The sequence below is a fragment of the Novosphingobium terrae genome (assembly GCF_017163935.1).
In the GTDB taxonomy this organism is placed as follows: domain Bacteria; phylum Pseudomonadota; class Alphaproteobacteria; order Sphingomonadales; family Sphingomonadaceae; genus Novosphingobium; species Novosphingobium terrae.
Genome location: NZ_JABVZR010000001.1, coordinates 2,565,143 through 2,622,813 on the forward strand (window position 1 = coordinate 2,565,143; position 57,671 = coordinate 2,622,813).

The window sequence follows — 57,671 nt, forward strand, 5'->3', positions numbered from 1 at the left end:
TGGCCGCGGTGGGCGTGAAGCCATAGGAGACGCTGCCCGCATCGGTGGCGCGGCGCGTGAAGGTGCTGGGCACGTTGTCGATATAGCCGCCCTGATGGTCGCTGTAGATCAGCGCGCGCACGGCCAGCTTGTCCTTGATGACGGGGATGTTGATCACCGCCTGGCCCGAGGCATTGGGGGCGCCGCCCGCCGTGCCGCCGAAGCTGCCCTCGATATGGGCTTCCCAGCGGTCCAGCTTGGGCTTGGCGGTGATGTAGCGCACCGCGCCCGCCTGAGCGCCGCCGCCGAACAGCGTGCCCTGTGGACCTTCGAGCACTTCGACGCGCTCGATATCGGCCATATAAACGTCGGCGTTGCGCGCCGGGAACTGCATCGACTGATCGTCAAGATAGAGCGCGACGTTGGGGAACGGCGCGATTGTGCCCGAGGACTGGTTGCCCGCGAAGCCGGTGGAGAGGCCGCGCATGAAGATCGCGCCCTGGCCGGGGCCGTTGCTGGAGAAGGTGACGTTGGGGGTGAACTTCAGCAGGTCGCTGAAATTGTTCACGTTCAGCTGCGAAAGCGTCGCGCCCGACAGCGCCTGAAGCGTCATCGGCACCGACTGGATCGACTCGCTGCGGCGCGTCGCGGTGACGACGATGTCACCCGTGGTTTCGGGAACCGGCGCGCTTTCGGCGGCAGGAGCGGGAGCCTCATCGGCATAGGCCTGCGTGCCGGCCAGCGCGAGACCCGCGCAAGACAGCATAAGCCCGGATTTGAGCAGGTTTGAACGGATGGTCATGGTGCCCTCATGAATGACGGAGATGGTCGCAAAACATGTCATTATGCAGGGCGCCGCCCCCGTCCCTTGGGGCGGTCGCCGTGTTGGGGGCGTGTTTGTCAAAAGGGCGGGCAGGCGGCCAATATATATCGGCTAAGGCCTTTATAGGTCTGATCTATAAAATGTTGCGTTGCGGCAGGCTGGTCACCGCTCTGTCACAATCGAGGTATAAAAAATCTATAACAATCACAGTGAGATAAGGCATATGGGGGCCGTCAACCATCAGCATCTGCGTGCCTTTCACGCCGTGGCCAGCGAAGGCAGCTTCAGCCGCGCGGCGCGCAGGCTCAACATCTCGCAGCCAACATTATCTCAACAAATCAAAGCATTGGAAACACGCCACCGCGCTCAGCTGTTCGAGGGCCGCCGCCGCCCGCTGCAATTGACGCCGATCGGGGAGGAATTGTTACAACTCACCCGCCGCATGTTCGCCACCGCCGAAGAGATCGAAACGCTGCTCGATGAAAGGGTGAATGCCGAAGGGCAGCGCATCCGCCTGATCTCGGACTCGCCGGTGCATGCCGCGCGCCTCGCCCAGACCATCATGCAGATGGAAACCGGCATCGAGGTGGAGGTGCAGATCGACAATTCGCGCAACACTCTGGCCCATCTGCTCGATGCGCGGGCCGATGTGGGGATCATCAGCGATCCGCAGGTCGATCCGCGCCTGTTCTATCGCCCCTTGTTCGTCGATGCTCTGGCAGTGGTGGTGGCCAGCGGCCACCCTTTGGCGGGGGCGGACACCTTCCCCCTCGCCCGCCTTGCCGAGGAATGCCTGCTGGTGCGCGAGGCCTCCTCGAAAACACGCGGGGCGATGGAGAGCCTGCTCAACGCCCATGACATCGTGCCCGCCCGCAAGATCGAGCTGCACAGCCGCGAGACCATCCGCGAGGCGGTGGCGCTGGGCCTTGGCGTCAGCCTGTTCTTCGCCAGCGAGTGCCCGCCCGATACAAGGCTTTGCGCCATCCAGCCCGATGCCCAGCCCGATCCGGCGCTGCTCACCAATTATTTCGTCTGCCGCAGCGAACAGCGCCGCTCGGGCCTGATGCGGATGATGATCCAGGCGGTGGAAACCATGCCCACCTCGATCCCGCGCCATCATGCCGCGCCGCCGACCGCTGGCCCGGCGATCGCCCCTGCCCTCAAGGATGGCGCGCGATGACCGGCCTTGCGATCCGCATGTCGGCAATCGGTCATATAAGAATCTCATAAGGGCCGACATCCTCAAACCGCGCTGCGAAAGACTCGTGCCACACACCTCCCCCGCCACACCGACGCGCAGATCGACACAATGGCTCTCGCGCCTCTCGCCCATCGCCTTTGGCCTCTTTGCCGGGCTGATGGCCTTTGGCGTCTATTTTGCCATGTATGCCTTCCGCAAACCCTTCACCGTCGCCGATTTCGACGGGCTGAGCGTGCTGGGCATGGATTACAAGATCGCGCTCGTGATCGCTCAGGTGGTGGGTTACGCGCTGGCCAAGATGGTGGGCGTGAAGATCATCTCCGAACTGCCCGCCCATCGCCGCGTGCTGGGCATTCTGGCGCAGATCGCGCTGGCCGAGGCGGCGCTGGTGCTCTTCGCCCTGATCCCCGCGCCATGGAATGTGGCCTGCCTGTTTCTCGACGGCCTAGCGCTGGGGATGATCTGGGGCATGGTCTTCGCCTTTGTGGAAGGGCGGCGCCAGTCCGAGCTGATCGCGGCCATTCTGTGCGCCAGCTTCATCCTTTCCTCCGGCACGGTGAAAGCGGTAGGCGAATGGGTGCTGCTGCGCGGCATCAGCCCCTTCTGGATGCCCGCTGCCACCGGCGCGCTTTTCGCCCCGTTGCTGCTGGTGTGCCTCTACGGCCTCTCGATCCTGCCCGAACCCGATGCACGTGACATCGCCGAACGCATCGAGCGCAAACCGATGAACCGCGCCGCCCGCGCGCAATTGTGGAGCCACTATGCGGTGGGCCTCAGCAGCCTGATCCTGCTCTATGTGATGCTGACCGCCCTGCGCGATTTCCGCGATAATTTCTCCGCCGAAATCTGGCGTGAGGTCGGCCATGGCGGTCAGGCCGATATCTTCGCCTGGAGCGAGATCCCCGTCAGCATGGTGGTGCTGGCCGCGCTGGGTGCACTGATGGTGTTCAAGGACAACCGCAAGGCTGTCGCCGCCAATATGGTGCTGATCGGGCTGGGGCTGGTGATGGCGGGCGGCGCCTCGCTGGGCTTTGCGGCGCATCTGATCGGCGCGGTGGCATGGATGATCCTGCTCGGCGCAGGACTCTATCTGGCCTATACGCCCTTTAACGGCATCCTTTTCGACCGGCTGGTGGCCAGCGGCGGCACGCCGGGCAATGCCGGCTTCATGATCTATCTGGCCGATGCTTTCGGCTATGGCGGCAGCATCCTGCTGCTGCTGGCGCGCAACCTGCCCGGATTCCATCTGGACTGGACGCATTTCCTGATCGAGATCAGCCTCGCCACCAGCGGCCTTGGCCTTGCCCTGCTGATCTTCGCATGGAGCTGGTTTGACCGCCGCTTAAGCCAGTCCGATCAGGCCGTTCCGGCGCTTTAATCCCCGCGCGGCATCGCGCTGGCGTCCAGCACCGTCTCCATCGCCACATAGGTCGATGTGCTGGCGACATGCGGCAAAGCGGAAATCTTCTCGCCCAGCACGATGCGATAGCGCCAGATGTCGCTGGTGCGGACCTTCAGCAGATAGTCGAAGCTGCTGGCGATCATATGGCATTCCTCCACCTCGGGGATCAGCCGGACCGCGCGGTTGAAGGCCAACAGCGCCGCCTCCCGCGTGTCGGCCAGCTTGACCTCGGCGAAGGCAACATGATCGAAGCCCAGCTTGGTGGGATCGACGATGGCGCGAAAGCCCTTGATCACCCCGGCCTCCATCAGCCGCTTCAGCCGCACCTGACAGGGCGTTTTGGAGAGACCCACCACCTCGGCCAGATCGGTGATGGTCATCCGCCCGTCTCTGGTCAAAGCGGCAATGATCTTGCGGTCGAAATCGTCCATATCGACCACGATCCGATCTCCCTCCATACAATCCGCCCTCTCTCAAGCTAAAATTTGGTGAATTCGCCTAGTGCAGAGCGATAATTGGCCGGATCGCCAAATGCAAACCCATTACACTACGCGTATGACCCAGACCGCGCCGCGCCCCTTCGCCCATTTCGCCCCCGCCATCCGCCCTGCTACGCCTTTGCGCGCGGCCATCACGGCGGCCTATCGGCGCGATGAGGTGGCCTGCCTCACCCCGCTGATCGCTCAGGCTACGCTGGATACGCCGATGAAGGCCGAGGTTGCCCGCACCGCCACCAATCTGGTGAAAGCTTTGCGCAGTCAGGGCAAGCGCGGCGGCGTGGAAGGGCTGGTGCAGGAATATGCGCTCTCCAGTCAGGAGGGCGTGGCGCTGATGTGTCTGGCCGAGGCCCTGCTGCGCATCCCCGACGCCGCCACCCGCGACGCGCTGATCCGCGACAAGGTTTCCATGGGCGACTGGCGCGCGCATCTGGGCGGCGGCAAGTCGATCTTCGTCAATGCCGCCACATGGGGTCTGGTCGTCACCGGCAAGCTGGTGGGCAGCGTGGATGAAACCGGGCTTTCCGGCGCCCTCACCCGTCTGGTGGCCCGCGCGGGCGAGCCGGTGATCCGCCGCGGCGTCGATATGGCGATGCGCCTGATGGGCGAGCAATTCGTGGCGGGCGAAACCATCGAGGAAGCGCTGCGCCACGGCAAGCGCATGGAGGCCAAGGGCTTCCGCTACAGCTACGATATGCTGGGCGAAGCGGCCACCACCGCCGCCGATGCCGATCGTTTCCACAAGGATTACGAGCAGGCGATCCACGCCATCGGCAAGCAGACCAGCGGCGCCAGTGTGTATGAACGCGCGGGGATTTCGATCAAGCTTTCGGCGCTGCACCCGCGCTACAGCCGCTCGCAGGCCCAGCGCGTGATGGATGAGCTGCTGCCGCGCGTGAAGCAACTGGCCCTGCTGGCCCAGAGCTACAACATCGGCTTCAACATCGATGCCGAGGAGCAGGACCGATTGGAACTCTCGCTCGATCTGCTGGAGAGTCTGGCCTTCGATAAGGATCTGGCGGGCTGGAACGGGCTCGGCTTCGTGGTGCAGGCCTATGGCAAGCGCTGCCCCTTCGTGCTGGACTGGATGATCGATCTGGCGCGCCGCAGCGGGCACCGCTTTATGGTCCGTCTGGTCAAGGGCGCCTATTGGGATGCCGAGATCAAGCGCGCCCAGCTTGACGGCCTGCCCGATTTCCCCGTCTACACCCGCAAGAATCACACGGATGTCGCCTATATCGCCTGCGCACGCCGCCTGCTGGCCGCGCCCGACGCGATCTTCCCGCAATTCGCTACGCATAACGCCCAGACGGTGGCGACGATCCACCATCTGGCAGGCGATGATTTCACCAGTGGCCGCTATGAATTCCAGTGCCTGCACGGCATGGGTGAGGCGCTTTACAGCCATGTCGTCGCGCCCGAGGGGCTGGCGCGCCCCTGCCGCATCTACGCGCCCGTCGGCACGCATGAGACGCTGCTGGCCTATCTGGTGCGCCGCCTGCTGGAGAATGGCGCGAACTCCTCCTTCGTGAACCGCATCGGCGATGAGGCGATTGCTGTCGAGGAACTGGTGATCGATCCCGTCGAGACCACCCTGCAGGAAAGCCCGGCAGGCGCGGCGCACCATCTGATCGCCCTGCCCGGCAACCTCTATCCCGATCGCCACAACTCCGCCGGTCTGGACTTGAGCGATGAAACGGTGCTGGCCGCCCTCAACGAAACCCTGCCCGAAGCCCAGACATGGCAGGCCGCATCCTGCGAAGGCACCGGCACGCCTGTCACCATCCGCAACCCGGGCAATCTGCGGGATGTGGTGGGCACCGCCCTCCATGCCGATGAAGCGCAGGTGACGCGCGCCATGGCCCGCGCCGCCGCCAGCGACTGGCAGCATACCCCCGTCCACCAGCGCGCCGCCATGCTGGAGCGCGCCGCCGATGCCATGCAGACCCGGATGCCGGTGCTGCTGGGCCTGATCGCGCGCGAGGCGGGCAAGTCCCTCCCCAACGCCATCGCCGAGGTCCGCGAGGCCATCGATTTCCTGCGCTATTACGCCCATCAGGCCCGCGAAACGCTAGGCGCGCAGCAGCAGGCGCTGGGCCCGGTGGTCTGCATCAGCCCGTGGAACTTCCCGCTGGCGATCTTCACCGGGCAGGTCGCCGCCGCGCTGGTGGCGGGCAATCCGGTGCTGGCCAAGCCCGCCGAGGAAACCCCGCTGATCGCGGCGGAAGCCGTGCGCCTGCTGCATGAGGCCGGAGTCCCAGCGGACGCCCTGCAACTGCTCCCCGGCGATGGCGCGATTGGCGCGGCGCTGGTGGCCGCTCCCGCAACCTGCGGTGTGGTCTTCACCGGCTCGACCGAAGTGGCGCGGCTGATCCAGCGCCAGCTCTCCACGCGCCTCCTGCCCTCGGGCCGCCCGATCCCCCTGATCGCCGAAACCGGCGGACAGAACGCCATGATCGTCGATTCCTCGGCGCTGGCCGAACAGGTGGTGGCCGACGTCATCGCCTCGGCCTTCGACAGCGCGGGGCAACGCTGCTCGGCGCTGCGCATCCTGTGCCTGCAGGAGGATGTGGCCGACCGCACCCTTACCATGCTGCGCGGCGCGCTTCACGAACTGCGCATCGGCCGCACGGACCTTCTGGCGGTGGACATCGGCCCGATCATCTCGGCGGAAGCCCGCGACACCATCGAAGCGCATATCGCCAAGATGCAGGCTAAGGGCTGCGCCATCACCCGCCAGACCCTGCCCGCCGAGGCAGAACACGGCACCTTCGTGGCCCCGACCATCATCGAGATCAACAGCATCGCCGATCTGGAGCGCGAGGTCTTCGGCCCCGTCCTCCATGTGATCCGCTACGCCCGCGATGATCTCGACGCCCTGATCGATGCCATCAACGCCACCGGCTATGGCCTGACCTTCGGCCTGCACACGCGGCTCGATCATGTGATGGCGCAGGTGACGGGGCGCATCGCGGCGGGCAATCTCTATGTGAACCGCAATGTGATCGGCGCCACCGTAGGCGTGCAGCCCTTTGGCGGGCGCGGCCTGTCGGGCACCGGCCCCAAGGCGGGCGGCCCGCTCTATCTGGGCCGGTTGGTGAGCACGCCTGCTGCGGTGGAAGCGCACAAGAGCGCTCTGCCCAAGCCGCTGACGGATTTCATCGCGTGGCTCGAAGCCAAGGGTGAAACCGCAGCCGCCGCAACCGCACGCACCTACGGCGCCCGCAGCCGTCTGGGGCAAAGCACCGAACTCACCGGCCCGGTGGGTGAAAGCAATGTCTATGCGCTGCATCCGCGCGGCCGCGTGCTGATCGCTCCGGCCACGCCTGCCGGGCTCTATGACCAGATTGCCGCAGTGCTGGCCACCGGCAACCATGGCGTGGTGGAGGCGATGCCCCTGCCCGCCGATCTGCCCTCCAGCGTCAAGGCGCATCTCTCCAGCGACACCGCCCCCGATCTCTCCGCCGCGCTGGTGGAGGGCGATCAGGTGATGGTTCTCGCGCTAACCGCCAAGCTGGCGGCCCGCCCCGGCCCGATCGTTTCGGTGCATGCGGTGGAGGTCGGCACGCTGGGCGCCTATCCGCTGGACTTCCTTGTCGATGAGGTGGTGATCTCCACCAACACCACCGCGGCGGGCGGCAATGCCAGCCTGATGGCGATTGCCTGATCCCTGTTCAGCCGCATCCCGAAACGATAGGGATGCGGCCATGACGGATCAGACACCTCGCCGGATCGGCATCATCGGAACGGGCCGGGTCGGCAAAGCGCTGGCTTTGGGGCTGGCGCCTTATGCTGATGGCGAGCCCCTGATCCGGGGCCGCTCCACCGCCGGGCCCAGCCTTGAAGCGCTGGTGCAGGCTTGCGACATCATCGCCATCGCCGTGGCCGATGATGCGCTGGCCAGCGTGGTGGCCGATCTGGCAAGCAAGGGCCCGTTCCCCCATGCTCCGCTGGTGTTCCATGTCAGCGGCAGCCATGGGGTGGGCACGCTGGCGCCGCTTCACGCTCAAGGTGCGCTCACCGCCGCCATCCACCCCGCCATGACCTTCACCGGCGATCCCTCCAGCGAAGTGCAGCGCATGGTCGGCGCCCGCTTCGCCGTCACCGGGTCGAGCGAGGAAGCCAGCCAGCAGGCAAGGCAGATCGTCCAGCGTCTGGGCGGCATCCCCGTGGCCGTGGCGGAGGAGCATCGCGCCCTCTATCATGCAGCCCTGTGCCATGGGGCCAATCACCTTGTGACGCTGCTCGCCGGATCGTCACAAGCCCTGCGCGCGGCGGGTGTGGATGAGCCCGAAGCCCTGCTCGCTCCGCTGGTTCGCGCGGCGCTGGAGAACGCTCTGGCGAAGGGCTTTGCGGCTTTGTCCGGCCCTCTGCTGCGCGGCGATGGGCAGACCATCCACCATCATCTCGCAGCGATGGACAAGGACGCCCCGGCGCTGACCCCAGCCTATCGCGCCATGGCTCTGGCCACGCTGGATGAGCTGGAGCGCTCAGGGCGACCAGCGGCACAGCAGATCAGGCAGAACCTTGAAACCATAGGCTAACTTGCGGGCGAGGGCTGATTGTGCGAGCCTTCCGGCCAGTCCCGATCGCCAAAGCTGCCCCGAGAAACGCCTATGTTGCTGATCGCTCTTGCCCTTGCCACTGCATCCTGCCCCTATCCGCAGGACCGCACCATCGCCTTCGCCTCCAAAGCCGAGATGCCTCAAGATGCGCTCAAGGCCTTCGGCGAACTGGCAGAGCGCAACCAGCCCTTCAACCTATCCGACGTTGTCGAGCCGGGCGATCCCCCCATGCGCCGCTTCGTCAAGGCGCAGGCGCAAGGCTGCGATCTGCTGCTGACCTATGAACACGGCGGGCGTGCCCGTGGCGTATCAGAGGCCCGCCTGCGCTTCACCGAAGGGCGCTGGACCGTCACCCGCTTCTACTGACTGTCACCAAGTCATCACGGAGCCGCGCTAGGGCATCAGAATGAGTGATTTTGCCTCCGCCATCACCGCGATTCTTCAGCTGGGCCAGCGCCTTGATGCGCGCGGGCTCGCGCCCGCCAGCGCGGGCAATTATTCGCTGCGGCTTGATGATGGCAGTATCGCCATCACCGTTTCGGGCGCACATAAGGGCAGGCTGACACCGGATCAGGTGATGCGCGTCGATGCGCAGGGCGTGGCGCTGGATCACCGCAAGCCCTCGGCGGAAACGCTGCTGCATGCACTGATCTATGCGCAAGACGCCAGAGCCGGGGCGGTGCTTCACACCCACTCCATCGCCGGAACCGTGCTGAGCCGCGCTCTGGCCGGGCGCGAGGCGATCGTGCTGGAAAGCTATGAGCTGCAAAAGGCTTTCCCGGGCGTCACCACCCATGACAGCACAGTCAGCCTGCCGCTGGTGGACAATTCGCAGGATATGCCCGCGCTGGCCGAGCAGCTGAAACCGCTGCTGGGCGCCGTACCCGCCTTCTACATTCGCGGCCACGGCCTCTATGCCTGGGGGCCGACGATGGAACAGGCCGAAGTGGTGGCCGAAGCCTGCGAGTTCCTCCTCGCCTGCGCCTGGGAAGAATGGAAAGCCGGAGTGCGCTCATGACCAGCCTGACCATCCACAATGCCGCCGCGCCTTTCTCCCATGAAGGCGCGATCACCGATTTCCCCCGCATCGCCGCCGCCATGGCGCGCGCGAACATCACGCTGGAGCGCTGGGAGGCCGATGTTGCGCTTTCCGCAGACGCGGATGATGCCGCAATTCTGGCCGCCTATGCCCCGCAGGTCGCAAGGCTGAAGGCCCGCGCCGGTTACCGCAGCGAGGATGTGGTGCGCATGACGCCCGACCACCCGATGCGCGCGGAATTGCGCCAGAAATTCCTGAGCGAGCATGTGCATGATGACGATGAGGTGCGCTTCTTCGTCGAGGGATCGGGCCTGTTCTGCATCCATCACAAGGGCGCGGTCTATGCGCTGACCTGCACGGCGGGCGATCTGATCGTGTTGCCCGCCGGAACGCGCCACTGGTTCGATACGGGCGAGCAGCCGCGCTTCACCGCCATCCGCCTGTTTATCAGCCCCGAAGGCTGGGTCGCGCGCTACACCGGCGAAACCATCGCCGAAGCGATGATGGCGGCTCAGGCCGGATGACCCCGCGCGCCATCCTCACCGATATTGAGGGCACCACCTCCAGCATCGCCTTTGTGCACGACGTTCTGTTCCCCTACGCCCGCGCCCGGATCGCCGATTATGTTGCGCAACATGGCGAGCAAGTCGCGCCGGTGCTGGCCGACATCCGCGCGTTGGAAGGCGATCTTTCCGAAGCCAACTGCGTTGCCCGGTTGCTGGCATGGCAGGATGCGGACGCCAAGATCGGACCGCTCAAAGCCCTGCAAGGGATGATCTGGGCGGATGGCTATGCCGAGGGAACACTCAAGGGCCATATCTACCCCGATGCCGTTGCGGGCCTGAAGCGCTGGCACGCGCAAGGAATCACGCTGGCGGTCTATTCCTCAGGCTCGGTCCCGGCGCAGAAGCTGCTCTTCGGCCATAGCGAGGCGGGCGACCTCACCCCGCTCTTCTCCGGCTGGTTCGACACGGGCGTGGGCGGCAAGAAGGAAGCCCCCTCCTATCGGGCCATCGCCGAAAGGCTGGCCCTGCCCGCTGGCGATATCCTCTTTCTCTCCGACGTGCCTGCCGAACTGGATGCCGCGCGTGAGGCAGGCCTTGCCGTCACCCTGCTGGCCCGCGACGGCATGGCCGAAGACGGCCCCTACCCCGTCGCCACCAGCTTCGACACCATCCTGCCGGAAAGCCGCTCATGAAGATTGATGGCATCACCACCCGCTCGATCTGGCTGGAGGCCGATGGCCACAGCATCGGTATCTTCGACCAGCGCGCCCTCCCATGGTCCATCGAGCGCCTGATCCTCAGCGAGATGGAACAGGCCGCCGATGCCATCGCCACCATGGCCACGCGCGGCGCTCCGCTGATCGGCGCTGTGGCGGCTTACGGGCTGGCCATGGCCCTGCGGCAGGACAGCAGCGATCAAGCTTTGGAGGCCGCCCACAAACATCTGGCCGCCACCCGCCCCACCGCCGTCAATTTGCGCTGGGCGCTGGACCGCGTGGCGGCGCATGTCCGTCCCCTGCCCCAGCACCGCCGCCCCGCCGCCGCCTATGCCGAAGCCGCGCGCATCTGCGACGAGGACGAGGCCATGAACCGCGCCATCGGCGCCGCTGGCCTGCCCCTGATCCGCGAGATCGCTGCGCGCAAGCCCGGCCAGCCGGTCAACATCCTGATGCACTGCAACCCCGGCTGGCTGGCGACCGTCGACTGGGGCACCGCCACCGCGCCGATCTATCTCGCCCACGACGAGGGGCTGCCCGTCCATGTCTGGGTCGATGAAACCCGCCCGCGCAATCAGGGCGCCCTCACCGCCTTCGAACTGGCCGAGCATGGCGTCCCCCACAGCTACGTTACCGACAATGCCGGGGGCTTGCTGATGCAGCAGGGGCTGGTCGATATGGTGATCCTCGGCACCGACCGCGTGACGGCCAATGGCGATGTCTGCAACAAGATCGGCACCTATCTGAAGGCGCTGGCCGCCCACGCGCATGATGTGCCCTTCTATGTCGCCCTGCCGGACAGCACCTATGACCCCGCCACTCCGGACGGCGCCAGCGTCCCCATCGAGGAGCGCAATGGCAAAGAGGTCAGCACCGTGACCGGGCCCGATACGGAAGGCGTGATGCGCCAGATCACCGTCACCCGCTCGCCAGTGCGCAATCCGGCGTTCGATATCACACCGGCGGCGCTGGTGACGGGCTATGTCACGCCGCGCGGGGTGTTGCGGGGGGCGGAAGAACTGGCTTCGCTGATCAAGGAATAAGGGAACAAGCAGGGGGCGGCGCTTTTGTGCCGATTTCTCGAAAGAAATCGGTTGCCCCCCTGCCCCCCCCATTACGTCTCCCGACGACATGGCAGTTTAACCGGAACCTTGCGTGAAAACGCCCGCCGCGCAGCGGCATGAAAACCTCCGGCGGTGAACCGGAGCGTGAGGTTGCAAGAAGGCGCCCCGGCTTCGTCGGAAGACGTTATGGGAGCGCGAGGGGGTAACCCCCTCGCATTTCCCTTCTTCAAATATCCTTCAGATCGCTGACAAACTCATAGCGATCCCCGCGATAGACCGAGCGGGTGAACTCCACGATGCGCCCGCTGGCCACCCAGGTCATGCGCTCGATCCGCAACACTTCGGAGTTCTGCTTCACGCATAAAATCCCCGCCTCGGTCGGCGTCGCCAGAGAGGCGCGCACCCGCTGCGTGCCCGAAACGGGGCGAAACCCATGCACATCCAGCGCATGGTACAGCGAGTCCCCAAGGCTCTCCAACTCGGGCAGGAACTCGGCAGGCACCACCGCATGCTCGATGGCCAGCGGCTCGCCGCCCGCCAGACGCACACGACCCAGCCTTGCCACGCGCGCGGTGTTGCCGATCTGCAGAGCGGTGGCCTCTTCCTCGGTGGGCTGGGCGTAGCTCTTGTTGATCCAGATGACGCCCGGGTCCTCGCCACGCTGACGGGCTTCGTCGCTGAAGCTGCTCAGGCGCCCACCAGACGTCTCGATCCGCCGCGCGACAAAGGTGCCGGAGCCCTGCTTGCGCACCAGCACGCCTTCCTCGATCAGCTGCTCGATCCCCTTGCGGATGGTGACGCGTGACAGGCCCGCCATTTCACTGAGGTCACGCTCGGAGGGCAAAGCGCTGCCCGGATCGATGCCGCCGCTGTTGATATGCTCGCGCAGAGACCGCGCCAGCTGCAGATAAAGCGGCGTTCCCTCGTCCTCGCGCGTCCAGACCATATCACGCATCATGCTTCAATCCCGCCGTCCCAGCTGCTGCAACACCTTGCGCAAGTCACCCCCATGCTCCGCCAGCAACATGCGGGCTTCGGCCACGGGCATCCCCAATGCCACGATCACGCCAAGCCGAATGTCGTTCTGCGCGGAAGCCAGCGCACTTGCCGCCGTAGCAGCATCAACCCCGGCAATATCCTGAACCATCCGCTGCCCGCGTTGCAAGAGCTTCGCGTTGGAAATGCGCATGGCCACCATCCGGCCTTCATAGACCAGCCCGCGCCGCAGCATGATCGCGGTGGAGAGCAGGTTGAGCGCCGCCTTCTGCGCCGTGCCCGCCTTCATGCGGGTGGAACCGGCCACGATCTCGCTGCCCGTCACCGCGAGGATGGCATGCTCGGCATGGGTCAGCAGCGCCGAGCCCGGGTTGTTGGCAATGCCGATGGTCAGCGCGCCTGCCTCGCGCGCCTGATCGATGGCGGCCACGGTGTAGGGCGTGCGACCGCTGGCAGCGACGCCGATCACCACATCCTGCGGGCCGATCTTCGCCGCGGTGATTTCTGCCCGGGCCGCTTCGGCGTCATCCTCCGCGCCTTCCTTGGCTTCGGTGAGCGCGCCCGAGCCGCCTGCCATCAGGAAGACCATGCGCTCCATCCCCCAGCCGAAGGTGGGGTAAAGCTCGGTGCCGTCCTGCACGGCGAGGCGGCCAGAGGTGCCCGCGCCCACAAAGACCAGCCGTCCTTCATCGCCAAGGCGCTGGGCGGCCTGTTCGGCGGCGGCGGCGATGGCGGCGGTCTGGGATTGCAGCGCGGCGATGGCGGCCATCTGGCCTTCCAGCATCGCCTCGACCGCCAGCTGGGTGGGCCAGAGATCGAGGTCGCGATAGCGGGGGTCGAGCGTTTCGGTGTTCATCACAAGCTCACTGTTCGGCCGGAGCGCGCGCTCCAGCGGGAAGGATGCAGATCAGGAAGGCGACAGCCGTGCCGATGCACAGCTGGAAGGGGAAGGACAGGCTGGCCAGCGCCTCGGGGAAGGCAAGAGCGCGGGCGATAGAAGGCTGAAGCAACAGAACCGTGACAAAGCCGCCCAGCAGCGCGGCGATCACCGAGCCGGTCGAGCCGCGCTGGGTAAACAGCGCCGTGAAATAGACGCCCAGCAGCCCGGCATAGGTGAAGACCATGACCTGAAGCGCGAACTCCAGCAGGCCCATTTGCGTGTAGCGCTGCCAATAGAAGGAAACGACCGCCATCAGGAACATGGCAAAGCCGATCAGCCCCATGCCCGCGCGCCCGGCCTGAACGTAATGGTGTTCGGGGGCATCGCCGCGCTTCTCACGCCACGGGCGATAGAAATCCTGCACCAGCACCGAGGACATGGCATTCAGCGCCGAATTGGTGGTTGCCACCGCCGCCGCGCAGATGCCCACCGTCACCAACCCGCGCAGGCCTCCGGGAAGCTGGGTGAGGATGTAATGCATGAAGATGCTGATCTTCTCGCCGCCAAAGCGGTTGGCCGCCAGCGCCGTGGCGCCGCCCATCAGATCGGGGCGGTCATAGAACACATAGAGCAGCAGGCCGATCACGATAAACAGCCCCACCACCGGCACCGTGCCCAGCACCGAGAGATAGAGCCCGCGCGCGCTGGTTTTCGCGTCCGCGCAGGAGAGCAGGCGCTGCGTGGTGTCCTGATCCATCCCGGCATTGGCGATGTAGAGCAGCGTCATCCCCAGCACCACCGCAGGCATGGAAAAGGGATGCGAGGGCGAGAGCGAGAAATCGAACAGCCGCAGCTTGTTGACGCCCTCGGGCGTGTGCATCAGCCCGTCGATGATCTGGCTGTTGCTGGCGGGGATCGCATAGCGCAGGAACACCAGCACCGCGATGGCCGAACCGAGATAGACGCAGAACTGAATAAGATCATTCCACAGCACGGATTTGAGGCCGCCCACAAAGGTGAACAGCACGCTGGCCACCACCAGCAGAGCGGCGGCGATCATGATCCCTTGCGCGCCCACGCTGCCGGTCATCACCATGGCCAGCGCAATCGCCGCCAGATAGACGCGCGCGCCCCCGGCAAACACCCGCCCGATCAGGAACATGCCGCCCGCCCAGCGCGTGGCCTTCTCGCTGAAACGCAGGGTCAGCAGCTCGTAAGCGGTGGTCGCCTTGATGCGGTAGAAGCGCGGGATCATCACATGGGCCACGAAGATCGCGCCCAGCAGCCCGCCGATGTTGCCGCTCAGATAGGTGAGATCGCCGTGATAGCCATAATCCGGCCCGCCCAGAAAGGTCGCCGCCGATTGCGTGGCCGACAGCACCGAAACCGCTGCCAGCCATGAGGGCACGCTGCCCCCGGCGAGGAAATAGTCGCGGGCCGAGCCGGTGCTGCGCGGGGTGAAGATCCAGCCCCCGCCCACCAGCAGCAGGATGTAGAGGCCGATCACCAGCCAGTCTGCCGTGGAAAAGGGCAGCGTCATGAAGAACTCTCCGCGATGGACCAGCCATCCTTGGGAAAAAGCTGCCCCCGAACCGGTCGGGGGCAGCAGGCAGGGTAGCGGTTTAGATGCGCGCCGTCAGCGAAATGCCCACGGTGCGGCCCATGATGTCATAGGTATCGGGGAAGGTGTTGAACACGCCGCCGGTCGAGACAAACGGCGGGGCCTTGTCGAAGATGTTGTAGAGGCCCGCGCTCATCGTCACCACATCGGTGAACTTGTAGCTGGCCGAAAGGTCGAAGGTGTCCTGAGCGGCGATGGTCTCGGTGGAGCCCACCGTGCTGGAACGCACCTTGCCAATCCGGTTCCAGTCGAACTGGACAACACCCTTGTCGAACAGCCAGCCCATGCCCGCCGTGTGGCGATAGGCGGGCTGAACCAGCGTCGTGCCGTCGCTGGAGCAGGTGGCGCCGAAGGTGCCCTTGCACTGCACCGCCGCCACGGTCGAGTTGGCCTGAATCAGGTAGGACGTGACGATGTTGCCCTGATAGCTGAAGCGCATCCCCTTGCCGGGCAGCCACTGCGGACGGGCCGTATAGCTGGCGGCAATATCCAGACCGCGCTGCAGCAGGCGGCCCAAATTCTGGTTGTTCACAAAGGCGTCCTTGAAGGAACCATCGGGGTTACGCGTCACCAGAGAGCACAGCGGATTGCTGGCGCTGGGGTTGGTCACATAGCAGCTGGTGATCGCCGCGATGGGCTGGATCACGCCGACCGCACCGCGCAGATCCAGATTGTACCAGTCCACCGAGACGTTCAGCCCGGGGATGAAGGTGGGCGTCAGCACCGCGCCCAGCGTCTTGGTGTAGCCGGTCTCGGGCTTCAGCGCGGGGTTGCCGCCGTAATAGTAGTTGCCCGTCAGATAGGTGGGCGAGAAGCTGTTGGTCGAGCCGACAGCGGGCGCGCCAAAGCGGGCGCATTGCGCGGCATTGCCGGTGCCCAGCACGCAGGGGTCGCCGCCGTAACGCGGGGTCAGGCGCGCAACGGTGATGAGGTTGTTGAAGGGCAGCGAGGACATGCCCGCTGCAAACTCACCAAAGTTGGGGGTGCGCAGCACGCTCTGATAGGTCCCGCGGAAACGCAGATTGCGGTCCACCTGCCAGTTGGCCTCGGCCTTCCAGGTGCCGTGATTGCCAAAGAGGTTATAATCCGAATAGCGATAGGCCCCGCCCACATCCAGCTTGCGGATGAAGGGCGTGTCATGGATCAGCGGGATCAGCACCTCGCCATAGAGTTCCTTCACATCGAACTCGCCATTGTAGGCGGCCTGCACGCCCTCGCGATAGGTATTGCCCGTCAGCAGCGGCGCATCCTGACCGATCGAGGCGGTCTCACGGCGATACTCGACGCCGACGGCAAAACCGATCGGGCCGGCGGGCAGTGAGAAGACATCGGCCAGCGAGCCACTGATCGTGCCCGCCGTGACGAACTGGTCACGCGTGCGGCGGAAACCATTGATTGAGCTGTCCAAAGCGCTGGCCAGACCCGAGGAATTCGGCCCGAAAATGTTCACCGTGTTTACAATGGAGGCGAAATTGTTCGCTCCCGAGGAGTTCGTCACCAGACCGTCGCCGGTGATCTCGGTGTTCTCGCTCGAACGGCCATACTGGGCGTAGACGTTCCACTTGATATGCGGCGTCAGCGGGCCACGCAGGCCTCCCTGCACCTGCAGCGTGTTGCGCTCGGTGTCGTAATTGATCAGCCCCAGCTCGGCCAGCGAGCGCGACACATTGACCTGCGCTACGCCGTTCACAAAGGTCAGCTGGTTGCGGATGGCGTCGGTCAGGAAGGGGTTGCTGGCGCTGATCCCCACGGTCTGGCTGACCGAGGCGGGCGCGGCGCCCGGCGTGCCGGTTTCCTGGCTGCGCATATGGGTGAACATGGCGCGGCCATAGAATTCCACCTGCGGCGTGATCTCATATTTGAACAGCGCGGCGGCATTGATACGCTTGAGCGGCGAGGTCAGCGGATAGGAACCGGAAATGTTCGAAGTCGCCGAAGGGTTGGTGGTGAAAGCCCCGGCATCGGTGAAGCCGAACTTGCGCCCGCTCGCCACATCGGTGAAGACGCCGCCCACGCTGGGGATGGTCTGGCCGGGCGTGTTGGCCCAGTCGCGCTGCCCCGCGCGCACGCCGTCACGCTGGGTGTAGTCCACCGCGATCACCAGATGGCCGCGATCGCCCAGCTTGCTGCCCCAGGTCAGCGAGCCGCCGTAATTGGCCCCGCCGCCACGCGTGGCGAGGCGACCGGTGGTGCTGGCCTGAATGCCCTTGAAGTCATCGTTCAGAATGAAGTTGACCACACCTGCCACGGCGTCAGCACCATAGACCGCCGCCGCGCCGCCCGTCAGCACGTCCACCCGCTTGATGAGCGAGGCGGGCAAAGCATTGGCATCAACCGAATTGCGGAAGCCGAAAGGCGCGGCCCGCGTGCCGTCGATCAGCACAAGGGTACGGCTCTGGCCGAAGTTGCGCAGTTCCAGCACATTGGCGCCGAAGGCATCGCTGCCCTGCGAACCCTGACGCACACCGCCCGAAAGCTGGGGCAGCTTGGTCGAGAAATCCTCGATGGTCATCGCCGACTGCAGCTTGATCGCCTCCTGATTGGTGGAGGAGATCGGGCTGCTGGCGGTGAGACCCGGCACAGCAATGCGCGTGCCCGTCACGATGATTTCATTCTGCGGCGCGGGTGCTGCGGCAGGCGCGGCAGAAGTATCCTGCGCATGAGCCAGCGAAGCCCCCTGCGCCAGCGCGACAACCAAAGCCCCCATGGCGATGGCACGACGATCCAATGTAGCCATAATTCTTGCCCTCTTTTTTCTTCCCTGTTTCAGGCCGCCGATGCGCCCCTTCGCCTGGTGCGAAAGCTGCGCAAAGTTCGGCCTGAACGCTCCTCTAATAGAAAAATCTCGGAAAAAATGCAAATAATCGGTATTTGACTGGTAGCGTATGACCTAGACCACTGCCGCATGAGTGGCCGGGCGCCACAGGCGCCCGCCCGTCAACGGCGCCGAAACGCCGGTGGTGCCGGGGAAGGTCAAAGGCAGGCCGCGCAGGCTGCGCGCGGCCAGAAAGCCCATCGCCTCGGCCTCAACGAAATCGCTGCGCAGACCTATGGCGTCAGCGGTGCGGCAGTCGCCAAGGCGGTCACGCAGCGCCTGCATCAGCACCGGATTATGGCAGCCACCGCCGCAGATCACCCATGTTTTGGGGGTGTGCGGCAGACTGCGCGCCGCCAAAGCCACCGACTCGGCGGTGAAAGCCGTCAGCGTCGCAACGGCGTCCTCAAGCCTGTATTCCCACGCCCAATCCAGCGAGAAATCATAGCGGTCGAGCGATTTGGCGCCCTGCCCCCGGAAATACTCATGCGCCAGCAGATCGGCCAGAATGCGCTGGTCCACCTGCCCCGCCGCCGCCAGTCGGCCGCCATCGTCATAACGCCCGGCGCCGCGCTGCTGCACCACCAGATCGATCAGACCATTGGCCGGGCCGGTGTCGAAGGCCACCAGATCGCCACCCTCGCCAATAAAGGTCAGATTGGCCACGCCACCCAGATTGAGGAACGCCACCGGCGCCTCCAGCCCCAGCCGCGCCGCCAGAGCCGCATGATAGGCGGGCACCAGCGGAGCCCCCTCGCCACCCGCGCGCAGATCGTCCTGCCGCATCCCGGCCACCACCGGCACATCCAGCGCATCGGCCAAGGCCTGCGGATCGCCGATCTGCAGCGAAAGCTGGCGCTTGGGGCGATGCAGCAGAGTCTGGCCATGAAAGCCCACCAGATCGGGCTTGCCGCCCGACTGAGCCATCAAGGCCAGCCCGGCCCGCTGATGCACCGCATCCACCACCGCACCTGCCGCCGCGAAGGACTTCGGCTGCGCGCCATAGCCATTCCAATCCAGCGCATCCTCGGTGGCGCCGACCAGCACGGCGCGTTCCGGATCCTCAAACGGCATCAGCAAAGCGGGGCCTAAGACCTCGATCACCTCGCCATCGGTGCGAAGCATCGCCACATCGACGCCATCCAGCGAGGTTCCGCTCATAAATCCCATGACCAGCATCGGCGACCATCCTCTCTTCTTGCGCTATGGCTATCATCATGCCGCCCGACATGCAAACCACTTTAATGCCACTTGTGGAAATTGAAGGAACCGGTATTATGAACCTTATGTCTTCCAGCACCCCCACCAAGATGGCCACGGAGGCTCTTGAAGCCCCAGCGCTGTGCCTCGCCCAACTCCGCCTCAACAGCGATCTGATGCGTGAGGCGGGCCAGCGCCTGCGCGCGCTGGCACCGCCCTTCGCCGCCACTCTGGCGCGCGGGAGTTCGGATCAGGCGGCCAGTTTCGCCAAGTTTTTGCTGGAAACACGGGTCGGCCTGCCCACTGTCAGCCATGCACCCTCGATCGGCTCGCTTTACCAGGCGACCTCCGACAGGTTCCGCAACGTGCCGCTGATCGCCATCTCGCAGTCGGGCCGCAGCCCCGATCTGCTGGCCGCCGCGCAAGAGGCCAGCGCGCGCGGCGCTCTGGTGATCGCGGTGGTCAATGACGCCGCCTCGCCGCTGGCCGATCTGGCGCAGATCGTCATCCCCGTCCATGCGGGCGCGGAAACCAGCGTGGCGGCCACCAAGAGCTTTGTCTGCACCCTCTTCGCCCTCGCCCATCTGGCCGCAGAATGGAGCGGCGATGCCGAGCTTTTGAACGCCCTCACCACCGCAGGCCCGCTGCTGGAACAGGCCGCAAAGGCCGACTGGTCCGCCGCCGTCCCGCTGCTGGTGAAAGCGCAGGAGATGCTGGTGCTGGGCCGAGGCCCCACCCTGACCATCGCCGGGGAAGCCGCGCTGAAGCTCAAGGAAACCTGCAACCTGCACGCCGAGGCCTTCAGCAGCGCCGAAGTCGCCCATGGCCCGATGACGCTGGTGGGCGCGGGCGATCCCGTGCTGGCCTTCGCCCCGCTCGATGTCGCCCGCACCGGGCTGCGCGACAGGCTGGAGGATTTCGCGGCGCGCGGCGCGCGGGTGATCGCCGCCGGAGCCAGCGAGGACATCGCGCCTGCCGAACTGGTGCTGCCCTTCGCTGCCGAAACCCATCCGATCATCGGCGCCATCGCCCAGATCCAGAGCTTTTACGGGCTGGCCAATGCCTTGTCGCTGGCGCGGGGGTGCAATCCCGACAATCCGCCCCATCTTAACAAGGTGACGAGCACGCTATGACATCGACGGCACTTCTGGGCGCGCAGATCGTGCTGGCCGACAGGCTGGTGCAGGATCAGGCGCTGTTGATCGCGGACGGGCGTATCATCGGCCTGAGCGCGCCCGGCGCGGTGCCCGAGGCCTATCAGCGCATCGATCTGGGCGGCGGCACGCTGCTGCCCGGCTTTATCGACACGCAGGTCAATGGCGGCGGCGATGTGCTGCTGAACGACCAGCCCACGCTGGAGGGCATCAGCGCCATCGCGCGGGCGCATCGCCAATTCGGTACAACCGGCCTGCTCCCCACGCTGATCAGCGATCATCCGCAGGTGGTCGATACGGCGCTTGCTGCGGGCGAGGCCGCGCTGGAACAGGGTGTGCCCGGCGTGCTGGGCCTGCATATCGAGGGCCCCCATCTCAATCCGGCGAAAAAGGGCATCCATGATCCTGACCGCTTCACACTTGTCGACGCGCAGGTGATCGAACGCCTCGGTGCTCCCACACGCGGGCGCCGCATCGTGACACTGGCGCCGGAACTGGCCCCCAAGGGTGCGATTGCCGCGCTGACACGCGCTGACGTGCTGGTTTGCGCCGGTCACAGCATGGCCGATTACGCCCAGACCCGCGCCGCGCTGGCCGAGGGGCTTGCCGGTTTCACCCATCTCTTCAATGCCATGACGCAATTTTCCAGCCGCGAGCCCGGCATGGTCGGCGCCGCGCTGGAGGACCGCAACACGCATGTCGGGCTGATCGTCGACGGGCTGCATGTCCATCCCGCATCGCTGCGGGTGGCGCTGATGGCGCGCGGTGCGGAAGGCGCGATGCTGGTCACCGATGCCATGCCGCCGGTCGGTGGACAGGGGCTGGATTTCACCCTGATGGGCACGAAAATCACCGTCACCAACGGCGATTGCCGGGGACCGGATGGCACGCTGGCGGGCTCTGGCCTGAGCATGATCGCCGCCTTCAACAATGCCATCGACCTGCTGGGCTGCGATATGCTGACCGCCTCGCGCATGGCCAGCGGCAACCCCGCGCGCTTCCTGCGGTTGGAGACTGAGACGGGCAGCATTGCGCCCGGCCTGCGCGCCGATCTGGTTCATCTGGATGGCAATCGCAAGGTCACGGCCACATGGATCGGCGGCCAGCGCGAGGATCACGCATGATCCCCGATCTGGGTCTTGTCGAAGCCCGCTTCGGTCGCATCTGGAGCGAGGACGAACGCGCCTATGTCGTCAGCACGCTGGCGGCGGTGGGCTACAGCTTCTACCACTACGGCCCCAAGGCCGACCGCGCCCTGCGCCGCGACTGGCGCCGCCCCCACAGCGCCGAGGATGGCGCGATGCTGATGCGCCTCTCGGCTCGCGTCCGCGCGGCAGGCATGCGCTTCGGCATGGCGCTGACCCCCGTGGGCGCCACGCATCCCTTTGACGAGCAAACCCGCGCCGATCTGGCCCGCCGCGTCGCCGGGCTCGACGCCATCGGCATCGACGATCTGGCCATCTTCTTCGACGATCTGCGCGGCGATATGCCGGACCTCGCCGCCCGTCAGGCCGAGGTGGTGAACTTCTGCGCCGCCCTCACCAAGGCCACGCGCGTCTACACCTGCCCGACCTATTACGCCGATGACCGCATTCTCGATGTCGTCTTTGGCGAGAGGCCCGCCAATTACCTTGCCGATCTGGGCCGCCTGCTCGATCCCCAAGTGCAGGTCTACTGGACGGGCGAGGAGGTCTGCGCCCGTGCCATCGAACCGGCCCATCTGGCCCGCGTGGCGCAGGAGCTGGGCCGCAAGGTTTGCCTGTGGGACAATTATCCGGTGAACGACGGCTCACGCATGTCGCGCTTTCTGCATCTGCGGGGGCTGACGGGGCGCTTGGCCAACAATGCGGCGCATATCAGCGGCCATGCGCTCAACCCGGCGATACAGGCGTATCTCACATGCATTCCGGCGCTGACCTTGCCGATGCTCTACCAGCAGGGTGAAGGCTACAGCTATGGCGCGGGTTTCTCGGCTGCGGCCCGCCAGCTGCTGGGCGATGATTTTGCCGCACGCCTTCAGGAAGATCTTCTGATCTTTCAGGATATCGGCCATGAGCGGCTCGGCGCGCGCGCGGATCGCCTGCGCCAGCGCTACGACAAACTCGACCACCCCGCCGCCCGCGAGATCCTGCGCTGGCTCGATGGCGAAGATCTGATGACGGACGACGAAGTGCAGACCCAATAATGGCCCAGATGCTGCTCACCCAACTCCGCGAGGCCGTCGGCCCCAGCCATGTGCTGACCTCGGCGCGGGCCACGGCGCGCTATCGGCAGGGCTATCGCACCGGGTCTGGCCCGGCGCTCGCCGTGGTCAAGCCCGGCAGCCTGCTGGAGCTGTGGCGCGTGGCGCAGGCCTGTGTTCAGGCCGATGTCTCGATCATCATGCAGGCCTCCAACACGGGGCTCACCGGCGGGTCGACGCCCGATGGCGCGGATTATCCCGGCGGGTTGGTGATTATCAGCACCACGCGGCTCTCCGCCTTGCGGGTGATCCGCGAGGGCGCGCAGGTGCTGTGCCTGCCCGGCACCACGCTGCACCGGCTGGAGCAGGCGCTGCGCCCCTATGGGCGTGAGCCGCATTCGGTGATCGGTTCCTCCTGCCTTGGCGCTTCGGTGGTGGGGGGCGTATGCAACAATTCGGGCGGATCGCTGGTCCGGCGCGGGCCCGCCTACACGCAGATGGCGCTGTATGGGCAGGTGATGCCCGATGGCAGCCTGCGCCTTGTCAACCATCTGGGCATCGAACTGGGCGCGCAGCCTGAAATCATCCTCTCACGGCTGGATCAGGGCCAGTTCTCCGAAGCGGACATCGCCCCCGCCGACGACCGCTGGGCCCATGACCACAGCTACACCGCCCATGTCTGCGACATCGAGAGCGACACCCCCGCCCGCTTCAACGCCGACCCGCGCTGCCTGTTCGAGGCCGCGGGCAGCGCCGGCAAGCTGATCGTCTTCGCCGTCCGCCTCGACACCTTTGCGCAGGAGAAGGACACCGCCACCTTCTACATCGGCACAGACCGGCCCGCCGTGCTGACCGATCTGCGCCGCACCATGCTGGGCAGTTTCGCCGCGCCCCCTATCGCAGGCGAATACATGCACCGCACCGCCTTCGACATCGCCGACCGCTATGGCCGCGACACCTTCGTCGCCATCGAAAGGCTGGGCACGGACCGCCTGCCCGCGCTGTTCGCCGCCAAGGCCAAAGTCGATGCGCTGCTGGGCGCCGGGCGCAGCGACCGCCTGCTGCAATGGGCCAGCCGCCTGTTGCCCGATCATCTGCCACCCCGCATGCGGCAGTTTCGCGATCAATTCGCCCATCATTTGATCCTGAAGGTCTCACGCGATCAGGTGGATGAGACGCGCGCTCTGCTGGCCCGCCTGCTCCCGGGCGACGACGCAGGCGCTTTCTTCGAATGCAGCCCGCAAGAGGCCACCAAGGCCTTCCTGCACCGCTTTGTTGCCGCCGGGGCCGCCGTGCGCTATCGCGCGGTCCATCGGAAGGAGGTCGAGGATATCGTCGCCCTCGATATTGCGTTGCCCCGCAACACACGCGAATGGGTCGAGCATCTGCCCCCCGAACTGATCCGCCAGACCGTGTATGTGCTCTATTACGGCCATTTCTTCTGTCAGGTGTTCCATCAGGATTACATCGTGACCAAGGGCACCGACCCGCTGGCCTATGAGCATGCCCTCTGGGCCCTGCTGGACGAGCGCGGCGCGCAATATCCCGCCGAACACAATGTCGGCCATCTCTATGTGGCGCGGCCCGAACTGGCGGATTTCTATCGCCAGATCGATCCGCGCAACCAGCTCAACCCCGGCATCGGCCACACCACCCGCACGCGCGATTGGGTCGACACCACCAGCCATGGAGCCCCCCACCCATGACCTATTATCTGGGCATCGACGCCGGCGGCAGCAACTGCCGCGCCCGCCTGATCGACGCCAATGGCACCATCATCGGCGAGGGCCGCTCGGGCGCGGCCAATGCGCGCATCGGGCTGGAGGCGCTCTATGAGACGCTGAAGGACACCGCCGATCAGGCCGTGGCACAAGCAGGCCTCTCGCTTGAACAGCGCGCGCAAATCAAGGCGGGCATGGGCATTGCGGGCATCACCCGTCCCGGCGTGCGCGAGGCGCTGCAAGGCTTCGACTTCGGCTTTGCCTCCACCGCCTATGCCACCGATGCGCTGATCGCCAATCTGGGCGCGCATGGCGGGCATGACGGGGCAATCCTGATCATCGGCACCGGCAGCGCCGCGCAGCTGCGCGTTGACGGCCATGACTTCACCATCGGCGGCTATGGCTTCCCCATATCCGACGAAGGCAGCGGCGCGGCTCTGGGCCTTTCCGCCATGCGCCATGCCCTGCGCGCGCTGGACGGGCGCACGCGGCAAACGCCGCTCAGTACAGCGGTGACCGCACGCTTCAACCATGACACCGCTCAGGCCGTGGCGTGGATGGATCAGGCCACCCCGCGCGACTATGGCACCTTCGCCCCGCTGGTGATGGATTACGCCGAAGCGAACGACACCATCGCCCGCTCCATCGTCGAGGATGCCGCCGCCCATATCGAGCGCTTTATCGAAACCATCTTCGAACGCGGCGCGGCGCGCTGCGCTCTGGTGGGCGGTCTGGCGCCACGCATGGCGCCATGGCTGCGCTCGCGCACGGTGGCGCATCTGTGCCAGCCGCTGGGGGATTCGCTGGAAGGCGCGATCAGTCTGGCCGGTCGGCCACTCTCGGACATTCCCTTAGGCACCAAGTGACTTGTCGCACGCAGGGGCGCATGCACCGCTGATACAGTCTGATACAGCAGTCGGTTCATTTTCGGGTCAGGAAGCGACGGGAACCAAGAAGGTTCCCCGTTAACCGAGAGTATGCATGGCCCTGTCCGATCTGTTTTCCTTCACCTCTTCCGATCTGGCGATCGACTTGGGCACGGCCAATACGGTCGTCTATGTCCGCAACCGGGGCGTGGTGCTGGCCGAGCCTTCGGTGGTGGCGTTGCAGACCGTCAATGGTGTTTCCACAGTGCTGGCAGTGGGGGCGGATGCCAAGCTGATGATGGGCAAGACGCCCGACCATATCCGCACCGTGCGCCCCTTGCGCAACGGCGTGATTTCCGACCTCGACGTGGCCGAGCAGATGATCGCCCATTTCGTGCGCAAGGCACAGGGTCAGGGCGATGGCGCGCGGCAGGATGTGACCCGCCGGATGCGCGGGCGGCCAGAGATCGTGGTCTGCGTGCCCTCGGGCTCGACGCGGGTAGAACGGCGCGCCATTCGTGACGCAGCTTCCAACGCCGGGGCCAGCAAGGTGTGGCTGATCGATGAGCCCATGGCCGCCGCGATCGGCGCCGAACTGCCCGTCACCCATCCGGTGGGATCGATGGTGGTGGACATCGGCGGCGGCACCACCGAGGTTGGCGTGATCGCCACGGGGGGCCTGAGCCTTTCCATGTCGGTGCGTGTCGGCGGGGACAGGATGGACGATGCCATCGGCTCCTACGTGCGCCGCAACCACAATCTGCTGATCGGTGAGGCCACGGCGGAACGGGTGAAGCTGCAGCTGGGCGCCGCGCGCATCGGTCAGGACGGGCCCGAGCCTGCCGCCGTGATCAAGGGCCGTGATCTGGCCAAGGGCGTCCCTCAGGAAATGACGATCACGCAGGAAGAGATCGTGGAATCGCTGAGCGAGCCCGTGGGCCAGATCGTGGAGGCGGTGCGCGCCGCGCTGGAGCAGACCCCTCCGGAAATCGCGGCGGACATCATCGATGGCGGCATCGTGATGACCGGCGGCGGATCGCTGCTGTCCAATCTTGACCAGTTGCTGGCCCAGGAGACCGGCCTGCCGGTGAGCGTGGCCGACAATCCGCTCAATTGCGTGGCGATGGGCGCCGGGCGCGTGCTGGAGGACGGGATCTATCGCGGGGTGCTGCACGCCACCTGAGGGCGGGTTTTAGCCCGGGCTGCCGCCATCGGTTTCAAAGGTGACCTCGAAACGGCCCTTCGCGGTGGCCCCTTCGCAGACGATGGTGATCGGATCTCCGGAAAAGGCATCGCCATAGACGCATTTTCCGGTCGCCTTGAGCTGCTGCAGCCTGCCGCTCCCGCCCTTGCCGAGCGCGCCTTTCTGGAACTGCCGAAAGATGACCGTATCGACCGGCTGGACATTGCCCAGATTGCCCAGCGGCTGCTTGCGCGCGCCATTACCGGCGAATTCCAGCGTGAAGGATTGCTCGACGGAAAAAGTGAAACCCACACGTCCATTGGGATAGGTGGTGCCCAAAGCCTGCCCATTGCAAGGATCATCGATCAAATGGCCAGCCACCGCCAGATGCGTGCATTGGCCTGTGAGGGCGGCCACCTGCTTCGTGCCGGTTTTCTGCGGCGGCGCGGCGCTGGCGGACGTGGCTGCCAGAAGGAGAAGCAGAAGCGCGGTGGCTCGGGCCTTGGGCATGCTTTTCAGTCTCATCCGGCAGAACTCCGTCATCAACAGCAGATAGACGCTGCTGGGACGAAGGTGTTCCATAGAGTCAGCGCATTAGCACGGCAACCGCCCGAAGGCACTGCGCATGGATCAGCGCGGCTCAGTAGATGTCGCGCTTGTAGCGGCCTTCCTCCATCATCGCCTCGACGGTTTCGTCGCCCAGTGCGGCGCGCAGGGCAGCGTCCACCGCCGGAGCCATGCCTTTCAGGCTGCCGCAGACATAGATCGATGCGCCGCGCTGAACCCATGCGCGCAGTTCTTCCGCATGATCGGCCAGCAGCGCCTGCACATAGCGGCCATCGCCCGCATCGCGGGACCATGTGCGGTCCAGCCGCGTCAGGCTGCCTGCAGACACCGCCGCCAGCAGTTCCGCCTCATGGAAGGCATCATGAGCAGCGTTGCGCTCGCCCAGCATCAGCCAGCTTTCACCGATGCCATGGGCGGCGCGGTGGCGCAGATGAGCGCGCAGCCCCGCCAGCCCGGTGCCATTGCCGATCAGCACCATGGGCGCGGGGTCGGCAGGCGCCCGGAAATTGACATTGGCATGCAGGCGCATGGCGATCTCGCCGCCGAGTGGTGCAAAGGCCGTCAGCCAACCCGAGCCCAGCCCCAGCTTTCCGTTCTCGTCGCTGGCCTGACGCACCAGCAGATGCACACTGCCATCGGCCGGAATCGAGGCGATGGAATATTCGCGATGCGGCAGCGGGCGCAGCGTGTTGACGATCTCTTGCGCGCCGCGTCCGGCCACGGCGTCGGGCAGAATGCTGGCAGCCAGATGATCGGCCAGAGCCCGGCCTTCCACCAGCGCCGCGCCATCCAGACCCGCCTGCGCCAGCCATGCGCTGACCACAGCGGGATCGTGGCGTGGCAGCACCTCGGCGATATCGCCCGCTTCCCAGTCACGCGCGGCATCGCCAAGCGGTTCAAGCACGATATGATAGGCCGGTCCGCCCGCGCTGCCCGGATTGAGCAGCTGGCGCTCGGCCAGACGCCAGCGGTCATAGCTTGCGGGCTGCCAATCGGGCAATTCGCCATGCGCGCCGATCGAGGCGATCTGCTGCTGCCACTGGCGCTGGGCATCGGGATCGTCGCCATCGACCTCGATCATGTCGAACAGGCGGCGCGCGCCGCCTTGATGCAGCCAGTGATCGACCTGATGGCCAAAGGCGCAGAAATCGGGATATTCGCGGTCACCCAGCGCCAGCACGGCATAATCCAGCTCGCCCAGAGCAGCGGGCGCGGCCATCGCCTTGCGGGCGAAGCTGCGAGCATGATCGGGCGCCTCGCCCTCGCCATAGGTGCTGACCACCAGAAGCGCGCGACGGGCCTTGGCCAGCATTGCCTCATCCAGCTGCGGCAGGGCGACCAGTTGCGCATCGTCGAAAGCCGCCGCCGTCTGGCGGGCAAGGCGCTCGGCCCCGCCGGTCTGGCTGGCATAGACGACCAGCGTCTCGCCGCTGCCACCAGCGTTAGCCAGCACGGGCGCGTCCACCGCCTTCAACTCACGCTTTTTACGCCGCCGCGCAAAGTACAGCAGCAGGCCCGTGACAAAGAACAGCGGCATGGTCAGGCTGGTGATCAACATGATGATCCGCCCGATCAGCCCGAAAAACGCGCCGCGATGCAGCTCATAGACGCTGGTGGTGATCACCACGCCCAGCTTGCGCTTGGCGTAAAGGTCCGCCTTCACCACCTCGCCGCTCTGGGCATCGATGCGGTAATTGTCGGTCATGCGGTCATGCCGCGCGCCGGGGACCAGAGCGCGGATATCGACCGGCTTGTCGCCCTTGGGGATGGTGATGCGCAGGCTTTCATATTTGCCGCCGCTGGCCTGCAGGAAGCTCGCCCACGCGGGGGCCAGAACCGGGGGCGGCCCCTTGGGCTCCTTGCCGTCCTTCTCGCCATGCTCCTGCTCGGCTGCCTTGCCGGTCAGGGCGTAGATCACGCTCTGGCGATACCAGTCATAGGACCACCACAGGCCGGTCAGCGCGCTGAGCAGATAGAACACCAGCACCCAGCCGCCGATCACCGCATGCAGCGCGCGGTAGAGGTTGCGCCCGCTCATCCGCAGATCCAGCACGAACCACGCGCGCCAGTCGAGCGGCTTGCGCGGCCAGCGCAGATACAGGCCAGACAGCGCGAAATAGATCAGCGAAAGCGCCGCAATGCCCGTGATCGTGCGTCCGATGCCATTGCCATCGCCCGGCAGCGCCATCCAGCGGTGCAGGCTGCGCAGGAAGCGGAAGGTTTCCTCGCCCTTGGCATGGCCCAGCAGCCTGCCAGTGTAGGGGTCGATGTAGCCGTAATCGCCGCGCCCCTTCTTGCCCTTGGGCGGATCGAAAAAGACCTCTGCCGCCTTGCCCGGATCGGACGAGAGGCTCAGCGTGCTGACCCGCAACCCACCGCTCTGTGCCGAGGCGGCCGCCACCAGCGCATCGGGCGACAGGGCCGGTTTGCCGGGATTGGCCACCGTCACCACACCGGGGCTGAGCGCCTGCATGATCTCGTTTTCAAAGCTGATCGTGGCGCCCGTCACGCCCATCACCGCCAGCACGAGGCCGGCGGTGATGCCCAGAAACCAGTGGATTTGAAACAGGACGGAACGGGTCATGGCGGCGGCGGTCTCGATCAACGGAAAACTGTTGATCGGCGCATATCCGCCGCATCCTGAAAATGATAGTGCAAATCTGTCGCAATAAGTCCTAACTCACCAGCGCGGCATTCAGACGCAGCCAATTGCCATGGGCGAAGGCTTCCTTGTCTGCGCCCTCCAGCCCGCATGTGTCCAGAAACTGCCGCGCATCGCCGCCGGGGCGGTATTGATAGGGAAAGTCGGTGGAGAACAGCAGCCGCTCGGGGCCGACAATCGCCAGAGCGCGCTCCAGGTAATGCGGCATGAACATCCCGCTGGCCGTTACATAGAGATTGTCGCGCAGATAGTCGGCAATGGGGCGCTTCAGCCGTGAGAAACGGTCCATCGCGGCCAGCCTTTCGGCATAGAACAGCACCACCTCGCCCCAATGGCCGAGGATGACCTGCAGATCGGGCAGGCGGTCGAAGGTGCCGGAGAGGACCAGCCGGAGGAACTGGATGCCCGCATCATAATGCCAGCCAAGCCCAAAGGCGGCGAAGGCGGCATCAAGCTCGGCATGGAAGCCTGAATAATAGGCCTGCCTCACCGCAGGCGCAGGCATGCGCGGGTGAAGCAGGATGGGCGCCTTCAACCGCGCCGCGCTCTGGAAGATGGGCGCGAGGAAAGGCGCATCCAGATTATGCTCCTCCACCCGCCCGCACAGCATGGTGCCGGTAAAGCCCAGCTCCTTCACGCAGCGCTCCAGCTCCAGCGCCGCTTCCTCGGGCCGGGAGACCGGCAACGTGGCAAAACCCTGAAACCGTGCCGGATGGCGGGCAATTGCCTGCGCCAGCAGATCATTGGTGCGGCGCGCCAGATCGACACTCTCCGCGCCCAGATCATGCAGCATCGGCGTGGTGAGCGAGAGGACCTGCATATCCATGCCGGTCTCATCCATCAGCGCCAGACGCTGATCCGCCAGATCCATCAGCCGCCCCGCGATGGGGCCGCCATGGAAAGCGACGCTGGGGTCCTGCGCCTCAAGGCCAAGATCATGCCAGGCCTGCAAAACCTCTGGCGTAAGAACATGCTCTTCGATGCCGATCAACTGCATGGGGGGCTCCTGTGATGGGGATGCCGCCTTATCCTCCTGTCACAAAGCAGGCGCCAGACGCAGCAGATGCATATAACAATTGCATAGAACGCCTGTTCCGCCCTCCCGCTTTGCGGTAACCTTGCGCCATGATCGACATGAACCTGCTTGTCGCGCTTGACGCTTTGCTGGCCGAAGGCAGCGTGACCGGTGCGGCCAAGCGGCTGGGCCTGAGTTCATCCGCCATGAGCCGCACCCTCACCCGCCTGCGCGCCGCCACCGGCGATCCGCTGCTGGTGCGCGCCGGGCGCGGTCTGGTGCCCACGCCGCATGCCAGAGAGCTGCGCGACACGGTGCGGCGCCTGACCCATGAGGCGCGCACGGTCCTCAGCCCGCCGGCTGCCGCGCTCGATATTGCCGCGCTGGAGCAGACCTTTACCCTGCGCGCCGGGGAGGGTTTTCTCGCCCGCTTTCTGCCTCCGCTGGTCAGGGCGATCCGCGAAGCGGCGCCCGGCGTGCGCCTGTGCTTCGCCCCCAAGCCCAGCAAGGATGCCCGCCCCCTGCGCGAAGGGCCGGTCGATCTGGATATTGGCGTGGCGGGGGATTCCGGGCCGGAACTGCGCAGCCGATTCCTGTTTCGCGACAAGGTGATCGGCGCCGTTCGCCCCGGCCATCCGCTGCTGACCGGCCCCATCACGCCGCAGCGCTATGCGTCCTGCGACCATGTCGTCGCCTCGCGCCGGGGAGCCCGGTCCGGCCCTGTCGATGAAGCACTCCGCGTGCTGGGGCTGACACGCAACATTGCCGCCATCGTGCCGGGCTTTCCCGATGCCATGCGTCTGGCGCGCAGCTCCGATCTGGTTGCGCTGGTGCCATCCTCATGCCTGATCCGCACCGCCGATGAGCCCGAGCGCCCTGACGATCTGATCGGCTTCGCGCTGCCGCTGAACACGCCCGATGTGGTGGTCTCGCTGATGTGGCATCCCCGGCTCGATGCCGATCCGGCGCATCGCTGGTTGCGTGACACGGTTCAGGCCGCCTGCCTCAATCATATGCGCCACGCGGGAACCCGAATGCATGTTGCATGATTTTTCAAACTATGTCCGTGAAAGCTTTAGCAAACCGACCGCAAGTCGCTATGGCGCATCGGGCAGTCTGTCCTTACGGCATAAGCCGCAGTTCAGACTGCGGAGCCAATAAGGGGGAGGCTTCCATGGGGCACGAAGGTAAAAAGGATTGTTGCGATGCTCGAAGCTGACATCGGCCAAACCGGGGGCCAGACCCCGAGATCGCCTGAAGGTGGGCCCGAGGAACGCGAGCCCACTGTCTTCGCGCCCATCACCCCCACCCCCGCCCTGCGCGAGGATGAGCCCTACAGCCGCGACGAACTTCTCCATGAGATTTTCGAGGCCGCCCATGAGCGCCACGCATGGCGCAGTGCCGTCCGCATGCTGGTCGATGACGAGGAAAGCAGCCGCAAGACCGCGCTGACCTATGCCGAGCTGCGCCGCCGCGCGCTGCGCTTTGCCCATGAATTGCGCGATCTGGGCATCAAGCGCGGCGACCGTGTGGTGATCTGCCTGCCGCGCGGGCTCGATCAGTATATGGCGATCCTCGGCACGCTGTGGGTCGGCGCCTGCTATGTGCCGGTGGACTGGACCTACCCGCAGGACCGCATCGACTATATCGCACAGGACAGCGGCGCGGTGCTGGTCGTCACCGAAAGCGAGCGCGCCGCCGCCATGCCGGTCCGCACGCTGGAGCTGGACATCGCTCTGGGCGATCTGGCCGCCCATGAGGCCACCGAAATCACCCGCGCCGAGACCGGCGCCACGCCCGAAGACCTCGCCTATATCATCTACACCTCGGGCACGACGGGCCGCCCGAAAGGCGTGATGATCTCGCATCGCAACGCCTGCCATCTGGTGCGTTCGGAATGCGCGATTCTGGCGCTGGACCATGACGACAAGGTCTTCGGCGGCTTCAGCCTCGCCTTCGACATGTCGGTCGAGACGATGTGGAGCGCCTTTTTCGTCGGCGCCGAGCTGCTGGTGGCCGATGAGGCGCTGGCCAAGGCGGGCCCCGATATGGCAGGCGTGCTGGCGGCGGAGAACCTCACCGTCTGGCATGTGGTGCCCTCGCTGCTCTCGCTGGTCGAGACGCCGATGCCCACGCTGCGCCTGCTCAATCTGGGCGGCGAGGCCTGCCCGCCCGAGCTGGTCGATCGCTGGGCCCGCCCCGGCCTGCGCATGCTCAACACCTATGGCCCCACCGAGACCACGGTGACCGCCACCTGGACCGAGGTGCAGCCGGGCCGCCGCGTCACCATCGGCAAGCCGCTGCCCGGCTACACCGCATGGATCGTGGACGAAAAGCTCTGGCCGGTGCCCGCTGGCGCCGAGGGCGAGCTGGTGATCGGCGGGCCGGGCGTGGGGCCGGGCTATGTCGGGCGCGAGGATCTCACCGCCGACAAATTCGTGATGACGCCCTTCAACGGCCCCGATGGCAAGCCCGCGCTGATCTATCGCTCGGGCGATCTGGTGCGTCTGGACGCCGTGGGCGACATCGAGTTCATCGGCCGCATCGACACGCAGGTGAAGATCCGCGGCTTCCGCGTCGAACTGGGCGAGATCGAGGCGGTGATCGCCGAGGATCGCGCGGTGGCGCAGGCTGTCGTCCATCTGTTCAAGGATGAGGATGGCGCGGAATTCCTCGCCGCTTTCGTGGTGGCGCGCGGCGGTGCGGTGATCGATATCGATGCCGCCAAGGCCCGGGTCAAGGAACGCCTGCCCAACTATATGCGGCCCGCCGCCTATCAGCTGCTCGATGCCCTTCCTACGTTGCCCGCCTCGGGCAAGGTCGACCGCAAGGCGCTGGTGCGCCCCGCCATGGCGGTGGCCGAGGATCGCGACACCGTTGCACCTGCCACGCCTTTAGAGGAGCAACTCCACGCCATCTGGGCCGAGGCCTTTGCGCCGCAGAAGGTCTCCGTCACCGATGATCTGTTCGAGGATCTGGGCGGCCATTCGCTGAAGGCCGCGCGTCTGGTCTCCGCGATCCGCAAGTCGAAGGGCTTGGCGGGCGTTTCCATTCAGGACCTCTACGCCGCCCCCACAATCCGCACCTTGGCCGAAAGGCTGAAGGACACGCTGATCTCTGACGATCACGAGGCCGAACCCTATTACCGCATCGCCGCGTGGAAGCGCTGGCTGTGCTGGATCGCCCAGACCATCGCGCTGATCCCCATCTACACGGTGGCGGGGCTGCAATGGTTCTTCCCCTATGTCGCCTACACCCATTTGTCGGGCGATATGAGCCGCTTGCAGGCGCTGATGTTCAGCGGCCTCAGCTTTATCACCATTCCGCCGCTGGCCATGATGGCTTCGGTGCTGGTGAAATGGCTGGTGATCGGGCGCTTCCGCGCAGGCGATTATCCGCTGTGGGGCGCCTATTACTTCCGCTGGTGGTTTGTGCGGCGCTTCTCCGAGGTGATCGCCACGCCCTATCTGGCGGGCACGCCGATGATCCGCGCCTATTACCGCCTGCTGGGCGCCAAGGTGGGCAAGCGGGCCTTTATCGGGCGCGGGCCCATCGATGTCGCCGATCTGGTGACCATTGGCGACGATGCCGTCATCAGCGATCAGGCCATGCTGGCCACCAGCTCGGTGGAGCGCGGCTTGCTGCGCCTTGGCTCGGCCACGCTGGGCAAGGGTGCCATCGTGGGCTCCATGGCGGTGGTCGGGCGCGGCGGCGTGATCGGCGATGGCGCGATGCTGGACGATCTGTCATCGCTGCCGGTCAACGCCACCATCCCCCCGCGTGAGCGCTGGAGCGGTTCGCCCGCCCACAAGATCGCCGGAGACCTGCCGCAGCAGAGCGATGACAAGGCCGGCAAGCTGGCCCGCACGCTGACCGCGCTGGCGCTGTCTCTGGCCGCGCTGATCCTGCCGATCGTGGCCATTCTGCCCATCGCCCCCGGTCTGATCGCCATGATCGAGATCGACTGGAATTCGGACAGCTACACCTATCTGCTGCTCGCCCCGGGTCTGGCGGTCACCTATGTGATCCTGATGTGCGTGCTGACGGTGATCGCCAAAAGGCTGTTTCTGGGCCGCGTGCATGCCGGGCGCTATTCGCTCCACAGCTGGTTCTATGTGCGCTTCTGGTTCGTGCAGCAGATCAACGATCTGGCGCTGCGCCTGCTGCATCCCATCTATGCCACGCTTTATGTGGTGCCCTGGTATCGCGCTCTGGGCGTGAAGGTCGGGCGCCGCGCGGAGATATCGACAGCGGCGGCCATTGTGCCCGATCTGGTCGACATCGGCCCGGAGAGCTTTATCGCGGACGCTGTGCTGTTCGGCGCGGCGCGCATCCAGCCCGGCGCCATCGAGCTGGCGCATACGCGCATCGGTCGCCGCAGCTTCATCGGCAATTCCGCGCTGCTGCCCAGCGGGGCTCAGATCGGCGATGGCGTGCTGATCGGCGTGCTCTCCACCCCGCCGCGCGATGGCGGGGCGGCGCAGCCCGATGGCACATGGTTCGGTTCGCCGCCAATCAGCCTGCCGGTGCGCCAGACCTCGACCCTGTTCGATGAGGGGGCGCGCTTCAACCCCGGCCCAAGGCTGGTCGCCACCCGCCTGGCCATCGAGGCGGTGCGTGTGACGCTCTCGCTCACGCTGTTCCTCGCCTTCTTCGATCTGCTGCTTTCGGTGGTCGGCACGCTGGACGATCTGCGCCATGGCGGGCGGTTGATCCTGATCGCCTTCCCCTTCCTCTACATTGGCTTCGCGCTGGCCTGCGGGGCCTCGGTCGTGCTGCTCAAATGGCTGATCGTGGGGCGCTACAAGCCCACCACCCAGCCGCTGTGGAGCACCTTTGTCTGGCGCACCGAACTGGTGACCGCCACTTACGAGAACCTCGCCGTCTCCAACCTGCTGGAGCCTCTGCGCGGCACGCCATGGCTGCCTGCCTATCTGCGCCTGCTGGGCTGCAAGATCGGCAAGCGCTGCTATATGGACACCACCGACGTCACCGAACACGATCTGGTCAACATCGGCGATGATGTGGCGCTGAACGATTTCGCCGGTCTGCAGACGCACCTCTTCGAGGACCGCGTGATGAAGGTGAGCAGCGTGCATGTGCATGACCGCGCCACCATCGGCTCCTATGCCATCGTGCTCTATGACGCGGAGATCGGCGAGGATGCGCAATTGGGCGACCTCTCGGTGGTGATGAAGGGTGAGACCCTGCCCGCCGGCACCAGCTGGGAAGGTTCGCCCGCAAGGCTGGTGGCGCATGGAGGCTGAAGGCACCGGATGATCGCGCCGGTCTGGTATCAGGGCGCGCTGGGGCATTTGCCTGCTGTCGGCGAACAGCCGCTGGTCTGGCTGATGCGGCTGGACGATCCCGCCACAGCGGCGCTGGCAGGCGGCGCGGCGCTGAGAGAAAACGATCTGCGCGATCTGGCCGGGCGCTCTCAGGCGGCGATGCGGGGGCTGCGGCGGCAATTGACCCGGCTGCTGCTGGCCCGTCTGGCGGGATGCCATCCCGATAGCATCGCCCTGCGGCGCGGCCCGGCTGGAGAGGTTTTGGTGGATACCCCCGAGGGCTGGCATATCAGCGTGGCGGGCCGCTGGCCTCATGCTGTCATCGGCGTGGCGCGGCAGCCGCTGGGCGTGGATCTTGAGCCCGAGGATGCCCCCCCCCCGCCCGAAGACGCCTTGACGCCGGGGGAGCGGAATGAGCTGACCAAAGCCCCCGATGCAGCGCTGGTCGCCCGCTGGACGGCCAAGGAGGCCCATGCCAAGGCGCTGGGCATCGCCTCACGGATCGAGGGAGGCGATATCCATACATGGCAGGATGGTCTTCTGCTGCGCGCCCGTTCAAGCGAGGGCGAGACGATCGGCCAGTTGCGCCATCAGGGCGGGCTGATCTGCGCTGTCGCGGTGATCAGAAAACCTTGATCTCACCCAGATTCAGCGTGGAGCCCGGCTTCTTCTCGAAGCTGACTTTCAATGCGCTGGTGGCCTCACCCGGCAGGTTGACGCGGTAGACATTGCGGCCATCGGTCCGCAGCCCGGCCAGCTTGCGCCAATGCCCCTCGCCGCCCGTCCAGATGGTGGCCGATGTGGGCAAGGCATGGCCATCGCCCGGCACGAAGGCCAATTCCATCGCGCGGGGGCGGATGGATGTCTCGAAACTCAGGCTGACCCATTCGCTGGCGGTATCGCGCGCAGAGACCCAGCCATTGGGCAGCTCGCGGAAAAAGCTGATGCGGCCATCGACAAGCTGATGCAGCTTTTCCGCATCGCCGCCGCTTGAGGCTGCCACATGCGGCCAGCCATCACGCAGCAATTGCACCGCCAGATCAACAGGATGCGGCTGCTGGGGATTGGCGAGGCGCGGCACGGCCAGATCCATCCGCCCCGCCGTGGAACGCTGCCCTGCGAGACGGCCATCCAGATAGACCTTCAGCCCCGCGCCCTGCCCGAAGTGGTCTCCGGCGCGGTCATAAGTCACCGTCAGCAGATGGCCGTGATAGGGCAGATCCTGTAGCGCGAACCAGCTCGGCCCCTCGTCCGAGGAAGGAAGCAGCGGGTCGAGGACCAGCCTGTCATCCGCCGAAGGCTCGATGCCGACCAGCCCCGTCACCACCAGATCGTTGAAACCGGAATGAAAATAGTGATGGCTGCGTGCCAGCCCCACAATAGGCTGGCCCGTCGCCGGATCGTAATCCTCTTCCAGATCGAGGCGATCGCCCTGGCGGTGAAGCGCAGCATATTGCTGCAGCAGGTGCCAATACGCGCCCCGCGCCACCGGAGCATCCGCGCCACGATCATGCAGCATATTGGCGAGAGCCATCAGTGCCTGCGTGGTCTGGAACGGCCAGATCGGGCCGTTCCACTGGCATTCGCGCAGGCCGGTGTCCTTGTCGTAGCGATATTGCTGCATGTAATAGCGATAGGAGGATTCGGCCGTGCGCAATCCGTGAGGGCCGCCCAGCTCATCGGCACTCAGCAGATGGTGCCATGCCGCGTCGTAACGCTTATCGGTGCCAATCACGCCATAGGCCCATGGCAGATAGCCGACCAGCTCGCGCGCATCGATCTGGTCCCACGCCTTTACGAAAGCGTTGCCCTCGCGGTAGCGATCCACGAAATGGGTGAGGCTGGGGCTCCACAGATCGGCCAGCAAAGCCTTACGCAGGGTCTCGGCCTTGTCGGCATAAAGCCGCGCCTGCTCCCCCTGCCCGGCCAGCGCCGCGATCCGGCTGATCGCCTGCGCATTGGCCACCATATAGGCGTTGATCGAGGGCCGGAACGCATCGCCCCCGCGAAATCCATCCTTGCCGCCCGAGGCGTTGATCGAGGCCACCGAATATTCCGTGGCATCGAGCAGCGGCTCGATCCAGTAGAGGCCGCGTGTCTTGTCGAAATGGTCGTCCCATTCGCCATAGATGCGCTGCATTGCGGGCAGATAGCGCGTGACTGCAGCCTGATCGCCATCGGCCAGATAGCGGCCCCAGACGGCATCGGCGATACTTTCGCTGAAATGGCGGTCATTGCCGCCATGGGCATAGAGATAATCGATGTAATCGCCCGCATAACGGCGTTGGCGCAGCCACCGGCCCTCGGCAATATGGAAGCCGCTGGCATCGTTCAGCCCGGCCCATGGCTCGCGTTGCCAGCCCACATCGTCGAAGAATTCGGTGGTGAGATAGCCTTGCTCGCCGGTGTCGCGCTGATGCGCGCGATAGACCGCCCAGCGATAGTACCAGACATCGTCAAGCTGCGGGTCTGAACTGGCGAAAAGCGGGATGTTGCCCGCATACCATGCCGCATCGCCGCCATAGCGCCTGGCCAGCACGGCCTGGGCATCGAGCGGCGCGGCAGGCGAGCCCGCTGCTGGCGCCACCTGCGGCAGGAAAATCAGGGCGGCAGCGGCCAGTGCTGCCGCCCTGATCCGGCCTCGAAGGAGAACGAGGCCGGAGGGAAAGCGGGATTTGCTCGCCATGGATTGAGGGGAACGAATGGCGGATCTCCATGGCAAGGGGGCGGGCCGGCCACGAAGGCCAGCCCACCCAGGCAATCACATCAGAGCTTGAAACGCACCCCGAATTCCACCGTGCGGTCATAGGTGCGCGTGTCACGCGGCGTGTTGCTGTACTGGCCGCTGGCGTTCACGCCCTGGAAGCTGTCGTGATAGACGCGGTTGGTCAGGTTGGTGGCGTTGAAGGTCAGCGTCAGCCTGCGGTTCACATCATAGCTCGCCGAGAAGTCGAGCTGGCCGGTGGGGGCAACCACGATGGTGTTGGCCTGGCTGCCGCCCGAATTGTAGCTGTCAACATAGCTGCTGCGCCAGTTGTAGGCCAGACGCGCGGTGATGCCATACTTCTCGTAGATGGCCACCGCATTGTAGGACCAGTGCGAAACATCGACCACGCGCTCCTTGCCCCCATGGATCGGATCGTCGGTCATGCCATCGCTGTAGGTGCCGTTCAGCTGCATGCCCAACCCGCTGAAAGCGCCCGGCAGGAAGTCGAAGAACTGCTGATAGGCCACTTCCGCGCCGGTCAGATAGCCGTCACCCGTGTTGCGCGGGCGGCTGACCAGATAGGTGTTGCCGGCCAGGACTTCCGGTTCCGAATAGGTCTGGATGTAGCCGTTCATCTTGCGATAGAAGCCCGCCACCGTCAGCGAGGTGGACTTGTTCGCATAGAATTCCAGCGAGGCGTCATAGTCGGTGGTCTTGATCGGCAGCAGGGCCGGGTTGCCGCCGCTGCCGCTACCGTAATAGGTCTGGTTGCCGGTGCTGCCGCTGGGCGCATAGCTGACCAGCGGGTTGAGCGCGGAGAACTCGGGGCGCGTCATTGCCTTGCCCCAGGCCAGACGCAGGAACAGCTTGTCGGTCAGGCCGACCTTGGCGTTGATGTTGGGCAGCAGGTTGAGATAGTTCTGCTTGCTGCTGACGCCATTGCCCTGCAGCTGCTCCACCGTGTTGACCACGCGCAGACCACCCACGCCCGAAACCGGCATGTTGCCCAGATTGAAGCCATATTCCACCTGGCCGTAGAAGGCATAGGTGTCTTCCTGATCCGAGAAGGCATTGTTGGGATCATAGGCAGGCTCGGCGGTGCTCAGCCCCATGGCCGACAGCACCGAGGCGGTGTTGTTCAGCAGGTAGGTGGGGTTCATCGTCAGATACTGGCCCACGCCCAGCTTGCCATGCACCAGATTGGTGGGCGAGGTGGTGTAGGCATTCGACGGCAGCGTGCTCATCAGAATGTAGGTGTTGGCCGGGATCGCCGTGGAGGTGGTGGCCTGCGAATTGACCGAGCGATGCGTGAGACGCGTGCCGATCTTGAAGTTCTTCAGGAAGCCGCCATCGAAGTCATACTTCAGATCGTTGCGCCAGGCGACCTGGCTGCTGGTGGCCAGCGAGCGGTTGTTGAAGATGTCTTCCAGCGTGTAATTGGCCGGATTGGTCAGATCGACGCCGGTGATGCCAACATTCGGCGTGCCGCCCTGATTGTAGTTCACCGTCATCGAGGGGCTGTTGAAGCCCGTATCGACGATGACGTTGCGATCCCTGATCTTGCTGTAATTGTAGGTCACCTCGGTCGACAGCGTGGCATGGCCGGTGTTCCACTTGGCACCGATGTTGCCCTGATAGCTGTCGGTCTGGTCAAGATAGGCCTGCATGCTGGAGAGCGTGTAGGCATTGGTCGTGGTCGAGCTTGAACCCAGGAAGTTGTAATCGCTGTTGGCCGTGATCGACGTCACGGTGCCCGCCTTGGGGATGGCGATGAAATAGCTGTTGTTATAGAGGTTCTTGTACTTGGTGTAGATGCCGTCGACATGAACATCCACATCGGGATTGGGCTTCCACTGCAGCGAGACATTGGCGCCGATGCGCTGACGGTCACCGCTGGCGTAAATGCCGCCGACCGTATCGGGGATGGCGATCGGGTTGCCCGAGGAATTGACATAAGGCGCCGTCGTCGCGCAGGCGGTGCCCGCCGTGACGCAGCTGGACACGTAGTTGAAGGCGTCCTGATCCTGATACTTGCGGCGGTTGTACGAGCCCGAAATCAGCAGGCCGATCTCACCGATGCTCGTATCCCAACGGTTGCTGACCAGACCGCTGCCGACATAGCTCATCTTGTCGGACTGCGAGCTGTAGATGCCGCGCACCGAACCGGCGATTTCCAGCCCCTTGAAGTCGAGCGGGCGATGCAGGCGGATGTCCACCATGCCGGCCACGCCGCCTTCAACGATGTCGGGCGTGCTGGTCTTGTAGACATCGACGCCCGCCACCAGTTCGGCCGGGATGTCGGCCAGCGAGACCGCGCGGCTGGTGCCGGTGAAAGCCTCACGCCCGTTGATCAGCGTGCCGACATTGGGCAGGCCGCGGATCTGGACGGTTGCCGCCTCGCCCGCAGCGCGGGTGATCTGCACGCCGGTGACGCGCTGCAGGGCGTCGGACACGGTGTTGTCAGGCAGCTTGCCAATGTCTTCGGCGACGATGGAATCCACGATGTTGATCGAGCTGCGCTTGATGCTCTGCGCCGAAGCCAGCGAGGCGCGCACGCCGGTCACCACGATGGCGGGGCCGCCTTCGTCACCCTGCGCGTCGGATTGCGGAGCAGCGGCGGGGGCAGCGCTGGCATCGGCGGTCTGCGCGTGAGCGGGTGTGACCAGTGCCAGGGCGCCAAAGGAAGCCGAGCACAGGACAGCGTTGCGGAAAGATTTCATGGGGACACCCTCGGAGAAACAGACTCTTTCGAGCCTCTTTTAGTCTAACTATTGAATCGCGATGTGACACCGGTGACGCAGGCCGTCAAGGGCAATCGATGCAGCCGGAAAACACGGTCCGTCACTGTGGCGATTTTGCCATGGGGCGGCGCATCACACGCCTGCCCCATGGCGTTGAGCCCGGTCAAAACCGCTTAGATCAGCGGCCCATTGGCCACAGGAACGCCGAAATCCGGGGTTCCATCAACACGATAGTGAATCGGCTGAATGCGTGTATGGCGGTTGGGATCGAAGAGCGGATCGCCCTTGATCGCCTCATAATCGCGGGCGTGATAGACCAGCATGTCACGCCCGGATTCATCCACGGTAAAGCTGTTATGTCCCGGGCCATAGACATGATGAGTCGGACTGGAAACGAAGACCGGCTCAGGCGATTTGTGCCAGACCTTCGCGTCCATCAGATCGGCATCGGCAGGTGCGGTCAGCATGCCCATGCAATAACGCGCATCCGTGGCGCTGGCCGAATAGGTCATGAAGACCCGCCCGTGGCGGATCAGCACGGCGGGCGCCTCATTCACCTTGAAGCCGCGAATTTCCCAGGGCAATTCAGGCACAGACAGGCGAACGGGAGGCTGCGCCAGCGTGGTCGGCGTGGCCAGCGGCGCCAGATAGAGGTTCGAATTGGTGTCGATCCCCGGCTCCTTCTGCGCCCAGGCCAGCCAATGGCGGCCCTGATGCACAAAGCTGGTGGAATCCAGCGTGAACGTATCCCACGGCGTCTGCAACTGCCCCGCCAGCGCCCATTGCGCATGGAAAGGATCGGCGCCCTGCCCGCGCAGCACATAGGTGCGGATATGGAACTTGTCGTCGCCATCACCCGCCGCGAAATAGAAGGACCAGCCGCCGTCGATCCAGTGCAGCTCGGGCGCCCAGATATAGCCCGCCATCTTGCCGCTGGCAGGCCGACGCCAGATCACGATCTCCTCGCCCTTGCCAAGCCCGCCCAGCGTGCGCGAACGGCGCAGCACAAGGCGGTCATACTCGGGCACCGAGGCGGTCATGTAATACCAGCCATCGGTGTGGCGGAAGACCTGCGCATCGGCGCGCTGCTTCACCACCGGATTGACGATGCCATCCCGGGGCCCGCGCGCCAGCACCGGGCCAGACGCCAGAGCGGCACCCAGCAGAGCGCCGCCCACCATCATCTCACGCCGCTGCATGGTCAACGCTCCGCCACCGGCCAGCCATCGGCGCCCCACTGGATGCGGGCCAGACGCAGCGTGGAGGCGCCGTGGTTTTCCTTGTCATAGGCGTGATAGGCCACGATGTCCGTGCCATCCTTGTCATGCATGAAACCGGCATGACCGGGGCCACGGAAGCGCTCCTGCTCAGGCAGATCGGCGCGCAGGAAGATCGTGCCGCCGCCCTGCATCATCGCGCTGCCATCCTTGCCCAGATAGGGCCCGGTGATCTTGTCGGCGCGCGAGACCACCGTGTAATAGGTGCTGTTCACGCCCTTGCAGCAGTAATCATAGGAAGCGAACAGCCAATAGGCCCCGCCATGCCGGACGATAAATGGCGCCTCGACAGGAGCAGGCGCGCCCGCAGGTGCCGGGCGGCGCGCGATGGACAGAGGCTTGGCCTCCGGATGTAGCGGCTTGCCGGTTTTGCCATCGAGTTCGACCAGCTTGATCCCCGTCCAGAAGCTGCCGAAGGTCAGCCAGTGGCGGCCTTCCGCATCCACAACTGCGTTGGGATCGATGGCGTTATAGTCGTCGCTGTTCTGCGACATCAGCACCAGCCCCTCGTCGCGCCAGCCATAGCCGGGCTTGGCGGGATCGAGCGTGGGCGAGGTGAACAGGCCAATCGCCGAACGATTGCCGCCAAAGGTCGAGACCGCATAATACAGCCGCCAGCGTCCGTTGACGTAGGAGATATCCGGCGCCCACATCTCCTTGGTGCCGGGCACGGCCTTTTGCGCCCAGTCAGGGATATGGTCGAACAGCGGCTTGCCCGCCGTCCAGTGGATCAGATCCTTCGAGGTGCGGCTGAGCAGATAATGCCCGGCATCGCCCGGAATGCCGGTGCCGAAAACGTAATAGGTGTCGCCCTCACGCGTGATCACCGGATCATGCGTGGGGACCAGATCGCCGGTCAGCTGAGAGTTCAGCGTGGGCGTCTGGGCCACGGCGGGAACCGTGGCCACAACACCCAGCAGGGCCGAGGCGGCGAGAAGAAACTTGCGCATGCGTAACGTCCTCAATCCAGATCCAGCACCACCACCGACTTGGCCGGCAGCGTCACCTTCAGCGTCCCGCCCGCGACGCTGGCGCCACGGAAGGGCGCCGGCGCGACAGCATTGGGCGCGGCAAAATCATTGTGAGCATTCATCGCGGCGGCCGTGATGATCTGGCCCTGCACACGGCCCGCCTTCACACCTTCCAGAGCCACCGAGAGCGGCGCGGCATGGTTGGGGTCCAGATTGGCCAGCGCCACATGCACCTTGCCATCCTTGCCCTTCACCGCCGAGGCGCTGATCCCCGGCACCGACCAGTTGCCCTCACCATAGTTGGGGCCCTTCACCGTGATCGGCAGCACAGTGGCATCCTGCCACGGGCGGTACATGGCGAAGACGTGATAGGTCGGCGTCAGCACCATCTTGGCGCCGTCGGTCAGGATCATCGCCTGAAGCACATTGACCATCTGGGCCACGGCGCTCAGTCGCACGCGGTCGGCATGATGGGCAAAGATGTTGAGCGAGATCGCCGCCACCAAAGCATCGCGCATGGTGTTCTGCTGGCGCAGGAAGCCGGGATTGGTGCCCTTTTCCGGCGCGAACCAGGTGCCCCATTCGTCCACCGCCAGGAAGACGCGCTTCTTGGGATCATACTTGTCCATGATCGCGCTGTGGCGGGCGATCATATCGTCAAGGCGGTTGGCCTCGAACAGGGTCTGCTGCCAGCCGCTTTCATCGAAATCGGTGGCCGAGGCGCGCGGCGGCCACTGGCCGGGGATGGTGTAATAATGCAGCGAGAGCCCGTCGACCTTGTCCCCCGCGACCTTCATCATGGTCTCGGTCCAGGCGTAATCGTCGCTGTTGGCGCCCGAGGCGACCTTCAACGTATGCGCACCCTCGGGCAGCTTGATGAAGGTGCTGTAACGGCGGGTTTCATCCGCCGCGAATTCGGCGCGCATGTTGCCGCCGCAACCCCACAGCTCATTGCCGATGCCGAAATAGGGCACCGCCCAGGGCGCCTTATGGCCATTGGCGGCGCGCTCATCAGCCAGCGAACCGGCGGGGGCCGTCATATACTCCACCCACTCGGCCATCTCGCGCGGCGTGCCATCGCCGACATTGCCCGAAATATAGGGCTCGGCGCCGATCTGATCGACCAGATCCATGAATTCATGCGTGCCCACGCGGTTGGGCTCGGTCACGCCGCCCCAATGGGTGTTGACCTTGACCGGGCGCTTCGTGGGATCGCCAATGCCTTCGCGCCAGTGATATTCATCGGCAAAGCAGCCGCCCGGCCAGCGCACCATCGGCACCTTGAGCGCCCGCAGCGCGCCCACCACGTCATTGCGGAAGCCGCGCGTGTTGGGAATGGGTGACTCCGGGCCGACCCAGAGGCCGCCATAGATGCCATTGCCCAGATGCTCGGCGAATTGGGTGAAGATATGACGGTCATAGGTGGCGCCGGGATGATCGGCCTCCAGCGTTGCCGTGGCCGCCTGTGCTGCGGGAGCATCCTTTGCCGCCGCCTGCACCGCGCCGCAAGAAACCGACAGCAGCAGAGCCGCCGCCATCATACGCCTGACCATCACCATCATCGACTCCCAATAGTTCGATCTTTATGCGGACACGAATCACAGCGCGAAGGGAGACAACACGCGGCAAGCCCCTCACCCATGCAGCGCATGGACAGGCAGGACTGCCTCATCATCATTCTGAAACACCGCCCTGCCCCTTAAGTCCGTCTCGCATCTTGCGCGAAAATCGGGCACTGGCAGGAGGTGTGGCGCGTTTTGGCCCCTCGATCTGACTGATCCGTCAATTACTCCTACTTAAAAGAGATTTTCCTCGAACGCAAATGCTGTTTTGGCTATGGCTGAATCAGCGACCTCACGAGAGAACCCCATTGAGCAAGTCCGACCAATCATCCGACACGTCGCCCATCACCCAGCAAGACGCTCAGCCAGACGCCCAGAGCGATGCTCCCCGCCCCAAGCGCGGCACCGGGCGGCGGCTGCATGGCGCCATCGCCTTCAAGCTGGGGACCGATATCGTCTCGGGCGTCTATGCGCCGGGCACAGTGCTGTCGAGCGAGGTCGAATTCTCCGAGGCACTGGACGTGTCGCGCGGCGCCTTCCGTGAGGCGATGCAGGTGCTCGCCGCCAAGGGGCTGGTGGAGAGCCGCCCCAAGGCCGGCACCCGCGTGCTGCCGCGCACCCGCTGGAACCTGCTCGACCCCGATGTGCTGGCCTGGGCCTTCTCCGGCGAGCCCGATCCGTCCTTCGTGCGCGGCATCTTCGAGCTGCGCGCCATCGTGGAACCGGGCGCCGCCCGCCTCGCCGCAGAGCGCCGCGACCGCGAGGATCTGCGCGCGATGAAGGACGCGCTTTCCGCCATGCGCCGCCACACTTTGGCGACCGATGCAGGCCGCGCTGCCGACCGCGATTTCCACGATGCGATCCTGCGCGCCACCCGCAACGATGCGCTGATCGTGCTGACGGCTTCGATCGGCTCGGCGGTGCATTGGACGACGCAGTACAAGCAGCGTTCGCGCGCTCTGCCGCGTAATCCGATCCCCGATCACGCCAAGGTCTATGATGCTATTGCTGCGGGCGATGGCGATGCGGCAGCCGCGGCGATGCGTGTGCTGGTTGATCTGGCTTTGGAGGATACGCGGGAAGAAATGGGTCAGGGAAGCGGGAAAGAAGGATAAGACAATGCGAGGGGGTTTCCCCCTCGCGCTCCCATGACGTCTCCCGACGACAGGGCAGTGGCGCCGAAGTGTTGCGCCACGCCTCTCCACCTGCGCAGCCTGTAGCGCCGCAGGCATTCGATTCCTTCACGATAGTCCCGGCCGGAGTTACTGCCTGCGGCGCCGCGACGTTGCTCTTCGGCCGAACCCCGGGCACCACATAGACATTCATGGGAGCGCGAGGGTGTAACACCCTCGCATTTAACTCTTTTTCTTCAGCCTTAGCCCACCGGCCCGGCATAAGCATGTGAGGGATTCCCGCGAATGCCCCCCGTTTCCACCTCGAACAGGACGCCATCATGCTCACTGTCGGGCAGGCCGATGGCGGCTGACGTTACGAACAGCCGGTCCAGCCCCTCACCCGCAAAAGCCATGTTGGTGATGCGTTTGGCGGGGAGGTCTATGCTGCGCTCCAGCCTGCCTTCCGGGTCAAAGCGGCTGATGCGGCCACCATCCCAATGGGCCACCCAGAGGAAGCCCTCGGCGTCGCAGTTCATGCCATCGGGGTAACCGTCGGCCTCGGTGAATTGGATGAAGGGCGCGCGCTTTGAGGCACCGCCCTCGTGCCGGGCGAAGCGATAGATCAGGCGCTTGCTGCTGTCCGCGTGGTAGAGCCACTGGCCGCAGGGCGAGAGGCCGGGGCCGTTGGGTACGCCGTAATCACTGTCGATCTGCTGCCACACGCCCTGCGGTGAGAGGCGGTAGAGCGAGCCGCAGGCCTGTTCCTCGGCCATATCCATGGTGCCGCACCAGATGGCGCCGGTGGCATCGGCCTTGCCGTCGTTCATGCGGTTGCCGGGCAGATGGGGCTCGGGGCCGGAGCGCTCGCCGATGGTGAGAGGGTCCAGCGTGATGCGCGCGATGCCGCTGCGGAAGCCGCCGACGAAACCGCCCTCGGCATGCTCCACCACCCAGCCGAGGGGTTCGGGCATGGCAAAGCGCTCCACCTTACCCGTGGCCAGCGTCAGACGGTTGAGCGCGGGGGCAAGGATATCGACCCAGTAGAAGGCACCGTCGCGCGCGACCCACAGGGCGCCCTCGCCCAGAGTGTCGCGCGTGTCGCGGGCGATTGTCCGCACCTTGCTCATGGCCATCATCCTCTTTTCATGCGCAGAGCGGCTGGCCCGATGGACTCAGGCCAGCCGCTCCGACTTGTGCAGGTGTCTTAGTGGTTGTCGCGCGGCAGACCCATGGTCTGGGCGATGCGCTGGTACTTTTCAGAGCCTTCCAGAATGGCGCCGGTGTTCATCTGGCCGACCAGATTGCGCTGGATTTCCTGCCACGGCGTCTGGCTGGCGGGATAGGGGAAGCCGCCCTTGGCCTTCAGAGCCTCACGGCGGGCAGCCAGTTCCTCATCGGAAATCAGCACATTGACGGTGCCCTTGCGCAGATCGATGCGCACGCGGTCGCCGGTTTCCAGCAGGGCCAGACCGCCCATCGCCGCCGCCTCGGGCGAGGCATTGAGGATCGAGGGGCTGCCCGAGGTGCCCGACTGGCGCCCGTCGCCAATGCAGGGCAGAGCGCTGACACCCTCGGTGATGAGGTAAGCAGGCGGGCGCATGTTCACCACCTCGGCAGCGCCGGGGTAGCCAATGGGGCCAGCGCCGCGCATGAACATCAGCGTTTCCGGCGTGATGCCAACGGCGGGATCGTCGATGCGGTGGTGGTAATCCTCCGGCCCGTCGAAGACCACGGCGGGACCTTCGAAGGCTTCGGGGTCTTCGGGGTTGGAGAGATAACGCTCGCGGAATTCATCCGAGATCACGCTGGTCTTCATGATCGCGGCATCGAAGAGATTGCCGCTCAGCACGAGAAAACCGGCCTCTTCCTTGAAGGGCTTCTCGAAGGGGAAGATGACCTTCTCATCCTCGATCTCGGTGCCACGGCAGTTGTCGCCCATGGTCTGGCCGTTGACGGTGATCGCGCCCTCGCGGATCAGGCCCTGGCCCATCAGCTGCGCCACCACGGCGGGCACGCCGCCCGCGCGGTAATAATCCTCGCCGAGATATTCGCCGGCAGGCTGCAGGTTGACCAGCAGCGGCACCTTATGGCCCAGATCCTGCCAGTCGGTCAGCGGCAGATCGACACCGATATGGCGCGCGATGGCGGCCAGATGGATCGGCGCATTGGTGGAACCACCAATCGCCGAATTGACGACGATGGCATTGTGGAACGCGTCCAGCGTCAGAATGTCGGAGGGCTTGAGGTCCTCATGCACCATATCCACGATGCGCTTGCCGGTGCGCCATGCGCATTCCTGACGGTCGCGATAGGGCGCGGGAATGGCGGCGCTGCCGGGCAGCATCATGCCCAGCGCCTCGGCCAGCGAGTTCATCGTGGTGGCCGTGCCCATGGTGTTGCAATAGCCGGTGCTGGGCGCCGAGGAGGCCACCAGCTTGATGAAGCCCTCATCGTCGATCTCGCCGGCGGCCAGCATCTGGCGGCCCTTCCACACGATGGTGCCGCTGCCCGTGCGCTCACCCTTGTGCCAGCCGTTGAGCATCGGGCCGACCGACAGGGCGATGGCCGGAATGTTCACCGTCGCCGCCGCCATCAGCAGCGCCGGAGTCGTCTTGTCGCAGCCGGTGGTCAGCACCACGCCGTCGAGCGGATAGCCATACATCGCCTCGACCAGCGCCAGATAGGCCAGATTGCGATCCAGCCCGGCGGTGGGGCGCTTGCCGGTTTCCTGAATGGGATGGACCGGGAATTCCAGCGCAATGCCGCCCTGTTCGCGAATGCCTTCGCGGATACGCTCGGCCAGCACGAGGTGGTGGCGGTTGCAGGGCGAGAGATCGCTACCGGTCTGGGCGATGCCGATGATCGGCTTGCCGCTGCGCAGCTCCTCAAGGCTGAGGCCGAAGTTGAGGTAACGCTCCAGATAGAGCGAGGTCATATCGATGTTGTCGGGATTGTCGAACCAGGCGCGGCTGCGGAGCTTGGTGGGTTGCTTGTCGGTCATGGGTCTCTCGGTATGCGGGGTGCGCTGGTGGGTTCAGCGGGCAACGGTGAGGCGATAGATCATCGAGTGCCGATAAGGCTTGCCGGGATCGACGCGCGTGGAGATGAAATCGGGATGGTTCGGCGAATCCGGGAACTTCTGCGGTTCCAGCGCGATGCCATCGCCCATGCGATAGAGGTGCCCCTGCTTGCCGACCAGCGTGCCATCGAGGAAGTTGCCGGTGTAGACCTGCACGCCCGGCTCGGTGGTGAGCAGTTCCAGCACGCGGCCCGAGGCGGGATCTTCCAGACGCGCGGCCAGCTGCGGCGTGGCGGTCAGCCCCTTGTCGAGCGCGAAGTTGTGATCGTAACCACGCCCATAGACGATCTGCTGATCCTTGCCGTCACGCAGCCCATCGGCCATGCGGCGCGGGGCACGGAAATCGAAGACCGAGCCTGCCACGGTGCGCTTCTCACCCGTGGGGATCAGCGTGGCGCCGACCGGCGTAAAGGCGGAAGCAGGCACCGTCAGGCGATGATCCATCGCGCCGCCCGCGCTGCCCTCGCCCGCCAGATTGAAGATGGCGTGGTTGGTCATGTTGACCACGGTGGGCTTGTCGGTGGTGGCCTCGAAAGTGATGCCCAGATCGCCCTTTTCATCGAGCGTGTAGGTCACCGTGGCGTTGAGCGTGCCGGGATAGCCCGAATCGCCATCGGGGCTGACATGCGTCAACACCAGCCTGGCCACCGGGCCGGACTGCACCGAAACCACCTTCCACGGCAGCTTGTCGAAGCCCTTGTCGCCGCCATGCAGCGACTGGCCGTGATCGTTCTGGGGCAGTTGATAGGTCTTGCCGTCCAGCACGAAGCGCCCATTGGCGATGCGGTTGGCATAGCGGCCCACGGTGGCGCCGAAATAGTTGGGGTGATCGACGTAGCCCGCCAGATCGTCATAACCCAGCAGCACATCGGCCTTCTTGCCGTTGCGGTCAGGCCCGATCAGCGACTGCAGCGTCGCGCCATAGGAGAGGATGCGGGCCGAAACGCCATTGTCGGCCTTCAGCGTGATCGCGAAAATCTCCGTGCCATCGGCCAGATGGCCGGCGCTTTCCTGTCTGGCTTCAGCGGCCATGGCGGACGTCACACCCAAAGTGGCTGTTGTCGAGAGCAATGCGCAAACCAGAATACTCCGCTGAAACAAGCCGATCGCCTGTGGGGACCTCATCATCTATCTCCCTCTTATGCGCCCGGCCAGAATGTGTTTGAAGGGTGCGCTTTACGGACATGGAGCCATTGACGGCACCATCAAGTCCATATAGTCCGACAAATATAAGAAACGCAAGCCGCGATGCCAATCATTTGGACCGGCCAGACCACCCGAGAGGTTTTTCATGGCGCCACCTGTCTCCTCAGCCGCGATCCGGGCCACAGCGCCCACGGATTCAGGCACTAGCTATGGCCCGGCCCTGTCGCTGCTGGCGACGCTGTTCTTCATGTGGGGCTTCATCACGGTCATCAACAACACGCTGCTGCCGCATCTGCGCAGCGTTTTTGAATTGACCTATACCCAGACAACATTGATCGAGTCGGTGTGGTTCATCGCCTATTTCGTGGCCTCGATCCCCTCGGCCAAGCTGATCGAGAAGATCGGCTACAAGCATTCGCTGGTGGTGGGCCTGTGCATCATGGCGGCGGGCGCGCTGGGCATGATGCTGGCGGCCTCCATCCCCTCTTACGGCGTGACTCTGGCGATGCTGTTCATCATCGCTTGCGGCATCACTTTGCTGCAGGTGGCGGCCAACCCTTACGTTGCGGTGGTGGGCAAACCGGAGACGGCTTCCTCACGCCTCAATCTGGTGCAGGCGCTCAACTCGGCGGGCACCATGCTGGCCCCGATGTTCGGCGCCTATCTGATCCTGGGCCGGTCCAAGAGCGGCACCGCCAATGGCGAGGCCACGCTGACCCACGCCGAGCGTCTGGCCGATGCTCACTCGGTGATCCTGCCTTATGGTCTGGTGGCCGTGGTGCTGGTGGTGCTGGCGGTGATCCTGCTGCGCTTCCCGCTGCCCGCCATGGGCCAGTCGAACCAGCGCCTCGCCGCCGAGGAGCGCGCGGGCCATTCCTTGTGGAAGCACCGCAATCTGGTCTTCGGCGTGCCCGCGATCTTTATCTACCTGATCGCCGAGATCGGCGTCGCCAATCTCTTCGTCAATTTCGTCAGCCAGCCGACCATTGCCAATCTGACTCACGAGCAGGCCGGGCGTTACCTCTCCTTCCTGTGGGGCGGTATGATGGTGGGCCGCTTCGTCGGTTCGGCGGTGATGCAGAAGATGCGCGCTGATCTGGTTCTGGCCGCCTTCTCGGTCGGCGCCTTCATCGTGATGATGATCACTGTGTTCACCACCGGCCCCGTGGCCATGTGGTCGCTCATTCTGGTGGGCCTGTTCCACTCGATCATGTTCCCCACCATCTTCACGCTGGGCATCAAGGGCCTTGGCCCGCTCACCGAGGAAGGTTCGGGCCTGCTGATCATGGCGATCGCCGGTGGCGCGCTGGTGGTGGTGCAGGGCTGGCTGGCCGATACCTTCGGCCTGCAGAACTCCTTCCTGCTAACCGCCGCCTGCGAGCTGTACACGCTGTTCTACGCGCTGTGGGGCTCGCGCCCCACCCATGCGCTGCCCGATGTGCAGGTGGACGCAGAAGCAGGCTAGACGGCCTCACTATTTACTCCTACTAATAATCCGATACCCACCTTCCGGAGACCGTCATGACCGCATTCCGTTCCATCGCCGCCGCCACGGGTGAGCTACGGGGGCCCGACCTCGCGACTCACAGTGCTCAGGATGTGGCGACGGCCTGCGCTGCGGCCGAGGCGGCCTTCGACACCTATCGCGCCACCTCGCGCGAAGAACGTGCGGCGTTCCTCGAAACCATCGCCCAGAACATCCTCGATCTGGGCGACGCGCTAATCGAGGCCGCCATGGCCGAAAGCGGCCTGCCCCGCCCCCGCCTTGAGGGCGAGCGTGGCCGCACCGTCGGCCAGTTGCGCCTTTTCGCGCAGGTGGTGCGTCAGGGCGGCTGGCAGGGTCTGCGCATCGACCCCGCCCTGCCCGAGCGCCAGCCGCTGCCCCGCCCCGATCTGCGCCTGCGCATGATCCCGGTGGGCCCGGTGGCGGTGTTTGGCGCCTCCAACTTCCCGCTGGCCTTCTCGACGGCGGGGGGCGACACTGCCTCGGCGCTTGCCGCCGGTTGCCCGGTGGTGGTCAAGGGCCATCCCGCTCACCCCGAGACCGGCGCGCTGGTCGCCTCGGCGATTGCGGCGGCGGTGAAGGCCCATGGCCTGCCCGAGGGTGTGTTCGGCCATCTGGTCGGCCCTTCCAATGAGCTGGGTGCCGCTCTGGTGCAGGACCCGCGCATTGCCGCTGTGGGCTTCACCGGATCGCGCGGCGGCGGTCTGGCGCTGACGCGTCTGGCGCAGGCCCGCGAAGTGCCGATCCCGGTCTATGCCGAAATGTCGAGCATCAACCCCGTGCTGCTGCTGCCCTCGGCGCTGGCGGCACGCGGCGCGGCATTGGGCACGGCCTTTGCCGGTTCGCTGACGATGGGCGCGGGCCAGTTCTGCACCAACCCCGGCCTGCTGCTGGCCATTGAAGGCGAAGGGCTGGACGCTTTTGTCGCGGCCGCCACGCAGGCCGTTTCCGCCGCCCCCGCTCAGGTGATGCTGACGCCGGGCATTGGCGAGGCCTATCGCAAGGGCGTTGCCGCTCTGGCGGGCCAAGGCGAAGTCGAGACGCTGGCCAAGGGCAGCGAGGGCGATGCCCTGACCGGCGGCGCGATCCTGTTCCAGACCGATGCCAAGGCCTTCCTCGCCAACCCTGCCATGGCGCATGAGGTCTTCGGCGCTTCCTCCATTCTGGTGCGCTGCGCCGATGCCGGGGAACTTGCCGAAGTGCTGCGCGGCCTTGAAGGCCAGCTGACCGCCACGCTGCATCTCGACAACGCCGATGAGGCGCTGGCCGCTGACCTGCTGCCCATTCTGGAACGCAAGGTCGGGCGCATTCTGGCCAATGGCTGGCCAACCGGCGTCGAGGTGGCCCATGCCATGGTGCATGGCGGCCCCTTCCCCGCCACATCCGATGCGCGCACCACCTCTGTGGGCACGCTGGCGATCGACCGCTTCCTGCGCCCGGTCAGCTATCAGAACCTTTCGGGCGCGCTGCTGCCCGCCGAATTGCGCGACGAGGCCAAGGGCGATGGCGCCCCACGCCTGATCGACGGCGCGCTCACCCTCTAATTTTCAAACACACGCCCCGCTGCGGCAAGCGGCGGGGCCGGGAGACATTTCATGGCCCTTCGTTTGTTGCAGCATCGCGCCGAAAACGGCGCGCGTTCCGTGATCTTCGCCGATGGCGGCGAAGCCCATTTCCTCAACGGCGTTGCCACCACCCGCGAGCTGGCTGAAAGCGCCATCGCTCAGGGGATTTCGCTGGCCGCTGCCGCCCGCGCCGCCACCAAGGGCATCGCTGTGGACATCGCCGCCGAACTGGCCGCTGGCAATCTGCTGGCCCCCATCGACCATGCCGATCCGGCTCACCTGCTGATGACCGGCACGGGCCTCACGCATCTGGGTTCGGCGGAAGGCCGCAACAAGATGCATGCCGCCGCCGCCGCCGGCGAAAAGCTGACCGATTCCATGCGCATGTTCCTCGAAGGCCTCGAAGGCGGCAAGCCCGCCGCTGGCGCCGTGGGCCAGCAGCCCGAGTGGTTCTACAAGGGCAATGGCTTCGGCCTGGTCGCCCCCGGCGAAGCGTTCACCATGCCCGCTTTCGCTCAGGATGGCGGCGAGGAGCCCGAGCTGGCCGGTATCTATCTGATCGGCGCGGATGGCACCCCCTTCCGTCTGGGCTTCGCGCTGGCCAATGAGTTCTCGGACCATATCACCGAGCGTCACAACTACCTCTGGCTGGCCCATTCCAAGCTGCGTCAGGCCTCGCTGGGCGCCGAACTGCTGATCGATGAGACCCCTGAAGATGTGCGCGGCACCAGCCTGATCCGCCGCGATGGCGAAGTGATCTGGGAAAAGCCCTTCCTTTCGGGCGAGGCGAACATGTCGCACTCGATCGCCAATCTGGAGCATCATCACTTCAAGTATGAGCTGTTCCGCAACCCCGGCGACATTCACGTCCATTTCTTTGGCACCGCAACGCTGTCCTTCAGCGATGACATCGCCACGCAGGAAGGCGATGTGTTCGAAATCGCCGCCGCGCCCTTCACCCTGCCGCTGGCCAATGGGCTGACGCGTGCAGATGCCGTCGCTGTGGCCGTCAAGGCGCTGTAAATGAACCCGATCCGTATCGCCATCGTGGGCCTCGGCAAGATCGCCCGCGACCAGCATCTGCCTGCCATCGCGGGCAATGATGCCTTCACGCTGGCCGCCACGGTCAGCCCGCGCGGCGCTCCCCTTGAGGGCGTGCCGAACTTCCGCAGCCTTGAGGAGCTGCTGGAGAGTGACACAACAATCGATGCGGTGGCGCTCTGCACCCCGCCTCAGGTTCGTTACGATCTGGCCGCTCTGGCGCTGAGCAAGGGGGTTCACACCTTCCTTGAAAAGCCCCCCGGCGCCACGCTGGCCGAGGTGGCGGTGCTGAGCGATCAGGCCGACAAGGCTGGCGCAACGCTGTTTGCCTCATGGCATTCACGCTATGCGGCGGGCGTTGCCCCGGCAAAGGCGTGGCTGGCCGGACGCGAGATCAAGTCGGCCAAGATCATCTGGCGTGAGGATGTGCGCGTCTGGCATCCGGGTCAGGACTGGATCTGGGAAAGCGATGGTCTGGGCGTCTTCGATCCGGGCATCAATGCGCTCTCCATCGCGACGCATATCCTGCCCCGCCCCTTCTTCCTGAAGGGCGCCACGCTGACCATCCCCGAGAACCGTCAGGCCCCCATCGCCGCCGATCTGTCCTTCACGGACACCGGCGGCGCGCCGATCCATATGGACCTCGACTGGCGCCAGACCGGCCCGCAAAGCTGGGACATCATCGTGGAAACCGACGAAGGTGCGCTGAAGCTCGCCAAGGGTGGCGCCGTGCTGACCCTGCCGGATGGCAGCGGCGAAGTGCATGAGGATGAGGAATATCCCGGCCTCTATGCCCGCTTCGCCACGCTGGTTCAGGAAGGGCGCAGCGATGTGGACATTGCTCCGCTGCGTCTGGTGGCCGATGCCTTCCTGCGCGGCAAGCGCGAGGCCACCGAAGCCTTCGTAGAATAAAACGCCAGAATAAGCCTGCCGACTGGCGGGCGCCCGGCCGCTCATCCCTCCCTCCCTCGGCGTGAGCGGCCGGGATCTATCCTTTATGCCAGCCCGATGGCCTCATGCACGCGGGCCAGGGCAGCACCCAGCGGATTGTCCTCGCCCAGCAGGCGGAAGGTGCCGTTGAGGGTGAAGAAGCAATGGCCATGCACCGTGGCCAACAGGGAACGCGCCAGACCTTCAGCCTCACCACGGCGCGCGGGTGGCAGAGCTTCAGCCACCACCTCCACCACGATCTGGGTGATCGCCTTCACCTTTGCGGCATAGTCCTCCGGCGTTGGCTCGCCTTCGGCCAGACGGAAGTCATAGAGCGCCGCCCAGCTGTGGCGATGATGGGTGGCGAAGTCGAAATAGGCGGTGATCGCGGCCTGCAGCCTGTCGCCCTGCGCGGCATCGAGCCCTTCGCGCAGATAATCACGCCACAGGTCCAGCGTGCGCCCGTTGATCGCCAGCATCAGCCCATCATAGCTGCCGAACACATTGTAGAGCGTGCCGATCGAATAGCCGATCCGCTTGGCCACCTCGCGCGCGGAAAAACGCGCAAAGCCCACCTGTGAGAGTTGGCGATGGCCTTCATGCACGATCATCTCGCGCAATTCGCTTCGCGTGTGATCCGATCTGCGTCCCATGGGGCTGCTCTGCCAGCGGCGTGGGCTTGACGCAAGCGATCAAATGAACAGCGATCATTATTTTTATTGAACGATGTATATTTTCATGCGAGAGAGGGTTCAGCGCAAGGGAGGTCGAGTCTCATACCCTTCCCTATCCGCACAGTTTTCGCGCGAAATTTGCGCATAAAGTTTGCATTTCGACCGAATTCTTAAGAACAACACGCCCAAATCGTCATCCTCTTGCGATTGAAGGAACCGTCACGATGTCATCCCCCCAACTTTCGCTGCTCACCAGGCGCCGGTTCGGACCGATTTTTCTCGTGCAGTTCCTGGGCGCGTTTAACGATAATCTGCTGAAATTCGCGATGCTCTTCCTTGCGAATTTCGGGCTTTACGCCGCGCAGCCTGCCAAGGCCAAGATGCTGGCCGCCATCGCCACCGGCCTGTTTATCCTGCCCTATTTCCTGTTCTCGGCCCTTTCCGGCCAGATCGCCGACCATATGGACAAGGCGAAGCTCATCCGCTGGATCAAGGCGGCGGAGATCGTGATCATGGGCATTGGCCTGCTGGGTTTCTGGCAGCAATCGGTGGCGCTGCTGCTCTTCGCGCTCTTCGCGATGGGCATGCATTCCACCCTCTTCGGCCCGGTCAAATATTCCATCCTGCCCCAACATCTGGGCACGGATGAGATCATGGGCGGCACCGGCGTGATCGAGGGCGGCACTTTCCTCGCCATCCTTGGCGGGCAGTTGCTGGCAGGCGTGATCACGCCCTGGACCTCGGGTCTGGTGCTGATGGGCCTTGCCGCGCTGGGCTTTGTGGCCAGCCTTGCCGTGCCTTCCGCGCCGCCCTCTGGCCGCAGCGACACCATCGACTGGAACGTGTTTCGCGGTACCTGGAACATCCTGACCATCGCGCATGAAGGCCGCGGCGTGTGGCTGGCCATTCTGGGCACCAGCTGGTTCTTCGCGGTGGGCGCGGTGCTGGTCTCCGAATTCGCGCCACTGGTGTCAGACACGCTGGGCGCCACGCAAGAGGTGGCCACCGCCTTCCTGATCGTCTTCTCGCTGGCCGTCGCGGCGGGCGCCATGGCGGTCAACCTGCTGCAAAAGGGTGAGGTTTCGGCCCGCTATGTCCCCGCCTCGGCCCTGGGTCTGGCGCTGGGCATGATCGGCCTGTGGCTGGTGACGCGCACCTTCACCCCGCAGGTCACCAATGCCTCGCTGAGCCAGTTCATGGCCACGCCCGGCTCGACGGCCATCGTGATCGCTCTGGGCGTCATCGCCTTTTGCGGCGGCATGTTCGTCGTGCCGCTCTATGCCATCATTCAGGTCTACAGCCCCGAGGGCGAATGCTCGCGCGTGATCGCGGCCAACAACATCGTCAATGCCGCTGTCACCGTGGCTGCGGTGCTGGTGGTGGCTGCCCTGCTGGCCGCCGGGGTGGATGTGCCTGA

General features: G+C 65.2%; 43 protein-coding genes (2 of these 43 running past the window's edge). 24 read left to right on the forward strand and 19 right to left on the reverse strand.

All coding sequences use genetic code 11. The annotated features are described in order from the left end of the window. Nucleotides 1-781, reverse strand: the beginning of a protein-coding gene (locus HGK27_RS11585; protein ID WP_206240703.1) for a TonB-dependent receptor. The gene continues 1,859 nt to the left of window position 1, outside the view; the window shows 781 of its 2,640 coding nt (coding positions 1-781); it begins with the start codon at nt 779-781; its stop codon lies beyond the left edge, outside the window. A gap of 244 nt (nt 782-1,025) precedes the next feature. On the opposite strand from HGK27_RS11585, the gene HGK27_RS11590 reads away from it, so the two are divergent. Continuing rightward, nucleotides 1,026-1,982: a LysR substrate-binding domain-containing protein gene (locus HGK27_RS11590; RefSeq protein ID WP_206240705.1), complete on the forward strand. Its 957-nt coding sequence runs from the start codon at nt 1,026-1,028 to the stop codon at nt 1,980-1,982. A gap of 85 nt (nt 1,983-2,067) precedes the next feature. Continuing rightward, complete coding sequence (locus HGK27_RS11595; protein ID WP_241127053.1) at nt 2,068-3,381, forward strand: DUF5690 family protein; 1,314 nt, start codon at nt 2,068-2,070, stop codon at nt 3,379-3,381. Here HGK27_RS11595 and HGK27_RS11600 read toward each other — a convergent pair. Then, a complete protein-coding gene (locus tag HGK27_RS11600) occupies nt 3,378-3,863 on the reverse strand; it encodes an Lrp/AsnC family transcriptional regulator (RefSeq protein ID WP_206240707.1) in 486 nt (161 codons plus the stop codon). The genes HGK27_RS11595 and HGK27_RS11600 overlap by 4 nt on opposite strands. A 73-nt stretch (nt 3,864-3,936) precedes the next feature. Here HGK27_RS11600 and putA point away from each other — a divergent pair, with 73 nt between their 5' ends. The 7 genes from putA (at nt 3,937) to mtnA (ending at nt 11,771) form a co-directional block, all read left to right on the forward strand. Further along, nucleotides 3,937-7,569, forward strand: a complete 3,633-nt coding sequence (gene putA, locus HGK27_RS11605; RefSeq protein ID WP_206240709.1) for a trifunctional transcriptional regulator/proline dehydrogenase/L-glutamate gamma-semialdehyde dehydrogenase — start codon at nt 3,937-3,939, stop codon at nt 7,567-7,569. A 40-nt stretch (nt 7,570-7,609) separates the two neighbouring features. Then, entirely contained in the window at nt 7,610-8,446 is an 837-nt protein-coding gene (locus HGK27_RS11610) for a Rossmann-like and DUF2520 domain-containing protein (RefSeq protein WP_206240711.1), read from the forward strand. Between the two features lie 72 nt (nt 8,447-8,518). Beyond that, the gene (locus HGK27_RS11615; RefSeq protein WP_206240713.1) at nt 8,519-8,833 is read left to right on the forward strand and encodes a hypothetical protein; all 315 of its coding nucleotides are present in this window, start codon (nt 8,519-8,521) and stop codon (nt 8,831-8,833) included. Nucleotides 8,834-8,873: 40 nt separating this feature from the next. Continuing rightward, nucleotides 8,874-9,485 carry a methylthioribulose 1-phosphate dehydratase gene (locus tag HGK27_RS11620; protein WP_206240715.1) on the forward strand — a complete coding sequence of 204 codons (612 nt, stop codon included), beginning with the start codon at nt 8,874-8,876 and terminating at the stop codon, nt 9,483-9,485. Continuing rightward, a complete protein-coding gene (locus HGK27_RS11625) occupies nt 9,482-10,030 on the forward strand; it encodes a 1,2-dihydroxy-3-keto-5-methylthiopentene dioxygenase (RefSeq protein WP_206240717.1) in 549 nt (182 codons plus the stop codon). The genes HGK27_RS11620 and HGK27_RS11625 overlap by 4 nt, the downstream gene beginning before the upstream one ends. After that, entirely contained in the window at nt 10,027-10,704 is a 678-nt protein-coding gene (gene mtnC / locus HGK27_RS11630; protein ID WP_206240718.1) for an acireductone synthase, read from the forward strand. The genes HGK27_RS11625 and mtnC overlap by 4 nt, the downstream gene beginning before the upstream one ends. Then, nucleotides 10,701-11,771, forward strand: a complete 1,071-nt coding sequence (gene mtnA, locus HGK27_RS11635) for an S-methyl-5-thioribose-1-phosphate isomerase (RefSeq protein ID WP_206240719.1) — start codon at nt 10,701-10,703, stop codon at nt 11,769-11,771. The genes mtnC and mtnA overlap by 4 nt, the downstream gene beginning before the upstream one ends. Before the next feature lie 247 nt (nt 11,772-12,018). On the opposite strand, the gene HGK27_RS11640 is transcribed toward mtnA, so the two are convergent. The 5 genes from HGK27_RS11640 to HGK27_RS11660 form a co-directional block, all read right to left on the reverse strand. Continuing rightward, entirely contained in the window at nt 12,019-12,747 is a 729-nt protein-coding gene (locus tag HGK27_RS11640) for a GntR family transcriptional regulator (protein ID WP_206243077.1), read from the reverse strand. A 6-nt stretch (nt 12,748-12,753) separates the two neighbouring features. Beyond that, nucleotides 12,754-13,644 carry an N-acetylmuramic acid 6-phosphate etherase gene (locus HGK27_RS11645; RefSeq protein WP_206240720.1) on the reverse strand — a complete coding sequence of 297 codons (891 nt, stop codon included), beginning with the start codon at nt 13,642-13,644 and terminating at the stop codon, nt 12,754-12,756. Between the two features lie 7 nt (nt 13,645-13,651). Next, a complete protein-coding gene (locus tag HGK27_RS11650; RefSeq protein WP_206240721.1) occupies nt 13,652-15,208 on the reverse strand; it encodes a sodium:solute symporter in 1,557 nt (518 codons plus the stop codon). Between the two features lie 82 nt (nt 15,209-15,290). Continuing rightward, nucleotides 15,291-18,026, reverse strand: coding sequence for a TonB-dependent receptor plug domain-containing protein (locus HGK27_RS11655; protein WP_206240723.1), 2,736 nt, complete (start codon nt 18,024-18,026; stop codon nt 15,291-15,293). Nucleotides 18,027-18,179: 153 nt separating this feature from the next. Continuing rightward, on the reverse strand, nt 18,180-19,283 hold the full coding sequence (locus HGK27_RS11660; RefSeq protein ID WP_206240725.1) for an anhydro-N-acetylmuramic acid kinase: 1,104 nt from the start codon (nt 19,281-19,283) through the stop codon (nt 18,180-18,182). 98 nt (nt 19,284-19,381) lie between these two features. Here HGK27_RS11660 and HGK27_RS11665 point away from each other — a divergent pair, with 98 nt between their 5' ends. The 6 genes from HGK27_RS11665 (at nt 19,382) to HGK27_RS11690 (ending at nt 26,410) form a co-directional block, all read left to right on the forward strand. Next, complete coding sequence (locus HGK27_RS11665; protein WP_241127055.1) at nt 19,382-20,437, forward strand: SIS domain-containing protein; 1,056 nt, start codon at nt 19,382-19,384, stop codon at nt 20,435-20,437. After that, the gene (gene nagA / locus HGK27_RS11670) at nt 20,434-21,582 is read left to right on the forward strand and encodes an N-acetylglucosamine-6-phosphate deacetylase (protein ID WP_206240727.1); all 1,149 of its coding nucleotides are present in this window, start codon (nt 20,434-20,436) and stop codon (nt 21,580-21,582) included. The genes HGK27_RS11665 and nagA overlap by 4 nt, the downstream gene beginning before the upstream one ends. Next, the gene (locus HGK27_RS11675; RefSeq protein WP_206240734.1) at nt 21,579-22,643 is read left to right on the forward strand and encodes a beta-N-acetylglucosaminidase domain-containing protein; all 1,065 of its coding nucleotides are present in this window, start codon (nt 21,579-21,581) and stop codon (nt 22,641-22,643) included. The genes nagA and HGK27_RS11675 overlap by 4 nt, the downstream gene beginning before the upstream one ends. Then, the gene (gene dld, locus HGK27_RS11680) at nt 22,643-24,346 is read left to right on the forward strand and encodes a D-lactate dehydrogenase (RefSeq protein WP_206240736.1); all 1,704 of its coding nucleotides are present in this window, start codon (nt 22,643-22,645) and stop codon (nt 24,344-24,346) included. Before HGK27_RS11675 ends, dld begins: the two co-directional genes overlap by 1 nt. Further along, a complete protein-coding gene (locus HGK27_RS11685) occupies nt 24,343-25,227 on the forward strand; it encodes a BadF/BadG/BcrA/BcrD ATPase family protein (RefSeq protein ID WP_206240738.1) in 885 nt (294 codons plus the stop codon). Before dld ends, HGK27_RS11685 begins: the two co-directional genes overlap by 4 nt. Before the next feature lie 115 nt (nt 25,228-25,342). Next, nucleotides 25,343-26,410 (forward strand): rod shape-determining protein, encoded by a 1,068-nt coding sequence (locus HGK27_RS11690; protein ID WP_206240740.1) that lies wholly within the window; start codon nt 25,343-25,345, stop codon nt 26,408-26,410. A gap of 9 nt (nt 26,411-26,419) precedes the next feature. On the opposite strand, the gene HGK27_RS11695 is transcribed toward HGK27_RS11690, so the two are convergent. From HGK27_RS11695 to HGK27_RS11705, 3 genes are all read right to left on the reverse strand, one after another. Next, the gene (locus tag HGK27_RS11695) at nt 26,420-26,920 is read right to left on the reverse strand and encodes a hypothetical protein (protein WP_206240742.1); all 501 of its coding nucleotides are present in this window, start codon (nt 26,918-26,920) and stop codon (nt 26,420-26,422) included. A gap of 130 nt (nt 26,921-27,050) precedes the next feature. Further along, complete coding sequence (locus HGK27_RS11700) at nt 27,051-29,561, reverse strand: sulfite reductase flavoprotein subunit alpha (RefSeq protein WP_206240744.1); 2,511 nt, start codon at nt 29,559-29,561, stop codon at nt 27,051-27,053. Nucleotides 29,562-29,652: 91 nt separating this feature from the next. After that, complete coding sequence (locus tag HGK27_RS11705; RefSeq protein WP_206240746.1) at nt 29,653-30,636, reverse strand: amidohydrolase family protein; 984 nt, start codon at nt 30,634-30,636, stop codon at nt 29,653-29,655. Nucleotides 30,637-30,773: 137 nt separating this feature from the next. On the opposite strand from HGK27_RS11705, the gene HGK27_RS11710 reads away from it, so the two are divergent. The 3 genes from HGK27_RS11710 to HGK27_RS11720 all read left to right on the forward strand — a co-directional run bounded on the left by HGK27_RS11710 (nt 30,774) and on the right by HGK27_RS11720 (nt 36,578). Then, entirely contained in the window at nt 30,774-31,703 is a 930-nt protein-coding gene (locus tag HGK27_RS11710; protein WP_241127056.1) for a LysR family transcriptional regulator, read from the forward strand. Between the two features lie 156 nt (nt 31,704-31,859). Next, complete coding sequence (locus HGK27_RS11715) at nt 31,860-35,921, forward strand: Pls/PosA family non-ribosomal peptide synthetase (protein ID WP_206240750.1); 4,062 nt, start codon at nt 31,860-31,862, stop codon at nt 35,919-35,921. A gap of 9 nt (nt 35,922-35,930) precedes the next feature. Next, complete coding sequence (locus tag HGK27_RS11720; RefSeq protein WP_206240752.1) at nt 35,931-36,578, forward strand: 4'-phosphopantetheinyl transferase superfamily protein; 648 nt, start codon at nt 35,931-35,933, stop codon at nt 36,576-36,578. On the opposite strand, the gene HGK27_RS11725 is transcribed toward HGK27_RS11720, so the two are convergent. From HGK27_RS11725 to HGK27_RS11745, 5 genes are all read right to left on the reverse strand, one after another. After that, a complete protein-coding gene (locus tag HGK27_RS11725; RefSeq protein WP_206240754.1) occupies nt 36,565-38,628 on the reverse strand; it encodes an MGH1-like glycoside hydrolase domain-containing protein in 2,064 nt (687 codons plus the stop codon). The two genes, HGK27_RS11720 and HGK27_RS11725, sit on opposite strands and share 14 nt — an antisense overlap. Nucleotides 38,629-38,708: 80 nt before the next feature. Beyond that, nucleotides 38,709-41,369, reverse strand: a complete 2,661-nt coding sequence (locus HGK27_RS11730; RefSeq protein ID WP_206240755.1) for a TonB-dependent receptor — start codon at nt 41,367-41,369, stop codon at nt 38,709-38,711. Nucleotides 41,370-41,563: 194 nt separating this feature from the next. After that, nucleotides 41,564-42,589 carry a glycoside hydrolase family 43 protein gene (locus HGK27_RS11735; protein WP_206240756.1) on the reverse strand — a complete coding sequence of 342 codons (1,026 nt, stop codon included), beginning with the start codon at nt 42,587-42,589 and terminating at the stop codon, nt 41,564-41,566. 2 nt (nt 42,590-42,591) lie between these two features. Next, nucleotides 42,592-43,617, reverse strand: a complete 1,026-nt coding sequence (locus HGK27_RS11740; protein WP_206240757.1) for an arabinan endo-1,5-alpha-L-arabinosidase — start codon at nt 43,615-43,617, stop codon at nt 42,592-42,594. 11 nt (nt 43,618-43,628) lie between these two features. Then, the gene (locus HGK27_RS11745) at nt 43,629-45,197 is read right to left on the reverse strand and encodes an alpha-N-arabinofuranosidase (RefSeq protein ID WP_407674635.1); all 1,569 of its coding nucleotides are present in this window, start codon (nt 45,195-45,197) and stop codon (nt 43,629-43,631) included. A 347-nt stretch (nt 45,198-45,544) separates the two neighbouring features. Between HGK27_RS11745 and HGK27_RS11750 the strand changes: the two genes are divergently transcribed. Continuing rightward, entirely contained in the window at nt 45,545-46,315 is a 771-nt protein-coding gene (locus HGK27_RS11750) for a FadR/GntR family transcriptional regulator (protein WP_241127383.1), read from the forward strand. Nucleotides 46,316-46,575: 260 nt separating this feature from the next. On the opposite strand, the gene HGK27_RS11755 is transcribed toward HGK27_RS11750, so the two are convergent. The 3 genes from HGK27_RS11755 to HGK27_RS11765 form a co-directional block, all read right to left on the reverse strand. Next, nucleotides 46,576-47,442, reverse strand: a complete 867-nt coding sequence (locus HGK27_RS11755; protein WP_206240761.1) for an SMP-30/gluconolactonase/LRE family protein — start codon at nt 47,440-47,442, stop codon at nt 46,576-46,578. A 77-nt stretch (nt 47,443-47,519) separates the two neighbouring features. Next, on the reverse strand, nt 47,520-49,316 hold the full coding sequence (locus tag HGK27_RS11760; protein ID WP_206240763.1) for an IlvD/Edd family dehydratase: 1,797 nt from the start codon (nt 49,314-49,316) through the stop codon (nt 47,520-47,522). A 33-nt stretch (nt 49,317-49,349) separates the two neighbouring features. Continuing rightward, nucleotides 49,350-50,426, reverse strand: coding sequence for an aldose epimerase family protein (locus HGK27_RS11765; protein WP_241127059.1), 1,077 nt, complete (start codon nt 50,424-50,426; stop codon nt 49,350-49,352). A 259-nt stretch (nt 50,427-50,685) separates the two neighbouring features. Between HGK27_RS11765 and HGK27_RS11770 the strand changes: the two genes are divergently transcribed. The 4 genes from HGK27_RS11770 to HGK27_RS11785 are packed head-to-tail and all read left to right on the forward strand — an operon-like array spanning nt 50,686 to nt 55,562. Continuing rightward, nucleotides 50,686-52,005: a sugar MFS transporter gene (locus HGK27_RS11770; protein WP_206240764.1), complete on the forward strand. Its 1,320-nt coding sequence runs from the start codon at nt 50,686-50,688 to the stop codon at nt 52,003-52,005. A 56-nt stretch (nt 52,006-52,061) separates the two neighbouring features. Further along, entirely contained in the window at nt 52,062-53,588 is a 1,527-nt protein-coding gene (locus tag HGK27_RS11775) for an aldehyde dehydrogenase (NADP(+)) (RefSeq protein WP_206240766.1), read from the forward strand. Between the two features lie 51 nt (nt 53,589-53,639). Beyond that, nucleotides 53,640-54,632 carry an AraD1 family protein gene (araD1, locus tag HGK27_RS11780; protein ID WP_206240767.1) on the forward strand — a complete coding sequence of 331 codons (993 nt, stop codon included), beginning with the start codon at nt 53,640-53,642 and terminating at the stop codon, nt 54,630-54,632. Further along, on the forward strand, nt 54,633-55,562 hold the full coding sequence (locus tag HGK27_RS11785; protein WP_206240768.1) for a Gfo/Idh/MocA family protein: 930 nt from the start codon (nt 54,633-54,635) through the stop codon (nt 55,560-55,562). Between the two features lie 83 nt (nt 55,563-55,645). Here HGK27_RS11785 and HGK27_RS11790 read toward each other — a convergent pair whose 3' ends face one another. Beyond that, entirely contained in the window at nt 55,646-56,233 is a 588-nt protein-coding gene (locus HGK27_RS11790) for a TetR/AcrR family transcriptional regulator (RefSeq protein ID WP_206240769.1), read from the reverse strand. 245 nt (nt 56,234-56,478) lie between these two features. Between HGK27_RS11790 and HGK27_RS11795 the strand changes: the two genes are divergently transcribed. Further along, nucleotides 56,479-57,671, forward strand: the start of a protein-coding gene (locus HGK27_RS11795) for an acyl-[ACP]--phospholipid O-acyltransferase (protein ID WP_241127061.1). The gene runs 2,251 nt beyond the window's last position; only the first 1,193 of its 3,444 coding nucleotides appear in the window; it begins with the start codon at nt 56,479-56,481; its stop codon lies off the right edge, out of view.

Coding starts and splice junctions, on each gene's coding strand:
- HGK27_RS11765 (WP_241127059.1), bottom strand. CDS start 50,426: ATGGCCGCTGAAGCCAGACAGGAAAGCGCCGGCCATCTGGCCGATGGC.
- HGK27_RS11620 (WP_206240715.1), top strand. CDS start 8,874: ATGAGTGATTTTGCCTCCGCCATCACCGCGATTCTTCAGCTGGGCCAG.
- HGK27_RS11615 (WP_206240713.1), top strand. CDS start 8,519: ATGTTGCTGATCGCTCTTGCCCTTGCCACTGCATCCTGCCCCTATCCG.
- HGK27_RS11655 (WP_206240723.1), bottom strand. CDS start 18,026: ATGGCTACATTGGATCGTCGTGCCATCGCCATGGGGGCTTTGGTTGTC.
- HGK27_RS11700 (WP_206240744.1), bottom strand. CDS start 29,561: ATGACCCGTTCCGTCCTGTTTCAAATCCACTGGTTTCTGGGCATCACC.
- HGK27_RS11775 (WP_206240766.1), top strand. CDS start 52,062: ATGACCGCATTCCGTTCCATCGCCGCCGCCACGGGTGAGCTACGGGGG.
- HGK27_RS11745 (WP_407674635.1), bottom strand. CDS start 45,197: ATGGTGATGGTCAGGCGTATGATGGCGGCGGCTCTGCTGCTGTCGGTT.
- HGK27_RS11590 (WP_206240705.1), top strand. CDS start 1,026: ATGGGGGCCGTCAACCATCAGCATCTGCGTGCCTTTCACGCCGTGGCC.
- putA (WP_206240709.1), top strand. CDS start 3,937: ATGCAAACCCATTACACTACGCGTATGACCCAGACCGCGCCGCGCCCC.
- HGK27_RS11645 (WP_206240720.1), bottom strand. CDS start 13,644: ATGAACACCGAAACGCTCGACCCCCGCTATCGCGACCTCGATCTCTGG.
- mtnC (WP_206240718.1), top strand. CDS start 10,027: ATGACCCCGCGCGCCATCCTCACCGATATTGAGGGCACCACCTCCAGC.
- HGK27_RS11665 (WP_241127055.1), top strand. CDS start 19,382: ATGAACCTTATGTCTTCCAGCACCCCCACCAAGATGGCCACGGAGGCT.
- HGK27_RS11650 (WP_206240721.1), bottom strand. CDS start 15,208: ATGACGCTGCCCTTTTCCACGGCAGACTGGCTGGTGATCGGCCTCTAC.
- HGK27_RS11695 (WP_206240742.1), bottom strand. CDS start 26,920: ATGCCCAAGGCCCGAGCCACCGCGCTTCTGCTTCTCCTTCTGGCAGCC.
- HGK27_RS11675 (WP_206240734.1), top strand. CDS start 21,579: ATGATCCCCGATCTGGGTCTTGTCGAAGCCCGCTTCGGTCGCATCTGG.
- HGK27_RS11610 (WP_206240711.1), top strand. CDS start 7,610: ATGACGGATCAGACACCTCGCCGGATCGGCATCATCGGAACGGGCCGG.
- HGK27_RS11600 (WP_206240707.1), bottom strand. CDS start 3,863: ATGGAGGGAGATCGGATCGTGGTCGATATGGACGATTTCGACCGCAAG.
- HGK27_RS11740 (WP_206240757.1), bottom strand. CDS start 43,617: ATGCGCAAGTTTCTTCTCGCCGCCTCGGCCCTGCTGGGTGTTGTGGCC.
- HGK27_RS11735 (WP_206240756.1), bottom strand. CDS start 42,589: ATGCAGCGGCGTGAGATGATGGTGGGCGGCGCTCTGCTGGGTGCCGCT.
- HGK27_RS11710 (WP_241127056.1), top strand. CDS start 30,774: ATGAACCTGCTTGTCGCGCTTGACGCTTTGCTGGCCGAAGGCAGCGTG.
- mtnA (WP_206240719.1), top strand. CDS start 10,701: ATGAAGATTGATGGCATCACCACCCGCTCGATCTGGCTGGAGGCCGAT.
- HGK27_RS11660 (WP_206240725.1), bottom strand. CDS start 19,283: ATGCTGGTCATGGGATTTATGAGCGGAACCTCGCTGGATGGCGTCGAT.
- HGK27_RS11790 (WP_206240769.1), bottom strand. CDS start 56,233: ATGGGACGCAGATCGGATCACACGCGAAGCGAATTGCGCGAGATGATC.
- HGK27_RS11760 (WP_206240763.1), bottom strand. CDS start 49,316: ATGACCGACAAGCAACCCACCAAGCTCCGCAGCCGCGCCTGGTTCGAC.
- HGK27_RS11625 (WP_206240717.1), top strand. CDS start 9,482: ATGACCAGCCTGACCATCCACAATGCCGCCGCGCCTTTCTCCCATGAA.
- HGK27_RS11690 (WP_206240740.1), top strand. CDS start 25,343: ATGGCCCTGTCCGATCTGTTTTCCTTCACCTCTTCCGATCTGGCGATC.
- nagA (WP_206240727.1), top strand. CDS start 20,434: ATGACATCGACGGCACTTCTGGGCGCGCAGATCGTGCTGGCCGACAGG.
- araD1 (WP_206240767.1), top strand. CDS start 53,640: ATGGCCCTTCGTTTGTTGCAGCATCGCGCCGAAAACGGCGCGCGTTCC.
- HGK27_RS11730 (WP_206240755.1), bottom strand. CDS start 41,369: ATGAAATCTTTCCGCAACGCTGTCCTGTGCTCGGCTTCCTTTGGCGCC.
- HGK27_RS11720 (WP_206240752.1), top strand. CDS start 35,931: ATGATCGCGCCGGTCTGGTATCAGGGCGCGCTGGGGCATTTGCCTGCT.
- HGK27_RS11770 (WP_206240764.1), top strand. CDS start 50,686: ATGGCGCCACCTGTCTCCTCAGCCGCGATCCGGGCCACAGCGCCCACG.
- HGK27_RS11785 (WP_206240768.1), top strand. CDS start 54,633: ATGAACCCGATCCGTATCGCCATCGTGGGCCTCGGCAAGATCGCCCGC.
- HGK27_RS11725 (WP_206240754.1), bottom strand. CDS start 38,628: ATGGCGAGCAAATCCCGCTTTCCCTCCGGCCTCGTTCTCCTTCGAGGC.
- HGK27_RS11705 (WP_206240746.1), bottom strand. CDS start 30,636: ATGCAGTTGATCGGCATCGAAGAGCATGTTCTTACGCCAGAGGTTTTG.
- dld (WP_206240736.1), top strand. CDS start 22,643: ATGGCCCAGATGCTGCTCACCCAACTCCGCGAGGCCGTCGGCCCCAGC.
- HGK27_RS11715 (WP_206240750.1), top strand. CDS start 31,860: ATGCTCGAAGCTGACATCGGCCAAACCGGGGGCCAGACCCCGAGATCG.
- HGK27_RS11755 (WP_206240761.1), bottom strand. CDS start 47,442: ATGAGCAAGGTGCGGACAATCGCCCGCGACACGCGCGACACTCTGGGC.
- HGK27_RS11640 (WP_206243077.1), bottom strand. CDS start 12,747: ATGCGTGATATGGTCTGGACGCGCGAGGACGAGGGAACGCCGCTTTAT.
- HGK27_RS11685 (WP_206240738.1), top strand. CDS start 24,343: ATGACCTATTATCTGGGCATCGACGCCGGCGGCAGCAACTGCCGCGCC.